At 59.6% G+C, this 54,545-nt stretch carries 60 protein-coding genes and 1 tRNA gene (1 of these 61 only partly in view); 17 read left to right on the top strand and 44 right to left on the bottom strand.

Features of this window, described 5'->3' with window-relative positions; translation table 11 throughout:
* The 4 genes from rpoB to ACTG3X_RS03735 all read right to left on the bottom strand — a co-directional run.
* Window positions 1-53, bottom strand: the start of a protein-coding gene (gene rpoB / locus ACTG3X_RS03750; protein ID WP_439109895.1) for a DNA-directed RNA polymerase subunit beta. It extends 4,084 nt beyond the left edge of the window; 53 of the gene's 4,137 nt are visible here — the first part of the coding sequence; it begins with the start codon at window positions 51-53; its stop codon lies beyond the left edge, outside the window.
* Window positions 54-296: 243 nt separating this feature from the next.
* On the bottom strand, window positions 297-674 hold the full coding sequence (rplL, locus tag ACTG3X_RS03745; RefSeq protein ID WP_439109894.1) for a 50S ribosomal protein L7/L12: 378 nt from the start codon (window positions 672-674) through the stop codon (window positions 297-299).
* Window positions 675-746: 72 nt separating this feature from the next.
* Window positions 747-1,259: a 50S ribosomal protein L10 gene (gene rplJ, locus ACTG3X_RS03740; protein WP_439109893.1), complete on the bottom strand. Its 513-nt coding sequence runs from the start codon at window positions 1,257-1,259 to the stop codon at window positions 747-749.
* 376 nt (window positions 1,260-1,635) lie between these two features.
* Window positions 1,636-2,169, bottom strand: a complete 534-nt coding sequence (locus ACTG3X_RS03735; RefSeq protein WP_439109892.1) for a phosphoribosyl-AMP cyclohydrolase — start codon at window positions 2,167-2,169, stop codon at window positions 1,636-1,638.
* Between the two features lie 101 nt (window positions 2,170-2,270).
* Here ACTG3X_RS03735 and ACTG3X_RS03730 point away from each other — a divergent pair, with 101 nt between their 5' ends.
* Window positions 2,271-3,215 carry a LysR family transcriptional regulator gene (locus ACTG3X_RS03730; RefSeq protein ID WP_439109891.1) on the top strand — a complete coding sequence of 315 codons (945 nt, stop codon included), beginning with the start codon at window positions 2,271-2,273 and terminating at the stop codon, window positions 3,213-3,215.
* Between the two features lie 54 nt (window positions 3,216-3,269).
* Here ACTG3X_RS03730 and rplA read toward each other — a convergent pair whose 3' ends face one another.
* From rplA to ACTG3X_RS03690, 8 genes are all read right to left on the bottom strand, one after another.
* The gene (rplA, locus tag ACTG3X_RS03725) at window positions 3,270-3,968 is read right to left on the bottom strand and encodes a 50S ribosomal protein L1 (protein WP_439109890.1); all 699 of its coding nucleotides are present in this window, start codon (window positions 3,966-3,968) and stop codon (window positions 3,270-3,272) included.
* Window position 3,969: 1 nt separating this feature from the next.
* On the bottom strand, window positions 3,970-4,395 hold the full coding sequence (gene rplK / locus ACTG3X_RS03720) for a 50S ribosomal protein L11 (protein ID WP_439109889.1): 426 nt from the start codon (window positions 4,393-4,395) through the stop codon (window positions 3,970-3,972).
* A gap of 130 nt (window positions 4,396-4,525) precedes the next feature.
* Window positions 4,526-5,059 carry a transcription termination/antitermination protein NusG gene (nusG, locus tag ACTG3X_RS03715; RefSeq protein ID WP_439109888.1) on the bottom strand — a complete coding sequence of 178 codons (534 nt, stop codon included), beginning with the start codon at window positions 5,057-5,059 and terminating at the stop codon, window positions 4,526-4,528.
* A 220-nt stretch (window positions 5,060-5,279) separates the two neighbouring features.
* Window positions 5,280-5,477, bottom strand: coding sequence for a preprotein translocase subunit SecE (gene secE / locus ACTG3X_RS03710; protein ID WP_439109887.1), 198 nt, complete (start codon window positions 5,475-5,477; stop codon window positions 5,280-5,282).
* A gap of 73 nt (window positions 5,478-5,550) precedes the next feature.
* Entirely contained in the window at window positions 5,551-6,336 is a 786-nt protein-coding gene (locus ACTG3X_RS03705; protein ID WP_439109886.1) for a hypothetical protein, read from the bottom strand.
* 165 nt (window positions 6,337-6,501) lie between these two features.
* Window positions 6,502-7,608, bottom strand: coding sequence for a diguanylate cyclase domain-containing protein (locus ACTG3X_RS03700; RefSeq protein ID WP_439109885.1), 1,107 nt, complete (start codon window positions 7,606-7,608; stop codon window positions 6,502-6,504).
* A complete protein-coding gene (locus tag ACTG3X_RS03695) occupies window positions 7,605-8,192 on the bottom strand; it encodes a heme NO-binding domain-containing protein (RefSeq protein WP_439109884.1) in 588 nt (195 codons plus the stop codon). The genes ACTG3X_RS03700 and ACTG3X_RS03695 overlap by 4 nt, the downstream gene beginning before the upstream one ends.
* Window positions 8,193-8,254: 62 nt before the next feature.
* Entirely contained in the window at window positions 8,255-9,970 is a 1,716-nt protein-coding gene (locus ACTG3X_RS03690; RefSeq protein ID WP_439109883.1) for a DUF4153 domain-containing protein, read from the bottom strand.
* Window positions 9,971-10,146: 176 nt separating this feature from the next.
* Between ACTG3X_RS03690 and ACTG3X_RS03685 the strand changes: the two genes are divergently transcribed.
* Window positions 10,147-10,437 (top strand): DUF3817 domain-containing protein, encoded by a 291-nt coding sequence (locus ACTG3X_RS03685; protein WP_439109882.1) that lies wholly within the window; start codon window positions 10,147-10,149, stop codon window positions 10,435-10,437.
* A 187-nt stretch (window positions 10,438-10,624) separates the two neighbouring features.
* On the top strand, window positions 10,625-11,485 hold the full coding sequence (locus ACTG3X_RS03680; RefSeq protein WP_439109881.1) for a hypothetical protein: 861 nt from the start codon (window positions 10,625-10,627) through the stop codon (window positions 11,483-11,485).
* 348 nt (window positions 11,486-11,833) lie between these two features.
* On the opposite strand, the gene ACTG3X_RS03675 is transcribed toward ACTG3X_RS03680, so the two are convergent.
* Together ACTG3X_RS03675 and xseA are read right to left on the bottom strand one after the other, a co-directional pair.
* Window positions 11,834-13,390, bottom strand: a complete 1,557-nt coding sequence (locus tag ACTG3X_RS03675; RefSeq protein ID WP_439109880.1) for a trimethylamine methyltransferase family protein — start codon at window positions 13,388-13,390, stop codon at window positions 11,834-11,836.
* A gap of 101 nt (window positions 13,391-13,491) precedes the next feature.
* Window positions 13,492-15,027: an exodeoxyribonuclease VII large subunit gene (gene xseA, locus ACTG3X_RS03670; protein WP_439109879.1), complete on the bottom strand. Its 1,536-nt coding sequence runs from the start codon at window positions 15,025-15,027 to the stop codon at window positions 13,492-13,494.
* A gap of 72 nt (window positions 15,028-15,099) precedes the next feature.
* Between xseA and purD the strand changes: the two genes are divergently transcribed.
* Window positions 15,100-16,365 carry a phosphoribosylamine--glycine ligase gene (gene purD, locus ACTG3X_RS03665; RefSeq protein WP_439109878.1) on the top strand — a complete coding sequence of 422 codons (1,266 nt, stop codon included), beginning with the start codon at window positions 15,100-15,102 and terminating at the stop codon, window positions 16,363-16,365.
* A 108-nt stretch (window positions 16,366-16,473) separates the two neighbouring features.
* Here purD and rpoH read toward each other — a convergent pair whose 3' ends face one another.
* Window positions 16,474-17,370, bottom strand: a complete 897-nt coding sequence (rpoH, locus tag ACTG3X_RS03660; RefSeq protein WP_439109877.1) for an RNA polymerase sigma factor RpoH — start codon at window positions 17,368-17,370, stop codon at window positions 16,474-16,476.
* A 173-nt stretch (window positions 17,371-17,543) separates the two neighbouring features.
* Window positions 17,544-18,575: an RluA family pseudouridine synthase gene (locus tag ACTG3X_RS03655; RefSeq protein WP_439109876.1), complete on the bottom strand. Its 1,032-nt coding sequence runs from the start codon at window positions 18,573-18,575 to the stop codon at window positions 17,544-17,546.
* On the opposite strand from ACTG3X_RS03655, the gene ACTG3X_RS03650 reads away from it, so the two are divergent.
* On the top strand, window positions 18,574-18,891 hold the full coding sequence (locus tag ACTG3X_RS03650) for a DUF6476 family protein (protein ID WP_439109875.1): 318 nt from the start codon (window positions 18,574-18,576) through the stop codon (window positions 18,889-18,891). The genes ACTG3X_RS03655 and ACTG3X_RS03650 overlap by 2 nt on opposite strands.
* Here ACTG3X_RS03650 and ACTG3X_RS03645 read toward each other — a convergent pair.
* Window positions 18,892-18,968, bottom strand: a tRNA-His gene (locus tag ACTG3X_RS03645).
* Between the two features lie 192 nt (window positions 18,969-19,160).
* Here ACTG3X_RS03645 and ACTG3X_RS03640 point away from each other — a divergent pair.
* On the top strand, window positions 19,161-19,340 hold the full coding sequence (locus ACTG3X_RS03640) for a DUF6324 family protein (protein WP_439109874.1): 180 nt from the start codon (window positions 19,161-19,163) through the stop codon (window positions 19,338-19,340).
* Between the two features lie 3 nt (window positions 19,341-19,343).
* On the opposite strand, the gene ACTG3X_RS03635 is transcribed toward ACTG3X_RS03640, so the two are convergent.
* From ACTG3X_RS03635 to ACTG3X_RS03595, 9 genes are all read right to left on the bottom strand, one after another.
* Window positions 19,344-19,784 carry an MmcB family DNA repair protein gene (locus tag ACTG3X_RS03635; protein ID WP_439109906.1) on the bottom strand — a complete coding sequence of 147 codons (441 nt, stop codon included), beginning with the start codon at window positions 19,782-19,784 and terminating at the stop codon, window positions 19,344-19,346.
* A gap of 287 nt (window positions 19,785-20,071) precedes the next feature.
* Window positions 20,072-20,407 (bottom strand): hypothetical protein, encoded by a 336-nt coding sequence (locus ACTG3X_RS03630; protein ID WP_439109873.1) that lies wholly within the window; start codon window positions 20,405-20,407, stop codon window positions 20,072-20,074.
* A 71-nt stretch (window positions 20,408-20,478) separates the two neighbouring features.
* Window positions 20,479-21,315, bottom strand: coding sequence for a 4-(cytidine 5'-diphospho)-2-C-methyl-D-erythritol kinase (locus ACTG3X_RS03625; protein ID WP_439109872.1), 837 nt, complete (start codon window positions 21,313-21,315; stop codon window positions 20,479-20,481).
* On the bottom strand, window positions 21,302-23,023 hold the full coding sequence (locus tag ACTG3X_RS03620; RefSeq protein WP_439109871.1) for a tetratricopeptide repeat protein: 1,722 nt from the start codon (window positions 23,021-23,023) through the stop codon (window positions 21,302-21,304). The genes ACTG3X_RS03625 and ACTG3X_RS03620 overlap by 14 nt, the downstream gene beginning before the upstream one ends.
* A gap of 103 nt (window positions 23,024-23,126) precedes the next feature.
* Window positions 23,127-23,633: a helix-turn-helix transcriptional regulator gene (locus ACTG3X_RS03615; RefSeq protein WP_439109870.1), complete on the bottom strand. Its 507-nt coding sequence runs from the start codon at window positions 23,631-23,633 to the stop codon at window positions 23,127-23,129.
* A gap of 13 nt (window positions 23,634-23,646) precedes the next feature.
* Entirely contained in the window at window positions 23,647-24,171 is a 525-nt protein-coding gene (locus ACTG3X_RS03610; RefSeq protein WP_439109869.1) for a cytochrome b/b6 domain-containing protein, read from the bottom strand.
* A 54-nt stretch (window positions 24,172-24,225) separates the two neighbouring features.
* Window positions 24,226-24,495: a PepSY domain-containing protein gene (locus tag ACTG3X_RS03605; RefSeq protein WP_424377645.1), complete on the bottom strand. Its 270-nt coding sequence runs from the start codon at window positions 24,493-24,495 to the stop codon at window positions 24,226-24,228.
* 200 nt (window positions 24,496-24,695) lie between these two features.
* Entirely contained in the window at window positions 24,696-26,339 is a 1,644-nt protein-coding gene (locus tag ACTG3X_RS03600) for a 4Fe-4S dicluster domain-containing protein (RefSeq protein WP_439109868.1), read from the bottom strand.
* A 118-nt stretch (window positions 26,340-26,457) separates the two neighbouring features.
* Window positions 26,458-27,462 (bottom strand): phosphatase PAP2 family protein, encoded by a 1,005-nt coding sequence (locus ACTG3X_RS03595; protein WP_439109867.1) that lies wholly within the window; start codon window positions 27,460-27,462, stop codon window positions 26,458-26,460.
* Between the two features lie 248 nt (window positions 27,463-27,710).
* On the opposite strand from ACTG3X_RS03595, the gene greA reads away from it, so the two are divergent.
* A complete protein-coding gene (greA, locus tag ACTG3X_RS03590) occupies window positions 27,711-28,181 on the top strand; it encodes a transcription elongation factor GreA (RefSeq protein WP_439109866.1) in 471 nt (156 codons plus the stop codon).
* A 16-nt stretch (window positions 28,182-28,197) separates the two neighbouring features.
* Window positions 28,198-29,214, top strand: a complete 1,017-nt coding sequence (locus ACTG3X_RS03585; protein ID WP_439109865.1) for a hypothetical protein — start codon at window positions 28,198-28,200, stop codon at window positions 29,212-29,214.
* An 85-nt stretch (window positions 29,215-29,299) separates the two neighbouring features.
* Here ACTG3X_RS03585 and ACTG3X_RS03580 read toward each other — a convergent pair whose 3' ends face one another.
* From ACTG3X_RS03580 to ACTG3X_RS03550, 7 genes are all read right to left on the bottom strand, one after another.
* A complete protein-coding gene (locus ACTG3X_RS03580) occupies window positions 29,300-30,181 on the bottom strand; it encodes a bile acid:sodium symporter family protein (RefSeq protein ID WP_439109864.1) in 882 nt (293 codons plus the stop codon).
* 19 nt (window positions 30,182-30,200) lie between these two features.
* Window positions 30,201-31,931: an AMP-binding protein gene (locus ACTG3X_RS03575; protein ID WP_439109863.1), complete on the bottom strand. Its 1,731-nt coding sequence runs from the start codon at window positions 31,929-31,931 to the stop codon at window positions 30,201-30,203.
* 206 nt (window positions 31,932-32,137) lie between these two features.
* Entirely contained in the window at window positions 32,138-33,400 is a 1,263-nt protein-coding gene (locus ACTG3X_RS03570; protein ID WP_439109862.1) for a molybdenum cofactor synthesis domain-containing protein, read from the bottom strand.
* Entirely contained in the window at window positions 33,385-34,218 is an 834-nt protein-coding gene (locus ACTG3X_RS03565) for a molybdopterin guanine dinucleotide synthesis (protein ID WP_439109861.1), read from the bottom strand. The genes ACTG3X_RS03570 and ACTG3X_RS03565 overlap by 16 nt, the downstream gene beginning before the upstream one ends.
* The gene (gene mobB / locus ACTG3X_RS03560; RefSeq protein WP_439109860.1) at window positions 34,215-34,709 is read right to left on the bottom strand and encodes a molybdopterin-guanine dinucleotide biosynthesis protein B; all 495 of its coding nucleotides are present in this window, start codon (window positions 34,707-34,709) and stop codon (window positions 34,215-34,217) included. Before mobB ends, ACTG3X_RS03565 begins: the two co-directional genes overlap by 4 nt.
* Window positions 34,706-35,293: a molybdenum cofactor guanylyltransferase MobA gene (gene mobA / locus ACTG3X_RS03555; protein ID WP_439109859.1), complete on the bottom strand. Its 588-nt coding sequence runs from the start codon at window positions 35,291-35,293 to the stop codon at window positions 34,706-34,708. The genes mobB and mobA overlap by 4 nt, the downstream gene beginning before the upstream one ends.
* Window positions 35,290-36,171: a formate dehydrogenase accessory sulfurtransferase FdhD gene (locus ACTG3X_RS03550; RefSeq protein ID WP_439109858.1), complete on the bottom strand. Its 882-nt coding sequence runs from the start codon at window positions 36,169-36,171 to the stop codon at window positions 35,290-35,292. Before ACTG3X_RS03550 ends, mobA begins: the two co-directional genes overlap by 4 nt.
* A gap of 54 nt (window positions 36,172-36,225) precedes the next feature.
* On the opposite strand from ACTG3X_RS03550, the gene ACTG3X_RS03545 reads away from it, so the two are divergent.
* Window positions 36,226-36,942, top strand: a complete 717-nt coding sequence (locus ACTG3X_RS03545) for an AzlC family ABC transporter permease (protein ID WP_439109857.1) — start codon at window positions 36,226-36,228, stop codon at window positions 36,940-36,942.
* Window positions 36,939-37,265 (top strand): AzlD domain-containing protein, encoded by a 327-nt coding sequence (locus ACTG3X_RS03540; RefSeq protein ID WP_439109856.1) that lies wholly within the window; start codon window positions 36,939-36,941, stop codon window positions 37,263-37,265. Before ACTG3X_RS03545 ends, ACTG3X_RS03540 begins: the two co-directional genes overlap by 4 nt.
* Here the strand turns inward: ACTG3X_RS03540 and ACTG3X_RS03535 are convergent.
* The 5 genes from ACTG3X_RS03535 to ACTG3X_RS03515 form a co-directional block, all read right to left on the bottom strand.
* Window positions 37,262-37,849 carry a hypothetical protein gene (locus ACTG3X_RS03535; RefSeq protein WP_439109855.1) on the bottom strand — a complete coding sequence of 196 codons (588 nt, stop codon included), beginning with the start codon at window positions 37,847-37,849 and terminating at the stop codon, window positions 37,262-37,264. The genes ACTG3X_RS03540 and ACTG3X_RS03535 overlap by 4 nt on opposite strands.
* Window positions 37,850-37,877: 28 nt before the next feature.
* Entirely contained in the window at window positions 37,878-38,012 is a 135-nt protein-coding gene (locus ACTG3X_RS03530) for an aa3-type cytochrome c oxidase subunit IV (RefSeq protein ID WP_439109854.1), read from the bottom strand.
* Window positions 38,013-38,118: 106 nt separating this feature from the next.
* Window positions 38,119-38,586, bottom strand: a complete 468-nt coding sequence (locus tag ACTG3X_RS03525; protein WP_439109853.1) for a DUF6173 family protein — start codon at window positions 38,584-38,586, stop codon at window positions 38,119-38,121.
* 3 nt (window positions 38,587-38,589) lie between these two features.
* On the bottom strand, window positions 38,590-39,618 hold the full coding sequence (locus tag ACTG3X_RS03520) for an MBL fold metallo-hydrolase (RefSeq protein WP_439109852.1): 1,029 nt from the start codon (window positions 39,616-39,618) through the stop codon (window positions 38,590-38,592).
* An 8-nt stretch (window positions 39,619-39,626) separates the two neighbouring features.
* A complete protein-coding gene (locus ACTG3X_RS03515) occupies window positions 39,627-41,348 on the bottom strand; it encodes an acyl-CoA dehydrogenase (protein ID WP_439109851.1) in 1,722 nt (573 codons plus the stop codon).
* 94 nt (window positions 41,349-41,442) lie between these two features.
* On the opposite strand from ACTG3X_RS03515, the gene ACTG3X_RS03510 reads away from it, so the two are divergent.
* The gene (locus ACTG3X_RS03510) at window positions 41,443-42,390 is read left to right on the top strand and encodes an L-threonylcarbamoyladenylate synthase (protein WP_439109850.1); all 948 of its coding nucleotides are present in this window, start codon (window positions 41,443-41,445) and stop codon (window positions 42,388-42,390) included.
* Here the strand turns inward: ACTG3X_RS03510 and ACTG3X_RS03505 are convergent.
* Window positions 42,387-42,947 carry a YqgE/AlgH family protein gene (locus ACTG3X_RS03505; RefSeq protein ID WP_439109849.1) on the bottom strand — a complete coding sequence of 187 codons (561 nt, stop codon included), beginning with the start codon at window positions 42,945-42,947 and terminating at the stop codon, window positions 42,387-42,389. The genes ACTG3X_RS03510 and ACTG3X_RS03505 overlap by 4 nt on opposite strands.
* 141 nt (window positions 42,948-43,088) lie before the next feature.
* Here ACTG3X_RS03505 and ACTG3X_RS03500 point away from each other — a divergent pair, with 141 nt between their 5' ends.
* Window positions 43,089-43,874 (top strand): protein-disulfide reductase DsbD domain-containing protein, encoded by a 786-nt coding sequence (locus tag ACTG3X_RS03500; RefSeq protein ID WP_439109848.1) that lies wholly within the window; start codon window positions 43,089-43,091, stop codon window positions 43,872-43,874.
* On the opposite strand, the gene ACTG3X_RS03495 is transcribed toward ACTG3X_RS03500, so the two are convergent.
* The 5 genes from ACTG3X_RS03495 to ACTG3X_RS03475 are packed head-to-tail and all read right to left on the bottom strand — an operon-like array spanning window position 43,859 to window position 50,524.
* Window positions 43,859-47,242 (bottom strand): efflux RND transporter permease subunit, encoded by a 3,384-nt coding sequence (locus ACTG3X_RS03495; protein ID WP_439109847.1) that lies wholly within the window; start codon window positions 47,240-47,242, stop codon window positions 43,859-43,861. The two genes, ACTG3X_RS03500 and ACTG3X_RS03495, sit on opposite strands and share 16 nt — an antisense overlap.
* Window positions 47,243-47,245: 3 nt before the next feature.
* Entirely contained in the window at window positions 47,246-48,706 is a 1,461-nt protein-coding gene (locus ACTG3X_RS03490) for an efflux RND transporter periplasmic adaptor subunit (RefSeq protein WP_439109846.1), read from the bottom strand.
* A gap of 47 nt (window positions 48,707-48,753) precedes the next feature.
* Window positions 48,754-49,221, bottom strand: a complete 468-nt coding sequence (locus ACTG3X_RS03485; protein WP_439109845.1) for an NUDIX domain-containing protein — start codon at window positions 49,219-49,221, stop codon at window positions 48,754-48,756.
* The gene (gene moaB / locus ACTG3X_RS03480; protein WP_439109844.1) at window positions 49,218-49,760 is read right to left on the bottom strand and encodes a molybdenum cofactor biosynthesis protein B; all 543 of its coding nucleotides are present in this window, start codon (window positions 49,758-49,760) and stop codon (window positions 49,218-49,220) included. The genes ACTG3X_RS03485 and moaB overlap by 4 nt, the downstream gene beginning before the upstream one ends.
* Window positions 49,757-50,524 carry a uracil-DNA glycosylase gene (locus ACTG3X_RS03475; RefSeq protein ID WP_439109843.1) on the bottom strand — a complete coding sequence of 256 codons (768 nt, stop codon included), beginning with the start codon at window positions 50,522-50,524 and terminating at the stop codon, window positions 49,757-49,759. Before ACTG3X_RS03475 ends, moaB begins: the two co-directional genes overlap by 4 nt.
* Window positions 50,525-50,630: 106 nt before the next feature.
* On the opposite strand from ACTG3X_RS03475, the gene ACTG3X_RS03470 reads away from it, so the two are divergent.
* The 5 genes from ACTG3X_RS03470 to plsY are packed head-to-tail and all read left to right on the top strand — an operon-like array spanning window position 50,631 to window position 54,405.
* Window positions 50,631-51,584, top strand: coding sequence for an aspartate carbamoyltransferase catalytic subunit (locus ACTG3X_RS03470; protein WP_439109842.1), 954 nt, complete (start codon window positions 50,631-50,633; stop codon window positions 51,582-51,584).
* Window positions 51,577-52,122, top strand: coding sequence for a hypothetical protein (locus ACTG3X_RS03465; protein ID WP_439109841.1), 546 nt, complete (start codon window positions 51,577-51,579; stop codon window positions 52,120-52,122). The genes ACTG3X_RS03470 and ACTG3X_RS03465 overlap by 8 nt, the downstream gene beginning before the upstream one ends.
* Window positions 52,119-52,535, top strand: a complete 417-nt coding sequence (locus ACTG3X_RS03460) for a hypothetical protein (RefSeq protein WP_439109840.1) — start codon at window positions 52,119-52,121, stop codon at window positions 52,533-52,535. The genes ACTG3X_RS03465 and ACTG3X_RS03460 overlap by 4 nt, the downstream gene beginning before the upstream one ends.
* Window positions 52,532-53,800, top strand: coding sequence for a dihydroorotase (gene pyrC, locus ACTG3X_RS03455; RefSeq protein WP_439109839.1), 1,269 nt, complete (start codon window positions 52,532-52,534; stop codon window positions 53,798-53,800). Before ACTG3X_RS03460 ends, pyrC begins: the two co-directional genes overlap by 4 nt.
* Entirely contained in the window at window positions 53,800-54,405 is a 606-nt protein-coding gene (gene plsY / locus ACTG3X_RS03450; RefSeq protein WP_439109838.1) for a glycerol-3-phosphate 1-O-acyltransferase PlsY, read from the top strand. Before pyrC ends, plsY begins: the two co-directional genes overlap by 1 nt.
* Window positions 54,406-54,545 lie beyond the last annotated feature (140 nt).

The following is a 54,545-nucleotide window of genomic DNA, read 5'->3' as shown; positions in this document are numbered from 1 at the left end:
ATTTTACCAAAGTATTTACGAAGACGTTTTTGGCCAAGGAAGGTTTGCGCCATGGTCGAGTTCACCTTTTCATTTCTCACCGAAAACAAGCACCGTCGGGTCCCGGTCTTGCTCCCATACGAGACAGCACGCTTCGGTCAATTCCCGGCTCCATTCCCATTGGAGCCTCCCGACCATGAACCGCGCCTAAGAAAACGCCTCCAATGAGGCCCTTGCTAAGACAGGTTCGGCTGGGCACGGATTTCTCCCCGCCCAGCCTGATTTTCCACAAGGCCTTAGCCCTGCTTCAAAGCCGATTACTTCAGTTCGACTTCTGCGCCAGCTGCTTCCAGCTTCGCTTTGATGTCTTCTGCTTCTGCTTTGTCTACGCCTTCTTTGACAGCTTTGCCGCCAGCTTCGACGAGGTCTTTGGCTTCTTTCAGACCGAGGCCTGTGATGCCGCGAACTTCTTTGATCACGTTGATCTTTGAAGCGCCTGCAGAGACGAGAATTACGTTGAATTCTGTTTGCTCTTCTTCGGAAGCGCCGCCCGCATCAGCAGGGCCCGCCATCATGACTGCGCCACCGGCTGCAGGCTCGATGCCGTATTCGTCTTTAAGGATCGTTTTCAGTTCTTGTGCTTCCAAAAGCGTCAGCGCGACGATTTCTTCTGCGAGTTTTTTCAGATCAGCCATTTTACTTGCTTTCCGTTTCTAAAATTTGTGTTCCAACGATGAGGTCTTGCCCCACGCCAGCCGATTGGTTGCTTACGCCGCCTTCTCTTCGATAGTCGAAAGGATGGATGCGATATTTGAAGCAGGTGCGCCAATTGCACCGGCGATGTTGCTTGCAGGTGCACCGATCATGCCCGCGATCGTAGCAAGAAGCTCGTCACGTGAAGGCAGTTTCGACACAGCTGTAACACCAGCACGGTCCAGGATATCACCGCCCATGGCCCCACCAAGGATCTGGAATTTATCATTCCCCTTGGCGAAATCTTCGGCAACCTTGGCCGCAGCCACAGGATCCTCAGAAAAGGTCAGAACGGTCATGCCTGTCAGGAGCTCACCCATCTCAGAGATGGCTGTTCCTTCCAGAGCGATTTTGGCGAGCCTGTTCTTGGCGACACGTACGGCCCCACCTGCTTCGCTTGCGCGAGCACGTAGATCCTGCATCTCAGCAACTGTAAGGCCGGTGTAGTGGGCTACCACGACAACGCCAGAGCTTTCAAAGATCTGGCCGAGTTCGTCGACCACTTTCTCTTTCTGGGCTCTATCCACAGTTTCACTCCAAATTTGGGGGTTACCCCCCGGCTCAGTTTTGCCAGCCTTTTAACAGGCCAGCACTCATGTCCGACTTACGGGGCAGAGCCAAAATCACCCGAGGAACAAACCCCAGCTAATCTTAGGTTTCCCGTCTCAGGCAGGGCATTAAGATAAGCCAAAGCGCCTATCACCCACCGTCTTGGACGAATGCAAAACAGCGCACGACGAATCGCACGCTGATCTACACCCGTTCACCTAATGCGGTTGAGGCCAGATGCCAACCCGAAAATCACAGCACACGCCCGCAAAGAAACAGATGCCGCACCTTAAACAGCCCAAATGCACCCTCAACAAACGCTGAGGGTGCAAGGCGTGCTAGAAGAAAAACACTTTAGCCTGCGCTAAACGGTAGCGACGAATGGTGCAGAATAAACTTGAGGCTTTCGTCATCCTGCCGTTCGACTCCGAAGGTATACTCCACCTTCACTTCGCTGCCGTCCAGTTTCGTGAAGTAGTAGTTGCCCATCGCCAGCGCGACATCGCCTGAAATGATCGTGCCTTCGTTTTCCCAACGGACATTGGTGTAGGGCGCAATCGCAAAGCCGCCATCCTCTGCAATGCTTCCCCCCACAAAGTATGACAAGGCTTCCTCAAAAGTGCCCCGGAACTGATCTTCGCTGGCAAGCGTAGGTTTGAACAGAACCGTAGCATCGCTCTCATAGGCATAAAACGTCTCAATATGCTCACGCGCCGCCGCCGTATAGTCTCCACCGGCTGTGTGCACCGCACCAATTTCAACGATGCCTTCGCCCCATGCGGTCTTGAATGCGGTAACCTCGCTGGACGTAAGTGAAGTGTTGTCAGAAGCCACAGCCACGCTAGCGGCCAGCACAAGCGCCGTTGCTGCAAAGATAGTCTTTTTCATAAGTGTCTCCATTCACTGTTTACTGCGTACAAACAGCAATATGTGGTGTAAAAGACCATAACTCCAATTGATTAATCCTACAGAGTTGATAGCTTTAAGGCATGAGTAAAGATGCACCAATCCGACCAAGCTTTCGCCAGCTTCAGTATTTTGTTGCCGTCGCCGATCACGGCACATTTGGCGGCGCGGCGCGGGCTCTTGCGGTCAGCCAGCCGAGCTTATCAAAACTTTTGGCAGCAATGGAGCTTGAACTCGGCGTGACCGTTTTTGAGCGCAGCTCGCGCGCCCTCAAACTCACCAGCGCGGGTGAGCAACTTTTGCCACGCGCCCGCTACATCCTCCAGGAAGTCCGCGAATTCCGTGCTGTCGCGCGTGGCGCGCATGGGCTTTTCGGAGACAAACTCACGATCGGCGTCCTACCCTCGATCGGCGCTTATTTTATGCCACTCGCCAACCGCAGCTTGCACTTCCTGTATCCAAAACTGCGGCTGGCGATACAGGAGGGGTCAACCGTTCAACTCCTGGAGATGCTCAAAAACGGGCGGCTGGATGCGGTCGTCGGAACACCCACCAACGATCCCGACATCGAGAGCCAAGTCCTCTTTGCAGAAACCCTGTATGCTTGCGCAGCGCCAGATGATCCTCTCAGCGCAGAGCTTGGCCCCGTTCAACTGAGCGCGCTGTCTGACAAGCCACTCCTATCACTCAGCTCCGATTTTCGCCTCACAGCAATTGTTGAAAGGCTCGCAGAAGAAGCAGGCACATACGTCAGCCGCGAATATCAGGGAGCAAGCCTGGATGCCGTTCGTCAAATGGCCGTGATGGGGGCCGGTGTCGCCATCTTGCCCTCGCTATACGCCTTTGCCGAAGCGGTCCGCGATCCTGAATTTGTTGTGCGCCGGATCGAGCACCCGAATGCCTTTCATGAAATCGCCCTTCACTGGCGCCGCTCCTCCCCCTTGAAAACAGACTGCCTGGAACTGGCCAAACACCTGATCGACGTCAAAAAAGAAATCAGGGCAAAACGCACAACAGCGTTCCAATAACAAAAAAAGAGCGCCCCTTGCGGAGCGCTCTTTCAAGTCTTGTGCCGCAGCGCCTTACTCGGCGACAGCGTTGTCCACATTGACGCTCACGCCCGGGCCCATTGTCGAGCTCAGCGAGATCTTTTTCAGATACGCGCCTTTGCTGCCTGACGGACGGGCCTTTGAAACGGCGTTCACAAAGGCGCGCACGTTTTCAACAAGCTTGGCGTCGTCAAAAGACACTTTGCCGATACCAGCGTGGATCACACCGGCTTTTTCAACCTTGAACTGGACTTCGCCGCCTTTGGCCGCTTTCACAGCTGCAGCAACATCCATTGTCACGGTGCCAACTTTAGGGTTTGGCATCAGGTTGCGCGGGCCAAGGACTTTGCCCAAGCGGCCAACGATTGGCATCATGTCAGGTGTCGCGATGCAGCGATCAAAGTCGATCTTGCCGCCCTGAACGATCTCCATGAGATCTTCCGCACCAACAACATCCGCACCAGCGGCTGTGGCTTCGTCGGCTTTCGGGCCGCGTGCAAAAACAGCAACGCGAACGTCTTTGCCTGTGCCGTTTGGCAGGCCGACAACGCCGCGAACCATTTGGTCTGCGTGGCGTGGGTCAACACCGAGGTTCATTGCGATTTCGAGTGTTTCGTCAAACTTCGCGTTCGAGTTTGCCTTGATCAGGTTTACCGCGTCTTCAACAGACAGGTTTTCCTTACCGACAAAAGCTTCGCGCGCTGCGATTGTGCGTTTTCCAAGTTTGCCCATCTTACTTCACCTCGATGCCCATAGAACGTGCTGAACCCATGATGATTTTCATCGCAGATTCGACGTCGTTTGCGTTCAGGTCTTTCCACTTTGCTTCTGCGATTTCGCGCAGCTGCTTTGGAGAAACCGAGCCAACAGTCTCACGGCCTGGAAGCTTCGCGCCCGAGTTCAGGCCCGCCGCTTTGCGCAGGTAGTAAGACGCAGGTGGCGTCTTGATGTCCATGGTGAAGGACTTGTCTTGGTAATACGTGATCACGGTGGGGCAAGGCGCACCTGGCTCCATATCCTGTGTCTTGGCGTTGAACGCCTTACAGAATTCCATGATGTTGATCCCGCGCTGACCCAGCGCCGGCCCGACGGGCGGGCTTGGGTTTGCTTGTCCTGCGGGCACTTGCAGCTTCATTTTGCCTGCGAGCTTCTTGGCCATTGGCCTTCTCCTTTTCCAACCCCCTCCAGACGCGTCTGTCAGGGACAATGTTGTGTGGTTCGGTTTGGCGGCCGCGGCCGCCGTGCCTCCCACGCTCATACATCAGGTCACCCTGATGATCTCGTCGCGGTTACCCTTGTTTGGAAACCTGCGTAAACTCCAGCTCTACAGGCGTCTCGCGCCCGAAGATCGAAACCATAACCTTGAGGCGCTGGTTGTCGTCGTCAACTTCTTCGACCATGCCGTCAAAGTCTTCAAACGGCCCGTCGTTGACCTTGACCTTCTCACCGATGTCAAAGCTGAACATAATCTTGGGCGCGTCTTCGCCTTCTTGTACACGGTTGAGGATCTGGTTCACCTCGGCATCGCGCATCGGCATCGGGCGGCCTTGCGGGCCCAAAAAGCCGGTGACGCGGTTGATCGAGCTGATCAGGTGAAACCCGCGGTCGCTCATCTCCATGTGCACAAGCACATAGCCCGGCATAAAGCGGCGCTCGGCAGTCACTTTCTTGCCACGGCGCACTTCAATCACTTCTTCCGTCGGAACCAGCACTTCGTCGATCTGGTCGTCAAGCCCCTGCTCTGCAGCCAGCTGCCTGATCTGCTCTGCAATCTTCTTCTCGAAGTTGCTGAGGACGCTTACCGAATACCAACGTTTCGCCATAGTGCTATGCCCGTTCCTTACTGTGCCCGCCTTAGCAGGCCAATTCCGCTCTCCCGACAGCAAAAATCGGCGAGCAACTCGAATCGTCGCTCACCATGTCGGGATTTGAAGCGGGGTTACATCGCTCCGACCCAAGTTTCAAGCCCCGAGCACGAACTCCTGCCCCAAAACAAAACAGCCCCGCAGATTGCGGGGCCACCTCAGAAACTGTCAGCTTGTTTTAGCCAAAGACGTTGAGCACAGCCTGCAAGCCGTTGCGGATCAACACGTCGACCAATGCAAAAAACATTGCCGTGAGCGTCGCCATGATAAACACCATCACGGTCGTCAACAGCACTTCGCGGCGCGTCGGCCACACAATCTTGGAGACTTCTGCGCGGGTCTGTTGAATAAACTGAAGCGGGTTGGTGCGGGCCATGTCGGTCTCGTCTTTCTATCTAACTTGGGTTCACTTACGCATATGCCCCCCCAATTTCAAGGGACATTCGCGCCTATTCGGCAGGCGGGCGGCTTCGCCCGAGGCGCGCAAAGGGGTCTTCTTCGCTCAATGAGCGGTTTTGCTGCGCCATATCCCGCGCCGAACGGCCCAGATCAGGCGTGTAAATGCCATCTGCCACCCGCGCAGGCATGCGCGCCAAAATCCCGTCAAGCCTGTCTGCCGCGTTCTGCAACCGCGTCACAATCTTTGCAGCCCGTTTGGGGCGGCGCTGCTGATAATACTCCCAAGCTGCAGCGCCCAGCTCACTCACGCGTGCCGACCCCAGCAACAAAAAGACAATCAGCCCCAGCCAGACAGCCATGAACAAAAGCAAAGGAATGAGCCAAGGTCTGAACAAGACCACGAGCCCAACCGCCACCAGCGCCGCAAGCTTGCCATAGCGGGCCATATCCTTGCGGTTCAAGTTCATACGGGGCGCTCCACTTTGCTCTTTTACAGGTTTGGCCGCGGGCTTAACTGCGGGCTTGCGCCCCAAGCGCGGCAGCTTCAGCCCAAACCGCCGTGGCCTCAAATCCTCAAGTTCGGCCACCTCAGGCGCGGCCAGGGGGCGGCCGCCCCGCCCCTGTGGCTTGCCAAGCAACGTCACACGGCGCGGCGCAACGCGCGGCGCCACAGGCACATCGCCCGCGTCGTGTCCTGCCGTTGCCTGCCGGTCCACATGCGCCTCGGCATGGCGCGCCTCGGTTCCCACCAACAGCCGCACAATATCGAGAGTCGCATCTTCAGCAGCAGTCTCTGGCGCGCTGTTGACCTCCCCGGAGGCCTTGCCGAGTGCCATTTCCCTGCATCCACCTTACTCATCCACACTTTCGCTAGCGCAGGATGCAGGCTCCATCAGGGCCAAATTGTGTCAATCTCGCGAAATACACGTTGCAAGAGAGTGCGCCCTTCGCGCCTTGCTGCTGCACAAAACAGGGACCAGACATCGCCGCTGATACGCCGCCTAGCGCTGGCCGCGCCGGTCTTTGGGCGGCGTTTTGCCTGCATGGCGCGGCTCCACAGCCGCAGGAATAGCCCCTGTCGCCCCGGTCTTTGCCTCCCGCATCTGGGGGGAGAAAAACGAATGCTGCGCGCGCCCCGCATTCTTGGAAGCATAGAGCGCCAGATCGGCATCGGCCAGCATCACGGCCGCCTCGGGCGCGTCATAGCTCTGCGACAATACCGTGCCGCAGCTTGCCGAAATCTGGCACAGATGCTCGCCAAACGGCATCGGCACTTCCAGCTTTTCGATGATCCTCTCAGCCACACGGCTGAGTGCGGCGCGCTCGGTCAGCCCGTCAAAAAGGATTACAAACTCGTCTCCGCCCACCCGCGCAACCGTGTCGTCATCGCGGGTCTCTTCCACCATGATACGCGCGACATTCTGCAACACATGGTCGCCCGCCGCATGGCCCAGCGTGTCATTGACCGCCTTGAAGAAATCCAGATCAATCTGCATCAGCGCAAAGTCACTGCCCCGCCCGATCAGCCGCGCCAGAACATGATCCATCGCGCGGCGGTTCTTCAGGCCTGTGAGCGTGTCGGTATAGGCCTGCTCTTCTGCGGCAATCATCGCACCCTGCAACCGCAAGTTCAGCTTGCGCGAAGCCTCCATCGCGGCAGATTTCGCCTCGACAAGATAGAGCATCTCGATCGCCAGATCAGTCGCGGCAAAATCAGAGCTGACCAAAGCATAGTCGCGCACCGCATCCAGCAGCGAGATCCCGAAGCCGATGTTGAGCACCGCGCCGCGCCCGTCACTCAGCGGGGCCAGAACCCCCTTAAGCCCCGTCTCAGGCGCGCCACGCAGGCGCAGATGAAGCTTCACCCCCGCGCTCTTGAGCAGCTCGTCCATCGTCGTCACCCGCCGTGGGCGGCGCAGCTCGAACACCTCAAGAAAGCGCGCGCCCTGCATGGGCAGATCGGCACGCAGCTTTTGCAGCGTGGCTCCGACGTGTACAATATGCCCTGTCTCATCAAGGATCACATGCATGGGGCACAGCGTCTCCATGAGATCGGCCAGATCAGCGGCCTTGCGCAGGCCTGTGTCCATGGGTTGCATGTCATTCATCCGGCCCGCGCCCCCAAGTCAAAGCCGCGCCCCTCGGCATACGCCGCCTCGATCAGCTGGATATCGATGCGCTCGCGCTCTGGCGTATCCTGAACATACTCCAGAAACACCAGCGCGCCGTAGTCATCCGCCATCGCGCGCAAAACCCCCATCAGCACCGCGCCAAAGCCCTGCACCTTGGTCTGCACCGTCAGGCTAAAGCGCTCGGGCGAATGTTCGCTCAGCTCGAGCCGGGGCAAGACAAGGTCTTCCACAGCCAGCCGCGCACGGTCGGGCAGGTCATCAAGCGAGTGCAGGAACTCCACAAAATCAACACCCCCGAAGCGCAAAAGCCTGCGCACGGCCTCGGTGTTGGCATGGCTGACCAGATAGGTGCCGATATCCTCCAAAAGCGCGTCTTGCGGCAGCTCCAGCCGCACAGCCGCCGCGCCCAGCAACCGCCGCGTCAAAGCCGGGTCATAGCTCAGCATCGCCTCAAAGTCGTCAAAGCCAAGCTCCGCCGCCTCGGCGATCTCGCTCCAAAGCGCTGGCCCGCGCGTGTCGCGCACGAAACATTGGATCGTTCTGTTTATCAGCCCGTGCATCTGCCTCACATTCCTTCTTTTCAGCAGGATGCACGGCCAAAGTTAACACAGACTCAACATTCTCAATTGTAAGGAATAATCACCTGATCCCCAACCTGAAGATAGCTGCGCACCATCGGCTTCAGCTCAAACGCGCCCGCCAGAATACGCGCAAGCATCGCGTCACTTGGCGCACGCTCTGCGCCCTCGGCGTCATAGGCGCGCGCTGCACGCAGATAGACACTGCCCCCGTTCTGGCGCTCAAGGCTCATCACCCGCTCGCGCGTCACAAAGAGCGCATCCTTGCCAAACAGAGGGTCGGCCCCCTGCCCCAGCAGCACAATCGCGCAGGCCTGCGGCTCAGCCTCAGGGCACTGGCGCTCGATACGCTGCAAAACACTGCGGTTCATCGCGTCCAGAAGCGGCGCAAGGTCGCTGCCCGCGGGCCACACCACCACGCGCGCGCCCAAGGCAAGGCGCAGCTCCGCATCGCTTGGCCCCGCCTCCTCGCGGGCAAACCGCCAGCGCGATGTGGCCTCGCGGGCCTCGGCAATCCGTGCCACCAGCGGCGCATCGCCTGCCGCCTCAAGCCGTTCAAGCCCCGCGCGCCCTGCAACACCCCAGTCATGGGCCATCTCGTACAGCGGCAGCGCCTCGGGCGCAGCGCGGCCCGCCTCATAGCGCGCAACCTGGCTGCCAGTGGCAATGCCTTCCGCAGTCATCAGCGGCGTCAGCCAAAGCGCAGCCCCCGCACCAACCGCCAGCGCCATGTAAAGGTTGCTCTGCCTGAGCCGCGCCTGCCAGCCTGCGCGCCGCAGCACAGCCCAAAGGTAGCTCACAACATAGCCCACCAAAAACAGCGCGATATAGGCGGCGATCACCCGTGAGGGCGTCCAGCCATAGGCGGCCACGCGCAGCCAGATCGCATAGATCGCGAGCCCCACAAGCACAGGCACCAAAAGCGCCATGGCCTGCGCCGCAAAGGTCATCAGCTTCACCTGCGCCGCGCTCTCGTCATCGCGGTCAATCGCTGTGGTGATCAGCGTGATCCCTGCAAAAGCTACCGCCATCAACACACCCGCCGTCGAGAGCTTGCCAAACAGATCAGACAGCCCGCGAAACGGCAGAGCGCCGATGAAGACGATCACAACCACAAGCACCAGCGGCAACAGCATCCGCAGCAAACGATGCACCAAAACAGGCGAAACATAGTCGCGCAGCTCGTGCACAGTGGCCACCCCAAGGCCAAACACCGCCCCCAGCAAAGCGTAGCGCAGCCAGTCAACCTCCAGCAAATCCCCGATCAGCGTGATGCCGACCAGCTTCAAAAGCTCGTCAGACAAGAGCAGCACCAAAAAGATCAGCCCCGCAAAAAGCCAGCCCGCCACATAGCGGATGAAAATGCCCCAAGCGCTGTCAAACAGCCGCGCATAATGGCGCCAGCCCTGCTTTTCCTCAAGCGCAGCAGCGGCAAACGGCGCGCCAATCAGCACAAGCACAAACAGCGCCATCAAAGGGTGCGCCGCATCATAAAACCCGTCAACGCTGTCAAAGCGCAGCGCCGCCAAAAACGCGAGAGCGCCCGCCAAAACGCCCAGCGCAAGCGAGGGCAAAACAGCCCGCAAGGGCCGCTCGGGGCCAACAAGCGCCATCAAAACCGAGAAGAAGACACTCGCCGCAACAGTCAGCGCCAGAAGCAAAAATCCGTCACCGATCATATGCGGCAGGGTCTCAAACAGCCCCCAGAGGCAATACCCCGCAACCGCACCAATCGCCGCCAGCTCAAACCTGTCTTTCATAACCCGTCTCCTTCACGCCAAGTCTAGGCCCATCCTCACAGGCATAAAAGGCAATTTCTGTGCAAGCCTTGCGGTGCTTTCGCGCAGGGAGGCCAAACGTGCCGCTTTCCGATTGCACCTTGCCGCCACGCGCCCCATGTTTGCACCAAAGCCGTCCCAATGAGAAAGACCCACCCATGAAACTCCTGCGCATCACGGCTTTTGCCGAAGCTGTTACCCTTATCTTGCTCGTTTGCGTGGCCGTGCCGCTCAAGTATATGTTGGGCATGCCTGCGGTCGTCTCCGCTATCGGCCCCGTTCACGGCGTCGCGTTTCTCGGCTTTCTCGTGGTTATCATGTATGCCTTGGGCGAAGGCCTCATCAGCCGCTGGGGCGCGCTACGCCTTTTCCTCGGCTCTCTGATCCCCTTTGGCGGCTTCCTCAACGAACGCTGGCTGGCCCGCCAAGCAGCAGAGACGCCACAGTAACCAGCCATAGCCCCGTAGGGTGGGTGGCACCCCACCCTCCCCAGACCAAAGGCCGCCCTGCGGAGCGGAGCTGCCTTTTGCCTATGGGAACGTCTGGTGGCGTAGTCGATTAGAAATCGGTTGGATTTGTGTTGTAGCAGTGCGAGTCTGAGCGTTACAAGAGAATGTGTATCGAAAGGGCTTTGCGTTGGCTGAATTTGTTATTCTTGGAACCAGCGATTTTTTTACTAGTTTTCTGATTGCTGCGGGACTTTTTGTTGTTGCGCTTCTCCTAATTGAGTCTGTGTCAGGACGCCCGAAGCCTCTAAATAGGTTTGGCTTTGGTGTTGTTTATCTTCTTTCCACCCTGGCTTTGAACGTAGTACCGTCGCTATTCGTGTCGGTAGCAGCAGAAGATGCAGATACAGCTGCTATCGTTTTTCTGGCAGTGACGGCAATTTTTATGGCGCTCCTGGCTTATGCGGCACGGCGACGTGCTTTTGATGCCTATGGAGATACGGGCAACGCTTTCATGGCTGCGATCCCAATCGTTTGCCTCGTATTGATATTCAAAAAACCCGAAGACCGAACGCGTATTCACCAGAGGACGAAGGTAGCGCTCACGGGGAGAGTTTTAGCATTCACGGTTGCTGCTTTTGCGCTTGTTGTTGTTGGATCGTTTTTCAGAATAGTCTTGGACAGCACGAACCGAAATGCCTTCGTGAATGTCGCAAATTTACCCATTGGCCGCGCGGTTCGGATTCAGGCTGCTATCTTGAACGCAAATGCGCCGCAGCCTGTAGGTAGTGAAACCACTCTTATGACTGCGACGGCAAATGGCAATACACTGTTGTTAAACTACTACCTCACGGGGAGTTCTGCCGATCTAAGTACGGAAGTGTTCGAACCTTTGATGAGTCCGATTATGCAACGAAATGTTTGCTCTGATCCTCTCTTTCGAGACTTGGCAGATCGAGGCGCAAAAATTGTTTTTGAATACACAGCGTTGTCGCAAAATCAGACTTCGCAGAGCCATCGATTAGAAACAGCGGCCACTGATTGCCAATAGGAAAACGGCTGAGCCCCGCGAAGACACGGGACTCTTAACAGCCGTTCGCCGCAACAGGTCATGAATGGCCACATTGGGCGCACAGCCCTCCTTGCTGCAGGCCGTGCAAATGTCCTGCCTGCACCGATGCGCCCCTGCGAACGCCCCGTTTCCTTAATCGGTGTTAACACCTTGTCCCATCAGGCGGTGCACGGGGGGTGCACGCTTTGTGCACGCATATCACCCCCCTGTTTCGGGCGCTGTCTCGGGCGTTAACCCTTCAAAACGGCGGCGACACCAAAGCAAAACACGGGCGTGATATCCTCACACCCGTGCTTTCTAGTCTTTTGAAAAATATGAGCTTTTACCTCAATAGTCGGTCGGCGCGCCGCCTTCTTCCTTGCGGCGGGCCACAAAGGCGGCCAGCTCCTCGCGGATCGCCTCATCCATCGGGGGGGCCTCAAAGCTCTCGACAATACGTTTGTAGAGGTGGTGCGCACGCTCAGGCGTCCAGACCGCTCCCGCCGCATCCCAGGCTTCAAAATTGCGCCAGTCGCTCAGGAAGGGCTGGTAGAAGGCCGTTTCATAGCGGTCTTGGGTGTGCTGCAAACCAAAGAAATGCCCCTGCCCGCCCACTTCGGCTATCGCCTCAAGGGCGATGTCATCCGGCGTTGTCGCAAAGGTCTGAGGCTCCATATACCGCTGAATTTGCTGCAAAATTTCACAATCCATGATGAACTTTTCAGGGCTGGCGATCAGCCCGCCCTCAAGCCAGCCTGCCGCGTGGTAGACCATATTTGTCCCCGATTGCACCGCCGCCCAGAGGCTGTTGGAGGTCTCCCACGTGGCCTGCCCGTCAGGCACATTGGCCGCGCAAACGCCCGATGAGCGCATCGGCAAACCGTAAAAGCGCGCCAGCTGCCCTGTCATCTGCGTGGCGCGCATATACTCGGGCGTGCCAAAGGCGGGTGCGCCTGATTTCATGTCCACATTGGAGGTAAATGTCCCGATCGCACAAGACGCTCCGGGCCTGATATACTGGGCCAAAGCCACCGCAATCAGCCCCTCGGCAAGGCTCTGCGCCACCGCGCCCGACATGGTCACAGGGGCCATTGCGCCAGCCAGGGTAAAGGGCGTCACAACCAGCCCCTGATTGCGCCGCGCAAGGCGCATCCAGCCATCCAGCATAGGCTCGTCATGCTTGAGCGGTGAGGTCGAGTTGATGTTGGTATACATCCGCGGCTTGGCCTCAAACTCCTCGTCTGTCAGCCCCCCCGCAATGCGCACCATTTCCATCGCATCTTCCACGCGCTCTTTGCCCAGCGAGTAGGTGTGCACAACCTTGTCTGTGAGCGTCAGCTTGTCATAGAGCACGTCAAGGTGGCGGATACTGGCGTGAATATCCTGTGGCTCAACAGGGTAGCCGCCGCAGAAGTGAATGCAGTTAAAGTACTGGCTAAGCTTGATAAAATCGGCACACATCTCGCGCGTGCCTGTCATCTTGCGCCCCGTTTCCATCGTCCAGTAGGAGGGCGGCGAAGAGACGTTGCCAAAGACGATATGCCCATCGCCAATCACGATTTCGCGCTCTTCATTGCGCGGCGTGATGGTGAAAGAGCTCGGCGCTTTCGCGATCATCTCCATCAACCAGTCGCGCCCCACGCGCACGTTTTCGCCGGTGATGGTCGCACCAGCCTCGCGGAAAATCTCCAGCGCTTCCGCATTCAGAATCTCGATCCCGACCTCTTCCAGAATGCGCATCGCGCCTTCATGGATCGCCTGCACACCGTCTTCGTTCAGGGGCTCGGTCGGCCTGTCGATATTCTTGGGAATCCGCCATGGCATCTGCTCAATCACAGCCGCTCCGCGCCGCTCGGCAGCCCCTGCTCGTCCGCCACCGCGCCCCTTACGTCCTGACCGTGCCATCTCTGTCTCCTGTTTTCTGTCAGGCTGATCAAACAGCTGAGCACCGCCCGCCGCCTGCCCGTGAGCGACGGAACCTGTCGGATTCAGAACATGAAGCGCCGTTAAAAAAGCGAACCTTGGTCTGCTGGCTTTGCAGCAGCCCCCGCCCGCTTGGGCTTGCCGTTCAGGCTCATGCGGCCATCGGCAAATTCCACCTCAAGCGTGGTCGCCTTTTGGGCAGCAGATTTTGTGGTCACGACACCGTTTTCATCACGCACCACAGCATAGCCGCGCTCAAGCGTCGCCTTGTAACTCAAGGTTTCGCGCAACCGGTCTGTGGCTTCGAGCCGCTCGGACAGCGCCCTGATCTGGCGCGTGCCGGTGTCTGCCATCCGCTCCGAAAGCCGCGCAAGATCGACCCGCTTACGCGCCACATCGCGCCCAAGCGCATCGGCGTTCAGCCGTGCCGAAACGCTCTCAAGGTGGCGCGCCCGTTCCTCGAGCCCGCGCAACTTCAGCCGTGCGACAAGCCCGCCCAAACGCTGCGCCTCACTGCGCACAGAACGGTTCAGAAGCGAAGGGCGCAGGCTTCCCGAGGCATCAGACAGCGCCACGCGGCGCAGCTGCACACCCCGCACAAGCGCAGCAGGCAACCTGTCACTGGTGCGATCAAGGCGCTGGCGCGGGGCCTCCAAAAGGCTTTCTATCCGTGGCATCGCGCGCGCAAGATCGCGCAACCGCTGCCCACGCTGGCGCACCCCGCCAGACAGCGCATGGCTCATCCGCGCGCCCTGTTCGTTGACCCAAGCCAGAAGCTCAAGGCGCACAGGCACAGCCAGCTCTGCAGCCGCCGTCGGCGTCGGAGCCCGCCTGTCAGACACAAAGTCAATCAGCGTCGTGTCTGTCTCATGGCCCACGGCCGAAACCAGCGGAATTTGCGAGGCCGCAACGGCCCGCGCCACCACCTCTTCGTTAAAACCCCAAAGGTCTTCAACAGAGCCACCGCCCCGCGCCACGATGATCAGATCAGGTCGCGGCAAAGCCCCTCCGGGCGTGAGGGCGTTAAAGCCCGCAATGGCGCGCGCCACTTCGGGGGCGCACTTCTCACCCTGCACAGCAACAGGCCAAACCAGAACCTTGCGCGGGAACCTGTCGCGCAAGCGGTGCAAAATATCGCGAATAACAGCGCCCGAGGGCGACGTTACAACGCCAATCACCTCAGGCAAATAAGGCAAGGGGCGCTTGCGCTCCGGCGCAAACAAACCTTCTGCCGCCAGCATCTGCTTGCGCTTTTCGAGCATCGCCATAAGCGCGCCAACGCCAGCGGGCCTGATCTCTTCAATGATGATCTGGTAACGCGACTGGCCTGCAAACGTTGTCATGCGCCCCACGGCGATCACTTCCATACCCTCTTCAGGCTGAACCTGAAGGCGCGTGGCCACGCCTTTCCAGATGATCCCGTTGATGACAGATTTGTCGTCTTTCAGATCAAGATAAAGATGCCCCGAGCGGGGGCGGCTAACACGGCCCACCTCACCGCGAATCCGCACATGGCTAAATTCACCCTCAATCACCCGCTTGATGGCGTTTGAAATCTCCGAAACCGAGAATTCGGGCGCATTACCCACTTCTGTTCCGTCATCAATCAGGTCCGACATCTTGCCTCGCTTGTATCTCTTTGCACACCAGCTTAGAACGCTCGCCAACGAAGGCCAAGCAGGAGTTGCCAGATGAACATCCTTATTCTTGGAAGTGGCGGGCGCGAACACGCTCTTGCCTGGGCCACGGCGCAAAACCCCAAGTGTGACAAACTCTTTGTCGCCCCCGGAAACGCTGGGATCGCCACGCTCGCGACCTGCGTCGACCTTGATGTCAATTCTGGTGAAGCGGTTGTTGCCTTTGCCCGCACCGAGCAGATCGACTTTGTCATCATCGGGCCGGAAGCCCCCTTGGCGGCAGGCGTCTCAGATGCGCTGCGCGCCGCGGGCTTGCTGACCTTCGGGCCAAGCCAGGCAGCGGCCCAGCTTGAGGCCTCAAAGGCCTTCACCAAAGAGATTTGCGACGCCTCGGGCGCGCCAACAGCAGCCTATGCCCATTTCACCGAACACGCCCCCGCGCGCGCCTATGTCGAGGCCCAAGGTGCCCCCATCGTCATCAAGGCTGACGGGCTGGCTGCGGGCAAAGGTGTGGTTGTGGCCATGACTCTGGAGGAAGCCCTCGCAGCCGTTGACGATATGTTCGGCGGCAGCCTCGGCGCGGCGGGTGCCGAGGTGGTTGTGGAAGAATTCATGGAGGGCGAAGAGGCGAGCTTCTTTGTGCTCTGTGATGGCGAAGAGGCGCTGCCGCTCGGGACAGCCCAAGACCACAAACGCGTGGGGGAAGGCGACACCGGCCCCAACACCGGCGGCATGGGCGCCTATTCGCCTGCACCTGTGATGAGCGATGATATTGTCGCCAAAACCATGGACGAAATCGTGCGCCCCACCCTGCGCGAAATGGCCCGCCGTGGCACGCCCTACCAAGGGGTTCTTTTTGTCGGGTTGATGATCAAAGACGGCCAGCCGCGCCTTGTGGAATATAACGCCCGCTTTGGCGACCCCGAGTGTCAGGTGCTGATGATGCGCCTTGGCGCACAGGCCTTTGACCACATCCAGGCCGCGGCAGAAAGCCGCCTGGCAGACGCCAGGGTGCATTGGGCTGACGACCATGCGCTGACGGTTGTGATGGCCGCGAAGGGCTACCCTGCGGCCTATGAAAAAGGCACCGTGATCAAGGGGCTGGAGGCGTTGCCACAAAGCAGCACACAAATGGTCTTTCATGCAGGAACCGCGCTCAAAGGCGACGAGATCACCGCAGTTGGCGGACGGGTTCTGGCTGTAACGGCCCGCGCCGAAACCCTGAAGGACGCGCACAGGCTGGCCTATGAGATGACCCGCCAGATCACTTGGGAGGACGGGTTTTACCGCTCGGACATCGGCTGGCGCGCTTTGGACTGATATCGGATTGCGCTTTGCGCAATCCGACCAAATGAGGGGGACCAGTCCCCCTCAAACTCCCCCAGGGATATTTGGGGCAAAAAGAAAGCAGCAAGAGATCACAGACGCTTAAGCTGTGGCCAGCATCCCGCGGTCTTTGGCAAGGTCGCGCATGCGCTTCTGAAGTTTTTCAAAGGCACGCACTTCGATCTGGCGAATACGCTCACGGCTCACGTCATACTGGCTGGAGAGATCTTCAAGTGTAATCGTCTCTTCGCTCAGGCGACGCTGGGTGAGAATATCTTTCTCCCGCTCGTTGAGGACATCCATCGCCTCGGCCAGAAGCTCGCGCCGCGCAGTCAGCTCGTCGCGCTCTTCATAGTCTGTCGCTTGGTCAGCGTCTTCATCCTCGAGCCAATCCTGCCATTGCATGGTACCCTCGCCCTCAGAGCCAACCGTGGCGTTGAGAGACGCATCCCCCCCTGACAAACGGCGGTTCATCGAGATCACTTCTTTTTCGGTCACGCCAAGGTCGGTTGCAATCCGGGTGACGTTTTCGGGGCGCATGTCGCCCTCTTCCAGTGCACCGATGCGCGCCTTGGCTTTGCGCAGATTGAAAAAGAGCTTCTTTTGCGCTGAGGTTGTGCCCAGTTTCACAAGGCTCCAGGAGCGCAGGATGTATTCCTGAATGCTCGCGCGGATCCACCACATGGCGTAGGTTGCCAGACGGAAGCCTTTTTCAGGATCAAACCGCTTCACCGCTTGCATCAGGCCCACGTTGGCTTCTGAAATCACCTCGGCTTGCGGCAGGCCGTAGCCACGGTAGCCCATTGCTATCTTGGCCGCGAGGCGCAAATGCGAGGTCACCATACGGTGGGCCGCTTCGGTGTCTTCCTGCTCAACCCAGCGTTTGGCGAGCATATATTCTTCTTCAGGCTCCAGCAGAGGAAACTTGCGGATCTCTTGCATATAGCGGTTGAGACCGCCCTCTGGTGTTGGTGCTGGCAGGTTCTTGTAATTGCTCATCGTCTGTCCCCTCCCTTTAATGTAATAGGGCTTAACATCTATGTGGGTGCAGTCCGTCATCTTTTCAATGCCAACCGCGCTTGACCCCAACCTAAGCGTCACTCATCAAGTTACTACTTATGTTACGCAGGTTCACGCAATTGGGATCAATATGACAGGGGCGCAAAAACGGCTTATGTGCCGCCCGACAGTGTTTTGGCCAGATACGCCATATCTTCGGGCAGCTCGGCCTCAAAGCGCATCATTTCGCCACTGACAGGATGCTCAAACCCGAGGCTTGCAGCGTGAAGCGCCTGCCGCTTGAACCCCTTCACAGCAGAAATAGCGCCTGCGCCAAAGGCCTTTTCGCTCAGCTTGCGCTTGCCGCCATAAACAGGGTCGCCCACGAGCCCGTGGCCCGCATGTGCCATGTGCACGCGGATCTGGTGGGTGCGACCTGTTTCAAGCCAGCAATCCACCAGCGCCAAACTCTCAGGCGTGCCGTAGCTTTCGACCACATACGCCCGCGTCACAGCATGACGACCGCCCGTAAAAAAGACGGCCTGCCGCTGGCGGTCGTGCTTGTGGCGGGCAAGCTGTGTCGAAATCTTCATAACACCGCCCTGCTCAAAGCTCACGCCGCGCGTGCCGCGCAAACGTGGATCGGAGGCATCGGGCACCCCATAGACAATTGCGCGGTAGTGGCGCTCAACCGTGTGTTTCTCAAACTGGGCCGCAAGCCCGTGGTGGGCCGCGTCGGACTTGGCCACCACCAAAAGCCCGCTCGTGTCTTTGTCGATGCGGTGCACAATCCCGGGGCGCGCAACACCGCCCACACCTGAAAGCGACTCACCGCAGTGGTGCATGAGCGCGTTCACAAGCGTGCCATCAGGCGTGCCGGGTGCAGGGTGTACAACCATCCCCGCAGGTTTGTTGATGACGATCAGCGCCTCGTCTTCATAGACAACCTCAAGCGCAATCTCTTGCGGCAGAATATGGCTCTCCTGGGCCGCCACCAGCGCAATCTCGACCAGATCACCCTCGGCCACCTTGGCCTTGGGGTTTTCGGCCACAGCGCCGTTCACACGCACAGCGCCTTGCTCCATCAGCTTGGCAAGGCGGGTACGGCTAAGGTTGGCTTCCACTGGAACATCGCGCGAAAGCGCCTTATCAAGGCGGGCAGGCGGATCTTCAGAGATCCAGAATTGAAGCGAGGCGTCTGCCATGAGTGATATCCCCGAAGGTCTTGAGCAAGTTGAAGTTGACCCAAGCCTCGTGCGCTACCTGAAAATTCTGGTAACCGCCCTCGCGGGGGTAATGATTGTCGGGTTTGTAACCTTGATTTCCCTGCTTGTCATCCGCTTGCAGGCGGATCTTCCGCCTTTGCCCGAGCGCATCACATTGCCTCAAGGCACCAAGGCCCAAGCCTATACCCAAGGCGAAAACTGGTACGCTGTGGTGACAGAGGACAACCGCATCCTGATCTTTGCGCGCGACGGCACAACGCTGCTGCAAGAGGTCACTGTTTCTGCGGGGGAGTAGTGGTACCGCCTCCCCGGCTCGAACGGGGGACCCCTGGTTCCACAAACCAGTGCTCTAACCAACTGAGCTAAGGCGGCATTGAGGGCGATTTAGCGCCCCTCGCTTTCGAATGCAAGAGGCTTAAAGCTCAATTTTCCAGCTTTGTTCAATCAGATCCACTTCACAGCTGCGCACAGGCCTGAAAGACACGCGCCCGCAGCCAGCCTGCACACCGCTTGCATCGCAAAGCAAAACTCGCTAGCTCGAATACGCAATCAAGGAGAGCCGATATGGGTATCAACACCGAACGCGACATCGAAGCAAACATGCAGATCGGCCCGACAGATCAGGGCATGGTGCGTATTTTTGTTGAAGCTGGCGGCGTCGAAATTCCGATGGATTTCACGGCCGAAGAAGCCGAAGAGATTGCGGAAGAAATTCTCACCGCTGCAAAATCTGTTCGCGGCTAAAGCTCAGAGCCTCGGGTCGCGCAAGCGCTGGTGGCGCAGCGCGACATCGCGGGCAAACTTAAGTGTGATCTTCTTGCGCCGCGCGGGGGCAAGCTTGCTCTCAGGCCCCATACGCACCACCTCGGCACCATAGGCATCAGCCATGATAAGCCCCGTCTCGTCAGGCAAAAGCTCGAGCGGAAATTGATCATCGACCGCCCAGAAAAACCGGTCACACCACTCCAGATAGCCCTGCCACTTGTGATCGGCCATAAAGTCTTCGCGGCTCGATTTGCACTCAATCACCCAGATTTCGCCCTTTGGGCCAAGCGCCATCACATCCACGCGCTTGCCGCGCTCGGGCACGAACTCTTCCAGAGATGTGAAATTATGGCTCAACAAATGGCGGCTCACACCGCGCGCCAAGAGCTGGCCAGCTTGCATCAGAGGGAGGGCTTCATCCATAGCCTCAAAACTGAACAAAAAGCGAACGCGCTTCAAGCCCGAAATGACACAAACACCCACTTGCGCAAAGACCTGGCAAGCCCTACGTAGGGTGAGACGGCTTCTGCCCTTCTCGTTTTACGGTTGCATTCCGGTGGCCTTAAGCAATTCCGAGGGAGTTGGCTCTGTCATGGCCCTGGCCATGTTACCTGACACCCACCTGTACATACAGGTCCTCGGGAATGAGATAACCCAACGGCTGCGGTGGTTCCGTCACCACTTTCTTCTGGTAGAGTTAAGCTTGGCCTTCAGTACCGGCGCGACTGTTGCGGCTGGCGCTTTGGCGTCACGCGCACAGGCACCGGCTCCGCCAGATGCACATGGCTCGGAGCGCGGGTACCACCGCGTGGCTCATCGTCGTCGTCATCTTTCATGCGCATCACGGCGATCCCGAATTGCACACCGGCAAAGATAACGCCGTTTGACACCCAAAGCACGACCACAGCCAACAGGCCTTTGTCAGAGGTGCTCACAAGGTGCCAGAGGTTGGCAATGTTAAACCACAGCAACATGCCCACAAACAGCCCTGCAAGGGCAAAGCCGATGATGACGTTTACGATATAGAGCTTGATGAGCTTTGGCATGATGCGAATCCTCTCTGCATCCTGAACGTAACCTTTCAACAAAAGGTTGCAAGCTCTGCGCCAAAATTCTCTCAACTGAGCCAAACGGCGCTCACCCACCAGTCAGGGCGCTGCGCCTGAAGCGTGGCTGCCGCGCGGTCGGCTGCACCAAAGTCGTCAAACAGAGCGAAACAAGTGGCGCCAGAGCCTGACATGCGCGCCAGCCGCGCGCCGTCCAAGGCCCAGAGGCGGTCCAGCACCTCACCGATCACTGGTGCAAGTGCCAGCGCAGGTGTCTCAAGGTCATTGCGGGTCTTGTCAGCAAGATAGGCCACAAGCCCATCAACATCGCCAAGCTCGGGCAACGGCGGCAAAGGGCCGTTGTCTTTGCGCGTCAGCTGGCCAAACACCCGAGGCGTGGCCACCTCCACACGCGGGTTGGCCAGGACAGCTGCCACGGGCGGTAAAGCCGCCGCCTCTACCTGCTCCCCCACACCGCGCATCAGGCAGGCACGGCCAAAATAGCAGACAGGCACATCAGCCCCCAGCTCGGCCAGACGCGCCGTGTCGCAAGGTTGCCCCGTCAGCGCCTCAAGCGCACGCAAGGCCGCCGCAGCATCTGACGAGCCCCCGCCAATACCAGCCGCAGCCGGCAGGTTTTTCTCAAGCTCGAAAGACGCCCCGTGGCCTGCCCAGGCCGCCGCCTTGAGCACAAGGTTTTCTGGCCCCGTCGGCACGCCAGCCGCCAGTGGCCCCTGCACCCTCAGACTGGGGCTTGTCGCAAGCCGCGCGGTCAGCTGATCCCCAACATTGGCAAAGGCAACAAGGCTTTCGAGCAGATGATACCCATCTGCCCGCTGCCCCGTCACATGCAAGGCGAGGTTAATCTTGGCAGGCGCAAAGGCCTTCGCCACATCAGCTGTCGTCATTCACAAGCTCAAGCGGCTTTGCGCCCTCGTCCTCAAGCACACGGTCAAGCCCGACCTCAAGCTTGCGGCGAATGCGGTCGGGGTCGGCATCTTGGCTGACTTCACCATGGTCGATAAACGACAAGGCCCGCTTCCACTGAAACTCTGCTTCAAGCTTGCGCCCCACTGCCCAATACACATCCCCCAAGTGGTCGTTCACCACAGGGTCAATCGACATAAGCTCTGCCGCCCGCTCCATATGTGGCACAGCTTCGTCAAAGCGCCCAAGGCGGAACAAGGCCCAGCCCAGACTGTCGATGATGTAGCCGCTCTGAGGGCGCGCCGCGACTGCCTGCTCGATCATCGCAAGCGCCTCATCGAGCTTCAGATGCTTCTCGACAAGCGAATAGCCAAGGTAGTTGAGCACATTCGGCTCACCCGGGCTAATGGCCAGTGCCGCGCGAAAGTCGGCCTCGGCTTGAGGCCAGTTGTCAAGCCGCTCATGGGCAATGCCACGTGTGTAATACGTCCGCCAATCTGTGCTTTCGCGGCCCTCCCAAAGGGCGAGCGAGCGGTCATAGGCCTCAACAGCCTCTTCAAAGCGGTCTTCACCGCGCAGCAAATCTCCCATCGCACTGTGCACAACAGGCAAGTTGGCATGGCTTTTTGTAAGCTGCTGCATCACCTCGATTGCCGCATCAACCTTGCCAGCTTGGCGCAGGGTCTCGGCACGGCCCAACTCGGCCACATGAAACGCGGGGTGGCTATTGGGGACAGAGCGATACGCCGCCACGGCAGCATCATATTGGCCTTGGTCTTCCAAGAGCTGCGCCAGTAGCAAACTCGCATCGACAAGATCGGGGCGCATCTGCTGCGCCACGCGCGCAAACAAAAGCGTGTCAGTGCCGCGTGGCTCGCCTGCCAAAGCGCCCGCTATGGTGAAAAACACTTCTGCCAGCCCGTCACGCGGACTTGTGATAACATCAAAGCGCAGAGCAGACCCGGCCTCAAGAGCATCGCGCATTTGGGCGATTTCAGGGTCTTGCGTCTCTCCAAAGCGCGCCTTGAGAAGCTCTAGCGCGGCCGCGCCACGGCCCAGTTGGCTGAGGATTTGCACATGGGTCAACACACCACGGCGCGACTGCATGATCGAACCAGGCTGCCCGGAGCCAAACAAAGCCTCTGCACTCTCAAGGTCACCGACCAGCGCCAGCGCCATAGCCTTGTGGTAAAGGCCGAACGCCCGCGTGCCACTGGCCTCGGACACCGCGCCAAATTCGGCCAGTGCCGCGCTCATATCGCCTGTCCCGACAAGGGCCCAGGCTTTCACAAGCCCGTCAACAAGATCGCCCATAAGACGCGCCTCATCGACACGCAGAATAAGCGCCGCATAGTCCTCATCTGCCCCCTCAAGGGCAGCCAGCGCCATCTGGCCGATCTGGCTCTTGTGCCCGTCAGCCTCAAGCTTGCGCGCCACAATCCCTGCGCGGTCAAATTGCCCCAGCGCCACCTGCGCAAGGATCAACTCGTCCATCAGTTCCAGATTGCCCACATCCCGCGTCAGCGCGATGGTGAAGTAGCGCGCAGCGGCTTCATAATCGTTAGAATACTGGGCTTGCCGTGCCGCAAGGTAGGCGCCCGAAAACCCGTCAGCGGCCAATGGCACTGGCAATGCCAGCGCCATACCGAGAGCGGCCAGTCCGGCCACCCGCTTGAAACCCATATTCATCCCTGACGCCCTCTGTTTCTGGCTGTTGATGTCCAGAGTAAACATGACGCCCGTAAAAGCAAGGTGAAGGCGCGCGCAACACACACATCGGCAACAAAACGGACTAGTCCAGATGCCGTGTGTGCCCAAGCAGAGCATCAATCAACACGCTCAGAAGCTCGCCACGGCCATGCGTACCTGATTTGCGATAGATCGCGTTGAGATGTGCCTTGATTGTACCTTCTGCCGAGCCACGCACACGAGCGATTTCAGCGATATCAAGCCCCTTGACCAGAAACGTCGCCACATCCATCTCAGCAGGCGACAGCTTCCACGCCTCAAACTCGGAATCAATTACCTCATAGACAGCGGCACTTGCCCCGCGCAACCTGTCTTCCAGATGCGCTTCGCGCCGCAAGATCGAGAGCAAAAGCCATGCCTCAAAGCCAATCGTTGCCATGAGGCTTCCCGCTGCAAAGATTTCCACCCAAAGATGGAACCCGCCGCCAAAGACCCCCATCGCGCGATAGTCGGCAATCACATCACCAACGAAAAACACCGCACAGAAAAACTGAACGCCCATCAAAAGCGTCAGCCAGAACGGCATATTGGGCGTTTTGTTCAGTCGCATCATAAGCCCCCGCCTACCTGTCAGGCATGTCTTTGTAGCCTGTGACCATGGCCCGCATGAGGTTTACGCCCGTGCGCTTGCTTTCGTATATCACAGCCAGAATATGAAGGACGACAGATGCCTCTGTCCAGATCGCCGCAAGCTCGTGCAGCTCTTCGGTCCATTCCGTGCCCCAGAACATATCGGTCGTCATCAGGTAGCCCGACAGGCAGAGCACCAGAAGCGAGCCGATGAGGTTGTAAATCATCAGCGCGCCAAGCGGCGAATGGCCGACATGGCCGTGGCTTCGCTGCGTGGCAATCTCGGTGAGCTGCTGCTTTGCTCCGCTCACGCTTGGCGGAAAGCTGGCAAACCGCGCATAGCCACGGCCTAAAAAGCCCCAGACAATGCGCAAAAGCACCAGCGTCAAAACAACATAACCGACCTGATTGTGCAGCTTGCTGTCATCATCAATGACAAGTGCATTGGCCGCAAAAGCGATCACAAGCAGCCAATGAAAGCTGCGCACAGCGATGTCCCAAACAAATATGCGCTTCATAGTTCACCTCAAAGGTTAGCGAAGGGCGCACCACTTGCGCGCCCTTCAAGCCGATCAATCGTCGCGCTCGATTTTCATAATCTTGAAGCCAGCATCAAGATAGATTTCGTAGCGTTCGCCGTCCTTGCGCGCATAGGCTTCATACTTGCCATCGTCGAGCTTGATCTTGGCCACTTCATAGCCTTGCTCAGTCAGCATCGAGTTGATTTTGGCGCGGTTTTCTTCATTCAGCTCTACGGAGCCGCTCGAGCCATAGTCGCTCGCAAAAGCAGGTGCCGCCAAAGCGCTCATCAAAACAGCGGGGAGGATAAACTTACGGATCATGTTACTCGTCCTTTTCAAATCAGAGATTAGCAAGACGCGTCTCGCTCTTGCCCCCTCAACATGACCACCCTGCACTGAAATCCTATTAGCCCAAAAGTCTAATCCAAGGTTTTCGGCCCAGAGATATAGAAGCTTATACCTCTGGTTTAGGCTTTGAGCCCTAGAAATGAAAAGGGCGGGGTCATCCCCCGCCCTCTCTCTTACATATTAGGGTAGTTCGGCCCGTCCCCGCCTTGTGGCGTCGTCCAGTTGATATTCTGGCTCGGGTCTTTGATATCGCAGGTCTTGCAGTGCACACAGTTCTGGAAGTTGATCACAAACTGCTGCTCGCCGTCTTTCTCGACAAACTCATAGACACCCGCAGGGCAGTAGCGCGCCGATGGGCCTGCATATTTCACAAGATTCACACCCACAGGAATGCTCGCATCCTTGAGCTTGAGGTGCGCTGGCTGGCTTTCTTCATGGTTGGTCATGGAGAAGCTCACATTGGTGAGGCGGTCAAAGCTCAGCGTTCCGTCAGGCTTGGGATAGTCGATCTCTTTGTGCGCTGCCGCCGGCTCTGTTGAGTCCGCGTCGTTCTTGCCGTGCTTCATCGTACCAAAGAGCGAGAAGCCAAGCGTGTTTGTCCACATATCAAGTCCGCCAAGTACGAGTGATGGCAGCAAGCCCCACTTGGACCACATCGGCTTCACGTTGCGCACTTTCTTCAGGTCTTTGCCAATCGCACCAGCGCGCACTTCGGCCTCGTAGGCGCTCAGTTCGTCACCCGCGCGGCCAGCCTTGATCGCCTCATGCGCGGCCTCGGCTGCGGCCATGCCCGAAAGCATCGCGTTGTGGTTGCCCTTGATGCGCGGCACGTTGACCATCCCCACCGAGCAGCCCAGCATCGCCACACCGGGCGCAACCATCTTGGGCATCGACTGATAGCCGCCCTCGCTGATCGCGCGCGCGCCATAAGCCACACGCTTGCCGCCCTTGAGCAGCTCGGCCACCATCGGATGATGCTTGAAGCGCTGGAACTCCATGTAGGGGTAAAGATGCGGGTTCTTGTAGTTGAGATGCACCACAAATCCGACATAAACCTGATTGTTCTCGAGGTGGTAGATAAACGACCCGCCGCCCGCGTTGCTGTTGAGTGGCCAGCCCATCGTGTGGGTCACGCTACCTTCGCGGTGCTTCTCAGGGTCAATCTCCCAGATCTCTTTCATCCCAAGACCAAACTTCTGCGGTTCGTGACCATCAGACAGGTTGTATTTGGCGATCACTTCCTTGGCGAGGCTGCCGCGCACACCTTCGGAAAGGAACACATACTTGCCATGCAGCTCCATACCCGGCTCGCTGTTGGGGCCAAGGCTTCCATCGGCCTCAAGCCCGAAAACACCCGCAACAACACCTTTGATTCGGTCACCCTCGTAAACAAGCTCGCTACAGGCCATGCCAGGGAAAATCTCGACACCCAGCTCTTCGGCCTGCTGCGCCATCCAGCGGCAGACATTGCCCATCGAGACAATGTAGTTGCCGTGGTTGTTCATCAGCGGCGGCATCGGGAAGTTGGGGATACGGATTTCGCCCGCTTCGCCCAGCATATAGAAGTTATCGTCTTTCACAGGCACATTGAGCGGCGCGCCTTTGGCTTTCCAATCAGGGATCAGCTTGTCCAGCCCGCAAGGGTCAAGCACAGCGCCCGAGAGGATGTGTGCACCCACCTCGGAGCCTTTTTCCAGCACCACAACATCAAGATCAGGATCAAGCTGTTTGAGACGGATCGCAGCCGAAAGGCCCGCAGGCCCCGCACCCACAATAACGACATCATATTCCATAGTCTCGCGGACAACGTCGGACATGTTCTTCTTCCCTCTTGCGCGTTTGGGTAACAAAATTTCAAAAGAATTACATGGCTTCACACAAGGGCGTCAATCACAGCCGCGGCTTTTCTTCGCTTTTGCAGAAAATTTCGCCGCGTCACGCAAGTGTTTTGTGCAGCTTTGAGCGCGCAGGGCTTTGCCCAAACCTGCTCATGCGACCCATAAGCGCAGGAGCCGCACAAACCGCGCTTATCGCACCCGCCGAGAAAATTCCGTCGACCGCATAGTGCCATCCTGTGAAAACCGACAAAAACAGGATCACAGCCGCATAGCCCAACCCGAGTGGCGCAAGCCACTTGCTACGTTCTGTAAGGTAGCAAGCCCAAAGCGTCGCCATCGCAACATGCATTGAAGGAAAGGCCGAGATGCCACTGCCACGCAGCTGCTGGCCACCATCGGCCTGATAGGCCTGCCACAGGCCTTCTTGCAACATCCGCACGCTTGACCCCTCAAAGCCGACAGTCGCAAGGCTTGCAGGCAAAGCCGCAAAGACATCCGCGCCCAGAAGCCTGTCGTGATAGATCGGCCCGGCCGAGCTCATCACCGTGGCCAGCCCGAGACCGAGCACAAGCCAGCTGTAAAAATAGATCTTCAGGTAGCGCACCTTACGGGCCACATCGGTTTCAAACACAACAACAACCGCAGGAAACACCAGCATCGAAACAGCCCAGATCGGGATATAAAACAGCATCGCCGTCTCGGCAGTCATGTACTGTGCAAACTGGTGGCTCCAGACATAGCCGTCCACGCCACCAAAAAGCGCACGGTCCCAAGCGGCCAGCATCGGGTCCGCCCAGAACGGCATCATCATCGGAATGGTCGTCTTGATGATCAGAAACGAGCTGCACAAAAGCGCTGAGCCAAACAGAACCGAGACGATCTCAAGGCTCTTGAGGCGGTTGTAGAGCAGATAGCCAAGGCAGATAGGCACCACAAACAGCCCTGTTGTGCCTGTCACCATCATCTCGCCAATCGAGAGGTTGCCCGCCAAGAACGCAGGCAGATAAGCAAAGGAATAACCCCTGATGACAAAGCCGAATACCACGGCAAACAACGTAAAGCGCAAACAATAGCGCAAAAAGAATGTCTGATGCTCGGCCATGCCTTGCCCTTCTGGTCTCGGTTCACAGCCAAAAAGCAAAACAATGTGGCGCGAGTTGGGCCTGAGCTTGCAAGCTTTCAGGCATCAACGCCAACAGAGAAAGCTCTCTCAAAATTCCGCCCATTGATGCACTTGCCCCTTTACACTATTGCAAGACAGCCCATGTGTGGGACAGAGTGGCGACAACCTCGGTACCGTAACAAACACCAAAGCGCGCGAGACGCGCCAAAAGACTTAAAGGCAGTGCAATGGACAAATTTCCAATGACACGCGCAGGCCATGCCGCGCTGGAAGCAGAATTGAAAAACCTCAAGACGGTTGAGCGCCCCGCAGTGATCTCGGCCATCGCCGAAGCACGCGAGCTGGGTGACTTGAAAGAAAACGCCGAGTACCACTCTGCCCGCGAGAAGCAGGGCTTTATCGAAGGCCGCATTCAGGAGCTTGAAGCTGTGCTCAGCCGCGCCGATGTGATCGACCCGACCAAGCTTTCGGGGGCGGTAAAGTTCGGCGCAACTGTCACGTTGGTTGATGAAGACACCGACGAAGAGAAGATCTGGCGCATCGTGGGCGAATATGAGGCCAACATCGAAAAAGGAATGCTCAACATCAACTCACCAATCGCACGCGCGCTGATTGGCAAGGAAGAGGGCGATAGCGTCGAAGTCCGCACACCGGGCGGCGAAAAGAGCTATGAAATCCTGAAAATCAACTTCGTCTGAAAGCGTGAGCACCCCCATGTCAGACCCCCAAGAAACACGCCCCACGCCCCTTGGCATCTATGATCGCCAAGCCGCCGAGAAGATCACCTCGATCGAGATCATCGCGCTGAGCCTCTCTGTGGTCTGGCTTCTGGGGGCTGTGATTTTCTTTCTGACCTTGCCCGCCGAGACCTCAACAGAAGAGACGACAGGCGGCACGCTGCGCTTCATGATGACCATGCTGGCCGTCTTTATGCCCGTGGGCATGATCTGGGTCGCCGCAACCGCTGCGCGCGCCTCCAAAATCATGCGCGAAGAAAGCCAGCGTCTCCAGTCCGCCATCGACGCAATCCGCCACGCCTATATCGTTCAGAGCCAGGGCGGGCGTATCAATGCCGAGCCTTCGGTGGCGCGCAAGCTGGATGAAATCGCCGCCGCGCAGCGCAAGACCGAGACAGCCTTGGCCACATTCACCTCCAGCCGCGATGCGCGCAGCACACGCCCCCAAGCCCTTGCGCCCGAGCCACAGTCCGAAGCGCAGACAGCACTGCCGCTTGGCACATCTGCCGAAGACATGGCCCCCTCGATCGGCCGTGACGAGTTTATCCGCGCCATCAACTTCCCGGAAACAGCCGAAGACACCGAGGGCTTCAACGCCCTGCGCCGCGCGCTCAAAGACCGCGCTGTGGCAGGGCTTGTTCAGGCCGCTCAAGACGTGCTGACGCTGCTCAGCCAAGACGGCATCTATATGGACGATCTGCGCCCGGACATGGCCCGCCCCGAGATCTGGCGCCAGTTTGCCCAAGGCATACGAGGCCGCGAAATTGCCGCTTTGGGCGGTGTGCGCGACCGTTCTTCACTGGCGCTCACATCGGGCCGTATGCGCGAAGACCCGATCTTCCGCGACGCGGTGCACCACTTCCTGCGCCGCTTTGACAAGAGCTTTGTGCAGTTTGAAGCCGAGGCCAGCGACACCGAGATATCAGAGCTGGCAGGCACCCGCACAGCGCGCGCCTTTATGCTCTTGGGTCGCGTTGCCGGCGTTTTCGACTAAGCCTGTTTCCGACAAAACCAGCTCCATACAAAAACGCGCGCATCACATCAGTGGTGCGCGCGTTTTCAATGAAGTCGCTGCTCTGTCAGAGCAGCCCGTCAGGCATCTTCTGCTCCGCTGCGGTATTGGCACGGCGGAAGTAGAGCGTGACCAATGTCGAGACGATCACAATGAACAGCGAATAAAGCACAGGCACAGCGTTGATCGCCTGTTGCTCGGCCCCCGTGAAGGTAAAGGCGATAATCGCAATCGCCAGTGGCCCGTTCTGGATCCCTGTTTCCAACCCGACCGTGCGCGCATTGCGCGGGTGCAGCTTCAGCGTCTTGGCAAAAAGATAGCCCACGCTGATCCCGATCACCCCGATGGCGAGAGAAGCCACATAGGTTGCCCAGCTGGTTTCCATCAGGAAGGCAAAGTTGCGCGGAATCCATGAGACAATGAGAAAGACGATGAAAAACACAGCCAGCACCGAGCCCATAAACTCGGTCACAGCGCCGACATTGGCGTTGAACTTGCGCAAGAGCATCCCGATGGCGACAGGCACAAGCAACAAGACCAGCGTCGCAATGATATTCTCGCGCGGGATATCCACATCAAGCGCGCCCGCATAGACCACCAGCACAACCGGAATAAGGATCACCCCGAAGATTGTTGATGTCACCGTCATCAAAACAGAGAGCGCCAGATTGCCCTTGGAGAAATAGGTGAAAATATTGGATGTCGTGCCACCGGGCATACAAGACATGATCAAAATCCCGATCTTGATCGGATCAGACACAGGCAGCGTCAGCGCCAGCAAAAAGCCGATAAACGGCATAAACCCGTATTGAGAGATCACCCCGATCATCAGCCCGTAGGGCCGCTTGAGCGCCAGCACAAAGTCGCGCGGGGTCAGTGAAGCGCCCATGCCCAGCATGATCACAAAGATCATGAGCGCCAGCAGTGCCTGTTCAAATTGTCCAACCATGTTGAAACCCTGTCTCTGTTCAGCTCTCGGATGCGGCGGTGCGCAGAGCTATTTCTTCGCTGCGCAAATCCTTGCGCAGAATTTTCCCAACATTTGATTTTGGCAGCTCCTCACGGAACTCGACCGTTTTGGGCACTTTGTAAGCCGTCAGATGCTCTTTGCAGTAGATACGGATTTCGGCCTGCGTCAGCGTTCTGTCACTCGCCACAACAAAGGCCTTCACAGCCTCGCCTGAAGCACCATCAGGCACACCAATCACCGCCGCCTCCAGAATACCGGGGTGTGCTGCAAGGCAATCTTCGATCTCGTTGGGGTAGACATTGAAGCCCGACACCAGAACAAGGTCTTTCTTACGGTCAACAACCGCAAAATACCCGTCGGCATCCATCACACCGATGTCGCCCGTCAAAAGCCAGTCATCCAGCATTGTCTTGGCCGTCTCTTCAGGCTTCTGCCAATAGCCCTTCATAATCTGGGGGCCACGCGCTGCCAGCTCGCCAGGCTGGCCCTGAGGCACCTCGTTGCCTGCCTCATCCACACAGCGCAGTTCGGTCGACGGCACAGGAATTCCGATAGAATTGGGCCGTGTTTTGCCCAGCGGATTGAAGGTGATCACAGGAGAAGATTCCGTCAGCCCGTAGCCTTCCAGCACAGGCTTGCCCGTCACCTCTTCCCAGCGCGCAGCGACCGAGCTTTGCAAGGCCATACCACCTGCCGAGGCAAATTTGAGATGCTTGGGCGGTGAGTCCAGAAACCATATCTCGTTGCTCAGCCCGTTAAACAGCGTGTTCACACCGCTCATCCAGGTGATCGGATAGTTTTCAAACGCACGCTTGAGGTTTGCGAGCGGGCGCGGATTGGGGATCAGAATGTTGCGTGCCCCCAAATAGTAAAACCCGAGCAAATTCACCGTGAAGGCAAAGATATGATACAGCGGCAGCGCCGTCAGAGCGACTTCTTTGCCCTTCTCCACACCCGAGATCATTTCCATGGTCTGCTCCATGTTCATCATCAGGTTTTCGTGCGTCAGCATCGCCCCCTTGGAAACACCGGTTGTCCCGCCCGTATACTGCAAACAGGCGATGTCATCCGGCCCCACGTCAGCGCGATATTCCTCAACAGCAATGCTCTCGTCGCGGCGTTGGCGCCGCCCGGCCTCGATGGCCTCGGGCAAACGGATATGCGCCAGCTCGATGGGCGCAAGCGTGCGGTCCCAATGCTTTTGCACCAGTCGCACGATCCCGCGCGGCATAGCAGGGAAAAACTCCGCCACCTGCGTGATGATAATATTGGGGATAGGATGCCCCTGCAGCGCCTCGGTGAGCTTGTCAGAAAACATATCCACCACAATCAGCGCTTGCGGTGACGCATCTGCAAACTGGCGTGCCATTTCTTCCGCTGTGTAAAGCGGGTTCACGTTCACAAGCACGCAACCCGCCTTCAGAATGGCAAATGCCGCCACAGGAAAAGACAGCCCGTTCGGCACCTGAAGCGCCACGCGGTCCCCCTTGCTCAGACCCGCCGTCTCGCGCAAATAGACTGCAAGCGCATCCGACATTTCGTCCACTTGGGCAAACGTCAAAGAGCCGTTCATCCCGTTGGGCAAACAGGCCGTAAAGGCAACCTTGCTGGCATAAAGATGCGCCACAGCGCTGACCATCTCACCGACGGTGCGATAATCTGCGTGGTCGATTTCCTTTCGGACAGACGGGCCATAAAAGGCCGTCCACGGACGTTGCGTTTGCTTCATTGTTCCTCCCCGAACAACATACTTGTGCGCACAAGTGCTGCTTTTTTATTTATGTTAGCCATAAGACACCGCCGCACACAACGAAAAGCGCGCGCACATAACCTTGCGTCACCTTGCGGGGTTTGGCCACTTTGCGCGAAATTTGCCAATAGGCTTTTGGTGTGGGTCCTATCGGTTCGCATCAAAAGGGTAAGCGGCCTGAAGCCTTACAAAAAGCTGCCATAAGGCACAAAGCGCACCCTGTCGCCGCGCGCGACATCCACCGCACCGTCTGGCAGCTCGACAAGGCCTTCAGCCCAGCTCAGCCCGCTAATGCGCCCCGACCCTTCCGAGGCAAACACCTCCACCTGCCCCTCGCGTACCCGCGCTCTCAGGTATTCTCGCCGCCCTGCTTTTTTGCGTTTTTCAAAGGCGGCAGGCAGCGCATAGCCCTGCGGCGCGCTCCACCCCCGCCCCGCCAAAACACCCATCGCAGGGCGCGCAAAGACAAGCGTGCAAACCAGCGCCGCCACAGGGTTGCCCGGCAGACCAAAGACAGGTGTTCCCTGCCACATGCCCAGTGCAAGCGGACGGCCCGGCTTCACCGCAATGCGCCACTCCTGCATGGCACCCGCCTCACGCAACAGGGCTGAGACATGGTCTTCATCACCGTTAGACGCACCCCCCGAAGTCAGGATCACATCCGCCTCCATGGCGGCGGCATCAAGGCGCGCGCGCAAAGCCTCGCGCGCATCGCCCACACGGCCCAAATCCACGGGCGCAAAGCCCATATCGGACAGCAGCGCCAGAAGCATCACGCGATTGGCATCATATATCTGCCCCGCGCGCGCCGCCTCGCCCGGCTCGACAAGCTCATCCCCTGTGGAAAGCACCCCCACACGCAGGCGCTCAAACACGGGCAAAGCCCCAAGCCCCGTGGCCGCAGCAAGCGCCAAATCGGCCGCGCCCAGCCGCTGCCCTGCGCGCAAGATTGCGTCACCAGCAGCCTTGTCCTCGCCCGCCTTGCGCGTGTTGGCATAGGGCTTCACCCCCTCGCGAAAGGCGATTGCCTCGGGTGAGGCGTTTACATCTTCTTCCAGAATAACCGTATCTACGCCCTCGGGCAGCGCCGCTCCTGTCAGGATGCGCACAGCTGATCCATACGGAACCGGATGGCCCAAAGGCACACCCGCCGCCGCGCGCCCCTCAACAAGCGGCAAAGTCTGATCACCCGCCCCCAAAGCCGCAAAGGCAAAGCCGTAGCCATCCACCGCCGCATTCGGCTCAGGCGGGTTGGCGCGCGCAGCCACAACATCTTTTGCCAGAATGCGCCCCAAAGCCGCGCTCAAAGCCAGCGTCTCTTCTGCCACAACACAGTGCAGACGTTGGCGCAGCCCATCCAGCGCCACATCGACGGGCGTCCAGTCCACACCCGCAGGCAACGCAAAGCAATCGTCCCGCAAGGGCGGTGGTTTCAACGTGGCGTGCAAAGTGCATCCTCCTGTCCAAGGCCCAAAATCCAGCCCTCGCGCAAAGCGCGCGGCGGGGTCTCGTTTAACATGGCGCTCAAAGCGGTGTCAGACAAGCCCGCCACCTGCCGCGCCAAAACGCGCACCTGCGCCGCGTCTTTGATCTCGCCATCCCGCTGCTCTGCCGCCACCTGCTTCGCAATCAGCGAAGGCCAGACCTCTCCCAACACGACCCGCGCATCCTGCCAGGGTTCAAACGGCCAGGCAACGGCTGCAAACCTTGCGCGAAGCCGCGCCAAAACGGGGAGCCCCATAATGGCTTGCGACCCAACAGAGCCAGCGCCAGACAGTTGCCAGCAAGTAAACGCGCCTTTGGCCCGTTCTTCCGCCAGCCGCGTCTCAAGCATCCCGTGGCCAGCGCGCGCCAGCCCTTTGCGCGGCAAATTCTCAATATCGCGGGCCAGCCCATTGCCCCAAAACGGCCCCACGCCGGCAAAGCGCGCGTTGACTGCACCAGCCAGATCAAAGCGGTTGTTGGCCTTTGGCGTATCTTCCACGTGCGCTGCAAACCAAGCCCAAACAGCGAGCGGATCATCCCGCCCTGTTAGCGCCTCGGCAAAGCCCAGCGGGTAGCCAAACGGAAAATCAAACCCGACAAAAACCCGCCCCGCGCAGGCCTCGATCTGCTCTGCAATCCACGCTTCTGCCACCTGACGGTTGCGCAAATAAACAGGCACTTGCCCCGCAATACAGGCCCAGATGGCATCTTTCTTGGGGCTTGGCCCACGGTCTAGCCCACCAGACCAATCTACCATGATGACCCTGTCAAACAGGCTCATCCCAGCCCCACTTCGCCCAAGATAAAATTAGCCACCGCCTTCGTGTCATTGAGGTCAAAGACGGGGCGGTCAAACGCCAGCGGCGTGTCAGAAGCCACCGCGCGCACTGTCGCGTCGTCCTGCCCGATGAGCGGGTTGCCCGTCTCGGCGCGAAAGGCCTCCACCTTTGGGTGCGCATCGCGTTTGTAGCCCTCGATCAAAACCAGATCGACAGGCGAGAGCCGTGCCAGGAGCGCATCAAGGCTTGGCTCTTCGGCCCCGCGCATCTCCTGCATAATAGCCACGCGCTTGCGCGAGGCAAGCACCACCTCATTGGCGCCAGCAATGCGGTGGCGGTAGCTGTCCTTCCCTTCGTGATCCACGTCAAAGGCATGGTGGGCGTGCTTTACCGTCGAAACGCTAATGCCCCGCGATGTGATTTCGCGCACCAGCCGCTCCATAAGCCCTGTCTTGCCCGCGTTCTTCCAGCCGACAACCCCGTATATTCTCATAGCATCGCCTCTGCTCTGTCTTTGTCTTCTGGTGTGTTGATGTTGAAAAACGCTTCAGCATCAGCAAACTCCGCCATGCGCCCACCGTGCTGGTCGGTCCAGAGCACAACCTTGCGCAAGCCACCCTCAAGGGCTGCGCGCAGATCGTCGCGCAGCGCCACAGGCCAGAGGCCAAACGTGGGCTGGCGGCCATCAGGCGTGCGCGCCAGAACAAGCGGCGCGGCCATCCCCTCGGCTTCCGCCGTCAGCCGCGCGACCAGATCGTCTGGAAAAAACGGCGTGTCCCCCGCAACCGTCACAATGCTCGCATGCCCTTGGCTCGCGGCCCAGTCGAGGCCCGCCAACACACCTGCCAGCGGCCCGGCAAAGCCAGCCACACTGTCCGCAATCACAGGCAGATCAAAGCTTGCAAAGCGCGCGGCATCGCCATTGGCATTCAGCGCCATCGCCCCAACTTGCGGGGCAAGCCGCGCCACGATGCTCTCAAGCATCGGCACGCCCTTCAAAGGCAAAAGGCATTTGTCGCCACCGCCCATACGCGTGGCGAGGCCACCCGCCAGTATCACACCCGCTGGCTGTGTCATGATGCACCCTTCCGTGAGCTTTTCTTTGGCTCATCCGGCACAGTCGCAGGGTCCATATCCCAGACAAGCCGCTCCTCGCCCGACAGGCAGACAAAGCGCTGGCCGCGCATTCGCCCCACCAGCGTCAGCCCCACTTGGCGCGCAATTTCAACGCCCCAAGCGGTAAAGCCCGAGCGCGACACAAGCGCAGGGATCCCCATAAGCGCGGTCTTGATCACCATTTCGCTGGTCAGCCGCCCCGTGGTGTAGAGCAGCTTGCCCTCAGCGCTCACGCCCTCGCTCAGCATCCAGCCAGCGACTTTATCAACCGCGTTGTGCCGCCCCACATCCTCCATGTAAACGAGCGGGCGCGCGCCCTCGCAAAGCACCGTCCCATGGATCGCGCCTGCGCTCAGATAGATAGAGGGCGTGCGGTTGATCTTGGCGCTCAGCGCATAAAGATCAGAGAGGTTCACAGCACTTGCAGGCAGGCTCAACCCCTCCAGCCCTTCCATCATATCGCCAAACACAGTGCCCACCGCACAGCCGGAGGTGCGCGTCTTTTTCTCAAGCTTGTCCTCAAAGCGCGTGCGCTGGTCGGTGCGCACAACAACAGCGTCCGACTCTTCATCATAGTCTACGCCCAGAACCTTATCAGCCTCGGTGATCATGCCCTGATTGCGCAGAAAGCCGAGCGCCAGATACTCGGGGTAGTCGCCAATCGTCATCGCCGTGACAATCTCGCGCGCGTTCAGAAAGATCGTCAGGGGCCGCTCTTCCACCACGTTGATCTCGGTCTGCTCTCCGTTCTGGTCACGCCCCGTCACCTTGCGTGTCAGGCGCACAGCCTCTGGATCTGGCGCCAGAATATAGCCCTCGGTGTCGTTGCTCTTGCCCAATTGCCTCTCCTTTTAAAACGCGCTAGCCCATTGGCACCAATGTAGGGGCAAGACATGCGCGCAACCACTCCAAAATCACCCCTAAAACAGGGGATACGCGACGCGGCGCCGTTCATTCTTGTTGTCTCGCCCTTTGCCATCGTCTTTGGCGTGGTCGCAACAGAATCGGGCCTCAGCATTGCCGAAACGTTGCTCTTCTCTGTCGCCGTCATTGCAGGCGCAGCCCAGTTCACCACATTGCAGCTTCTCAACGAGAACGCGCCCGCGGTGATTGCGCTTTTGTCAGGCCTTGCTGTCAACCTGCGTATGGCCATGTATTCGGCCTCGCTCACGCCCTACCTTGGGGCCGCGCCACTCTGGCAGCGCGCGCTGGTGGCCTACCTCACGGTTGATCAGTCCTACGCCTGCTCGGTTGCCGCCTATGAGCGCAACGCCAGCTGGACGCTCAAAGAGCGTATGACCTATTTCTTCGCCTGCTGTCTCCCCGTCATCCCGATGTGGTATCTGATGACCCTTGCTGGCGCGCTGATCGGCGAGAGCATCCCTGAAAGTGCCGCGCTCGACTTTGCCGTGCCCATCACCTTTCTGGCCCTCATCGCCCCGATGATGCGCACCCCTGCACATCTTGCAGCCGCGCTTGTCGCAAGCCTTGCAGCACTCAGCCTCACATGGGTTCCTTACAACTTGGGCCTGATGATCGCCGCCACTTTCGGGATGATTGTGGGCGCGCAAGCCGAGTTGATCCTCAAGAAACGGGGGATGATGACATGATCGAGCGCCCCGAACTTTGGTATACCATCGCAGGGCTTGCCGCAGGCAGCTTTCTGTTGCGCTTTGCCTTCTTGGGTTTTGTCGGCGACAGGCCGCTGCCCGAGTGGCTCTTGCGCCACCTGCGCTATACGGCTGTCGCTGTGCTCCCTGCGCTGATCGCGCCCATGGTGGCATGGCCCGCCGCAACGGGAGGCAGCTTTGATCTGCCACGCGGGCTGGCCGCCTTTGTCACGCTGGCCGCAGGTCTATGGTTCCGCTCGGTGATCATCTCGATCACGGCAGGTGCGGCCACATTGTATCTGGCTCTGTATTTGCTGGGTTAATTGATCTTTACGAGCGACGGATCATAGGCGCGCAGATCGGCGTTGTCATATTCATAGAGCCTGCGCTCTGTGACACCGGGCAAAGCGCCAAACTGCTCAGCCAGTTTCTTGGGGTACCAGCCAATGCTGATGCTCTCAAAGCCGGGAAGCTGGCTCAGGATGCCGGAGGTTGAGAGCGCGCATTGCGCATCACCCACGTTGCCCTTGGCCAAAGCCAGCCTGAGCGCTTGCTCGGCAACGGCCGGGGCCACGTCGATCTCTTGCACAACGACATGGAATGTCTCGCGCGCATGATAGCGCGTATAGACATCAGCCACACGCGGGCTGATGCCGAAAAGCACATCGTTCCGCTCCGGGATTGCAGGGTGATAGAACGTCCCTGCAGGATCCCAGATCACACGCTGACTCGCATTGATCATCAGCGAGGTATGCGCGCCTGCGCCCGAGCGGTTGTTGATCATGGTGAAGAGCGTCAGCTTGGCTGGCCCTTCGGCACGGTATTGCACTTTTGCAAGCTCTTCATCCGACGACCACCGCGCCTCTTTGGCGCAAGCTGAGACCGTCAGCGCAACAACCAGCGCCATGAAAACCTTGTAAAAAGCGCGCACGTGCTTAGCCGTTGACCATGTAAGCAAAGATCAGAATGCCCACGATCACAACAACCGAGCGCGAGATAAAGGTCATAAATCCACCAAACATTGCTTCGTGCTCGGATGTGTCCATTTCACCGTGTTTATGGTCGCTCATCATTGTCTCCTAAGTTCGCGTTTTTGGCTGGATACTGTATTTGCCAGCGCCTGTCACTATATTGCCGCGTCGCCGCGTCACTTTTGCATGGGGCCGCAACCCGCCCTCAGGCTTCGCCGTCTTCCAGCGCTTTGGCCAGACGAAAGCCGATGCGGTTGGGCGCTTGCGCGGGCACTTCTTTGGGCAAGGCGCGCAGCATCACATTGAGCTGGCTCACATGCTGCACCAGCTGTGTCTTGGCGCCGCTGGCGTCTTCGCCATAAAAGGTCACCATATCAGGATCAAAAAAGCCCATCCCCTCGATCCGCAGGACGCCGGCGTCACCGCCGGTAAAGCCCATGGCCACCTCGTGTTCGTTGTCGAGCTGTTCTTCAAAGTTCTGGATATACAAAATCAGACGCTCATGCGCCCACTCGGCAGGGCTTTTCTGGGCGGCGGGTTTCTTTGTCACGGCCTTGGGGGGCACTTGGCGCGTTTCGCCTGCCTTACTCTGGGGTGTGCAGTGGGCATCATAGCGTTTTGGCAGGGCCTCCGCTTCCAATGCTTCCGCCGATGTCAAAATCTGGTCACTCATGTCCTACCCCTTACTGCGCCAAAGCCACGCACCATGTTCGTTCAGCTCACGCGTCACGCGGCCCTCTCGCAACAAATGATTAAGGTGTGCGACAGCTTCCACAAGGGCCAATCCGTAAGTGCCTTGGTCAATTTTTCGTTTGAAGAGCACAGGAAAACACTCAACCGCTGTCTTGGGCGTGCCGAGATAGTCCGCCAGACGGTCAAGCCCGTGTACATGGTTGTCGCGCAACTGGCGCATACGAAAGGGCAGCCCCGTAAAGGGCCGCTTGTGGCCCGCCAGCACAATATGATCTTCGCGCGCGATGGCTGAGAACTTCTCGCATGAGGCAATCCACTCGCCCACAGGGTCAGCCTCGGGCTCGGTCGGGTAGACGCCAATGTTGGGGCTGATCGAACAAATGATCTGATCGCCCGACAAGACAAGGCTGTCGTCGCGGCTCCAGAATGTCAGGTGCTCGGGCGCATGGCCGTTGCCCTCCATCACATCCCAGCTGCGCCCCCCTGCTGTGAGCACATCCCCGTCTTTCAGCCGCGTGTAGCCCACAGGAATGGGTGCGCACACATCCGAAAAGTTATAGGGCCGCTCACTCAGGCGCTTGGCGAGTATATCCGCATCCATGCCAGCTTGGCGCCAAAAGGCCTCGGCCTGAGGCGTTGGCGTGGCTTCCTCATCCAGAATCAGCATCCGCGACAAAAGCCAAGCCGTGCGCGAGGCCCAAAGGCTCGCACCACGCGCCATAAACCACCCCGCCATCCCGATATGATCGGGGTGATGATGGGTCAGAATCACACGGCTCACAGGCTTGCCGCCAAGCGCTGTCTTCAGCAGGTCTTCCCACATCGCCACCGAGCGTTTGGTGTGAAAGCCCGTGTCCACAAGCGTCCAGCTGTCGCCCTCATCCAGTGCATAGACATTGACATGGTCCAGCACCATCGGCAGCGGCAGCCTGATCCAGAGCACGCCTTCGGCGACCTCGACCCAGCCGCCCGGCTCGGGCGTGTCAGGCCATGGATACCTCAAGCCTTGCATCTCGTCTCTCATGCCACAGCCAGATCATCGGCTGTCAGCGCAAAAAGATCGTCAGCGCCCTGTGTGGCATGGCTCAAAAGCGCTTTATGCTCGGGCAACAAGCGGTTGATATAGAAGCGCGCAAGCTTTGTGCGCGGGCCGTCTTCGCCCTCGGCCACAGCCGCACGCAGGTGGAAATAGCCTCCCAGCACGCGCGCATAGGCCGCCAGAAACGGAACCGACCCCGCAAAACGCGCGCTCATATCTGTTTGGGCCACCATCCATTCAGTCGCCTCGCGCAACGTCTCGGTGGCCTCCCAGAGCAGCCCTGCCATACGGGGGCGTGTGGTGCGCGCCTCTTCGGCAAAGCTCTGCATCTCGTCAATCAGCGTGTGAGCGGCTTCGCCCCCATCCATCAGCTTGCGCCCCACAAGGTCCATCGACTGGATACCGTTGGTGCCTTCATAGATCGCTGTGACGCGCACATCGCGCGAATATTGCGCGGCCCCCGTCTCCTCGACAAAGCCCATACCGCCATGAACCTGAACACCAATATCAGCCACTTTAATGCCGGTGTCTGTACCGAAGGCCTTGGTGATAGGTGTCAAAAACGCAGCCCGCGCGGCCCAGTCGGCCTCGCCTGTCGCGTGGCCCATATCAATCGCCACCGCATTGGCCAGCGCAATAGAGCGCGCAGCAAACAGCTCGGCACGCATCGTCGCCAGCATCCGTCGTACATCGGCATGATCAATGATCGCCCCGGTGCCACCGGCAACAGCCGTACGCCCTTGCTTGCGCTCCTGCGCATAGGCCAGCGCCTTTTGGTAAGCGCCTTCGCCCGCACCGATCCCCTGACAGCCCACGCCAAGGCGCGCGTTGTTCATCATGGTAAACATCGCTGCCAGCCCTGCGTTTTTCTCGCCAATCATCCAACCCGTGGCACCGTCATATTGCATCACGGCGGTGGGGCTGCCGTGCAGGCCCAGCTTATGCTCAAGGCTCACCACATTCAGCGTGTTGGCCACACCCGGGTTGCCCTCGGCATCAGGGATAAACTTGGGCACCAGAAACAGGCTGATCCCTTTTGTGCCCGCAGGCGCATCAGGCAGGCGCGCCAATACGAGATGGCAGACATTCTCGCTAAAATCATTGTCGCCCCAGCTGATATAAATCTTCTGGCCCGTCACGGCATATGTGCCGTCGCCATTGTCCTCGGCCTTGCTGGTCAGCGCACCCACGTCGCTGCCCGCTTGCGCCTCGGTCAGGTTCATCGTGCCGCACCATTCGCCCGAAACGAGCTTTGGCAAGTAAAGCGCCTTTATCTCTTCGCTCGCATGATGCTCCAGCGCCTCGATCTGGCCCTGCGTCATGAGCGGGTTGAGCTGAAGGCTCAAACACGCCGCGCTCATCATCTCGTTGACAGCCGTTGTCACCGTCATAGGCAAGCCCATGCCGCCAAACTCGGGGTCAGCCGCCACCGACACCCAGCCGCCCTCGCGGATCGCTTTATAACCTTCGCCAAAGCCCTTCGAGGTGCGCACCACCCCGTTTTCCAGCCGTGCAGGGTCTGTGTCGCCATTGCGCTGTAGCGGGTAGAGCACGTCGTCACACATGCGTGCCGCTTCCGTCAGAACAGCTGTGCAAAGCTCGTCACTGGCCTCTTCAAAGCGCTCTGTCGCACTCACTTGGCCATATCCAACAACATGGCGCATAATATATTGGTAGTCAGTCACAGGGGCGCGAAAGCTCATAAAATTCTCCTCACGGGATCCAACGGGTCGCTTGGCAAAATTGCTCACACAACCTACAAGCATTTTAATTCCAGTTCCTCAATAACGCGGCGTCATGACCTCAACAGAAACCCATCTTTTGCCCGCAACCCCGGCAGGCATAGCCGACGCCGCCGCGCGTTTGGGCAAAGGGCAGCTTGTCGCCCTGCCCACCGAGACAGTCTATGGCCTCGGAGCCGATGCGCGCCTCAGCGAGGCTGTGGCCGCGATCTACGCCGCCAAGGGCCGCCCCAGCTTCAACCCGCTGATTGTCCACGTTGCAACGCCCGACGCGGCCAAGCGCTATGTTGACTGGCCCAAAGCCGCCGAGCGCCTCGCCGCCGCCTTCTGGCCTGGCCCGCTTACGCTGGTTCTGCCGCTGCGGCGCGGCCACGGCATCGCCTCGCTTGTGACAGCTGGCCTTGAGAGCCTCGCCATCCGCTGCCCAGCGCACCCTGTGGCGCAGGCCTTGCTCACAGAGTTTGATGGCCCCGTCGCAGCGCCTTCGGCCAACCCGTCAGGCAAGATCAGCCCCACAACAGCCGCCCACGTCCTTCAAGGCCTCAACGGCAAAGTCAGCGCCGTGCTCGATGGCGGCGCAGCCGAGATCGGGCTGGAAAGCACCATCGTCAGCCTCACAGGCGCGCCAACGCTTTTGCGCCACGGCTCCATCACCGCCGATATGCTCGCCGCAGCCCTTGGCGCGCCGCTGGCCGAAGCCACGACCCCAGCCGCCATCACCGCTCCAGGTCAGCTCGCCTCTCACTATGCGCCCGACGCCGCGCTGCGCCTCAACGCAACGGCCACCGAAACAGGCGAGGCACTGCTCGGCTTTGGCGCTGTCGCAGGCGCAGAGCTCAACCTCTCGCCCGCAGGCGATCTGCGCGAAGCAGCCGCCAACCTCTTCACCATGCTGCGCCGGCTTGACGAAACCGCCAGCAAAATCGCGGTCTCGCCTGTGCCTGAAACCGGTGTTGGCATTGCCATCAATGACCGCCTCAAGCGCGCCGCCGCGCCGCGCTAGGCCCGCCCGGCTGTGGCCGAGAGCAACAAAGGGTCAACCCCCAGCCGCTTGAGCGCCGCGCTCCACATGGCTTCGCCCCCGCCCTGAAAGACAAAACCCGCATCCGCAGGGGTGCTCAGCCAGCCGTTGGCCAAGATCTCGCCTTCAAGCTGCCCCGCGCCCCAGCCCGTATAGCCCAGCATCAAAAGGGCCGCGCGCGGCCCGGTGCCCTGAGCCATGTCCTCGAGCACATCAAGCGAAGCACTCAGGCGCACATCCTCCAGCACAAGGTGGCTCGACAGACCCGAAACATACTCCCCCGAATGGAGAACAAACCCCCGCCCCATCTCGACAGGGCCACCAAAGTGCACAGGCTGCTCCACCTCCGGGCTGCCAAGGTTGAGCTGTCGGGTCAGCTCGACAAAAGAAATCTCTTCAGACGGTTTGTTGAGGATCAGCCCCATTGTGCCCTCTTTTGAATGTTCACAAATAAGGATCACAGCGCGCTCAAAGCGCGGATCGCCGATATCAGGCATCGCGATCAGAAGCTGGCCTGTCAGATCGCTTACATCACTCATCGCCCCACCTTTCGCTTGCCGCACAGCCACCTTAGCCAAGCCCCACACCCCACCACAAGGGCGCGGCCTCGGGTATTTCGGAAATCTTTCTCTCCGCATTGTGAGTTGTCGTTTCAGCCTGCTTGGCGCATCTGTGGAGCCATGAAACATCTCACCGCCCTCACAGCCGCGCTCCTTGCGCTTGCGCTTCCAGCGCTGGCCAACCCCTACGCCGACAAAGCCGAAACCCGCATCTTGCATGGCTGGGCCGAGCCTGACGGCACGCGCATGGCCGCCGTTGAAATCACACTGGCCGAGGGCTGGCACACCTATTGGCGCGCGCCCGGTGATGCAGGCATCCCGCCACAGCTCGGTTGGGAAGGCTCGCGCAACCTTGAGGACGTCACGTTTCACTGGCCGCTCCCCGAGGTCTACGCCTCAAACGGAATGCGCTCGATCGTCTACCATGACCGCCTCGTTCTCCCGATGGCGCTAAGCCCCAACCGCGCGGGCAAGCCCATCCGCCTGAACGCAACGCTGGATATCGGGGTGTGCAAAGACATCTGCGTGCCGGTGCAACTCAAGCTCAGCGAGACCATTGCAGCAGACAGCCGCGCCGATGTTGCAGACATCCAGACAGCACTGGCACGCGTGCCACAAGAAACGGCTCACAACATTCGCTGCACCACAAAAGTAGGCACACGCGGCCTCGTGCTCACGGTCTCAGCCGATGCGCCAGCGCTTGGCGCACCGGAAGAAGCTGCCGTTGAAACAGGCGATCCGCTGATCTGGGCCACCGACCCGCAAGTGAGCCGACAGGGGAAAACCGTTACGCTCACAACAGAGCTGGTCCATGCTGTGAGCAAAAGCTTCGCGCTCAACCGCTCGGGCCTGCGCTTTACGCTGATCGGCTCACAGGCTGGCGTTGATATTCAAGGCTGCGACTGACGCGCCCTGATCAAGGCTGTAACGCCCACAGCAGCAACCCCCGCAACAATCAGCGCGCTGCCAAAGACAAACAGCCCGAGCGCCCCCAGTGCCGTGCTTACGCCGAACACGGGTGCAAGCAGAGGCGAGAGCCCGCCAAAGGCCGCAAACCAGCCCAGCGAGAGCACAAACCACAGCCCGACCAGCCCCGCGCCAACAGCCACAGGGGCCTGAACCCCACGCGCACCGCGCGCCGAGAGAGCACGGCGCAAGCTCCTGATCTGCTTACTGAAATCCGCCTGCATCGCCATGAGCGAAGGCACAACCAGCAAAACAAGCACCATGCCGAAGCCAAGCCCGTAAACCAGTGTAATCACCGTGGGTTTGAGAAACTGCGCCTGTTGGCTGGTCTCATACAAAAGCGGCGCAAGGCCCAAGACGGTTGTGAGCGTGGTCAAGAGCACAGGCCGCAAGCGGTCAACCGCCCCGTCAATGATCGAGGGGATCAGCCCGCGCTCTTCGGCGTAGTCGTCAATCGTGGTGATCAGAACGATGCTGTCGTTGATGATAATCCCTGTCATGCCCAACAGCCCCACAACCGTGAACATGCTCAAAGGCACCTCCCACGCCGCGTGGCCGTAGATTGTCCCGACAAGACCAAAAGGAATGATCGCCATCACAACCGCTGGCCGCGTCCAGCTGGCAAACACCCACGCCAGCACAAGATAGATGCCGACAAGACAGAGAATAAACCCTGTCAAAGCGTCGTTGAGAAAGTCGTTTTCCTGCTCGGACAGGCCCGCCAAGCGCCACTCCACCTGAAAGCGTGCGGCAATGTCAGGCAAGATCGTGGCGTCCAAGGCACTCACAATCTCGGCAGCGCGTGCGGCGTCATCTTCCGAGATATCCCCAGTCACCGATACAGTGCGCAGCCCGTTTTCGCGGCGGATGGTCGAGAAGCCCGCTTGCTCGCGCACGCTCACAATATCGCTCAGCGCAGTATACTGCCCGCTCGGCGCGCGCAGCTGGGTGCGGTAGATAAAGTCAGCCGTCACCTCGTCCTCGGGCAGCTCTACGCGGATCTCGGCAGAGCGCGCACCGTCAGGATAGGTCGCGGCCTCAAGCCCGCTGAGGCGGTGGCGCAGCTCGCGTCCGACCCCGTCGATGGTAAAGCCAAGCGCTTGGCCGCGCGCATTGAGATCGAGCACAAACTCGTCTTTGTCATACGCAAGGTCGTCTTCCACGCCGCTCACTTCGGGATATTGCGCCACAGCCTCTTTCAGCGCCTCGCTGGCCGCCTTCAGCGTGGCCGCATCCGCACCAAAGAACTGCACATCCAGCGCGCTGCCCCCCGGCCCCGAGCGCCAGCCACGAAAGCTCACGGTTTCCAAAAGCGGGTGGGTGGGCAGGCGGTCTTGCAGCTCGGCCAAAAAGGCAAAGCTCGAATAGGGCCGCAAATCTGCATCAATCAGCTCGATCGCAACCGCGCCAAGCTCGTCAGGCTCTTTTGTGTCAGCGCCCGCCAGCGGCGGCCATGTGTTGCCCCCCACTTGCGCCAGCACATAATCTATCGGGTTCGCGCCGTGCTTTTCTTCATATTCGGCCCCCATCTCGTCCACGGTCTTTTGCAAAAGCCGCATCACCTCAAAGGTGTCTTCACGGCTTGAGCCGGGCACCATGGCAAAGTTGCCCGAGATCGACGACCGCTCAGGCGCGTTGAAAAAGCGCCACTGCACATCACCCCGCACAAACAGCGCCACCTGCCCCGCCAGAACCAGCACAACGGCGGCAAACACAGGGTAACGCAGCTTGACAACCCAGCCCATGAGCGGGCGGAAATAGCGCTCGCGAATATGCTCAAAGCCGCGGTTCACATAGCGGCTTGGCATGTCATACCAATGCGTCTCAAACGCGTGCTTGAGCGAATGCGCCATGTGGTTGGGCAGAATAAGAAAACACTCCACAAGGCTCGCCAGCAAAACCACGACGACGGTAAAAGGAATGTCCGAAATCAGATCGCCAAAGCGCCCCTCGACAAAGGTCAGCGCGAAAAAGGCAATCACCGTGGTGAGCGTGGCTGAAAACACCGGCATCGCCATACGCTTGGCCGCATTTTCAGCTGCCTCCACAGGCCCCTCGCCATATTTGCGCAGCCGCGCATCCGCGTGTTCCCCCACAACAATCGCATCATCCACGACAATGCCCAGTGTGATGATGAGCGCAAAGAGCGAGATCATATTGATCGTCAGCCCCCAGGCAAACATCAGGGCAACAGCAGCCAACATGGCCACAGGAATCCCCGCAGCCACCCAAAACGCCGTGCGCGCATTGAGAAACAGAAACAGCAGCGCAACAACAAGCCCGAGGCCCATCAGCCCGTTGTCCAGCAAGATATCAAGCCGCCCCGTAATGGCTTCGGCACGGGTGCGAATAAGGTCAATCGACACATCAGGCGGCAACGTGGCCTCCAGCTTCGCGGCCACATCCTCCACACTGCGCTGAATCCCGATCGCGTCGCCACTGGCCGAACGGTCGACCCGGATCGAAATCGCAGGGTTCTCGCCCACATAATAGGTCTCGCCGCGCAACGCGCCTTCCACCTCGATCTGCGCCACATCGCCCACCGTCAGCTTTGAGCCGTCATCCAGCGCCTTGAGCACAATCGCCGCCAGCTGCTCGGGGCTGCGCTTTTCGATGCCTGTGCGCACACGCGCGTTGGCACCTGTCACATTGCCGGCAGGGTCTGCCTTGACCTCCTCGGCAATGGCCGCGGCAATCTGGGCAAAGGTGATGTCATGTTTGATCAGGTCGCGCGTGGCGACAACGATGTTGGTCTTCTGGCCAGACACGCCTCTGATATTGGTGCGTGTCACCCCTTCTTGAAAGAGCCGCGCAACAAATTCATCGGCAAAGCGCGCAAGCTGCTCGGCGCCCACAGGCCCCGTGATCACCACATCGGTCACACGGTCGCGCCAGACACCGCGCTCCACCTTTGGCTCCTCGGCCTCGTCAGGCAACAGCGTGACAAAATCCACCGCCGCCTGCACATCATCGGCTGCGCGCGCCATGTCCCAGCCGGGTTCAAAGTCCAGATCAATCCGCGCAACACCCTCACGCGAGGTTGAAAAGGCCTCCGCAACCCCCTCAACAGTCAAAAGCGCAGGCTCAAGCACCTGCACAATGCCAGAATCCACATCTTCCGCGCCCGCACCATCCCAGACCACCGAGACAGAGACATTGTCGACAATCACATCCGGAAAAAACTGCGCCCGCATTCGCGGAAAAGCCACAAGCCCCGCCACAATAAGGCTGACCAAAAGCAGGTTGGCCACCGTGCGATGGCGCGTGAAATACGAGATGATCCCGCCGACAAGGCCCACATCGCGCATGGCTTAGCCCCCCATGCGGCTTTCGATCCGCTCAACCATTTTTACCGATACTTTAGGTTCTTTGAGCTGCGTCAAAAGCCGCTCCTGCACATCTTTGGGCATGAAGCTGTTGGCCTCAACAGCGGCCACCAGCTTGGCGCGGCGCTCCTCGCTCAGCTCGATCAGCTCTGGCGCGGCAGGTGGGGCTGCCACAGCCCCTGCCTCTACAGGCGTGACACTGATACCAGCGCCCAAAAGCGGTGTGCGCTTTGAAACGATGAGCTGCCCGTCAAGTGCCGCCGCGCGAATGATCACGCTGTCGCCCTGTCGGCGCAAAAGCTCTACCACCACGCTTTCAAGGCGGTTGTCCTCATTGATCACAAGCACGGTGTTGCCCGTGCCAAGCGCCGTGGCAGGCACAAGCGCCACAGCCTCGATCGGGCTTTCGCTGATGCGCACAGTGACAAAGTCACCCGGCTTGAACCCGCCCGCGCCCTCAAGCTTTGCAAACAGAGCGCGCCCTGTTTCGCCCGTGTCATTGGCCGCCCCCGCGCGGCTCAACCGCCCCGTGGCAGACAGGTCGATCCCGAAGTCGTCAAGCACAGCTGTCAGCTCGGCCTGCTTCAAGCCGCCCGCATCGTCCAGCAGCCGCGCATAATCTTGCGTCGAAAGGCGAAACGCCACTTCCAACGCCTCGGCATCCACAAGCTCTCCAAGGCGTTCGCCCGTGCTCACAAGCCGCCCCTCAACAGCGCTCACGCTGGAGAGCACACCATCAAAGCGCGCGGTGATTTCGGTTTCTGCCAAGCGGCGCTCGCTTTCGCTGAGCTGGATGCGCGCCCGCGCAAGCCGTGTGGCCGAGCTATCAAGCCGCGCTTCGGCCTGCGCCAAAGCCTGCCTGCGGGTCAGCACTGCCGCCTTGGCCGTGCTCGCCGCAATCTCGGCGGCCTCCACCGAGGCATCCGTGCCTACGCCGCGCGCCTTCAGGTCTTCCTGCCGGCCCAAGGCCCGCACCCGCAGCGCAACCTGTTCTTCGGCGTTCACCAGCTCGTCGCGTGCCAGCTCCAGCGCGCGTGCCGCATCGCGGGCTTCGGCTTCGCCGTCCAAAACATCGGTCTCGGCCCGCTCAAAGGCCGCGCGCGCATCGGCTTCATCAATCTGGAGCATCACTTCACCCTTGGCAAAGCGCCCGCCTTCCACAAAATTCTCGCTCATCCTCACAACTGTGCCACTGACAGCAGGCCGGATCTCAAGCGTGCGCAGGCTCTGCACCTCGCCGTAAGCCGTGATCACAGGGGTGATCGTTTCAGCCTTCACACGCTCGGCATTGACCGAGAACACCCGCTCCTGAGCTTGCGGCACACGCGCCTCGCGGCTCATACGGTCTTGCACCGCCCCGCGCACCAAAATCGCGCCGTAAGCCAAGAGGCCCAGTGTCGCCGCCAGAATAAAAAGACCCGTCAATCCACGCTGCAAAAACCGCATATTCTTCCTTTTGACATGCCTGAAAGCCCCACAAGACAGGGCTCGTCCTAGTCTATACGCGCCACAGGCGCCTTTCCGTCGAAAATCTTTTCAAAAAACTGTTCATATGTCGTGATAAACTCAAAGTCTTTTATCTGTGACTCAGTCAGCAGCGCAAAGCCTGCACCTTCACCAAGACAAACCTCGCTTGGGGCAATGCGTCGCGCCACCTCAAAGATATGGATCAGCCAATCAGGCTTTACACTCGAAGCCAATATGGCACGTGGCCGCAGCTCGGCCTCATGCAGCGCAATACCCGTTTCCTCGGCAAACTCGCGCACCGCTGCGGCGCGCAGGCTCTCGCCCGCTTCAACACGGCCACCAAAAAAGCTCCAGAGCCCGGCCCCCGCCACATGGGGCAGATCATCGCGCAGCTGGCAGAGAAAGCGCCCCTGTGTATCGCGCACCATAAGCGCCGCGACCCGCTCGGCAACAACCTCGGGCTGCGGCCCTATGGGCTCGAACATATCGCTCATTTGCGGCGCTTGTGTTCTTCCAAACGGGGCATGATCTCGACAAAGTTGCAGGGGCGGTGGCGGTAATCGAGCTGCCACTTCAAGATATCGTCCCAGCCGTCCTTGCAGGCGCCGGGGCTTCCCGGCAGCGCAAAGAGATAGCAGCCCCCCGCCACACCCGCCGTAGCGCGGCTCTGCACAGCGCTGGTGCCGATCTTGCCAAAGCTGATCATGGTAAAAAGCGTGCCAAAGGCATCGATCTCTTTTTCGTAAACATCCCGATGCGCCTCAACGGTCACATCGCGCCCCGTCAGGCCTGTGCCACCTGTGGAGATAATCACATCGACCTCGCCAGAGGCGACCCAGTCGCGCAGCTGCTCCGCGATCTCGCCGCGCTCATCGCGGATGATCTTGCGGGCGGCCAGCACATGGCCCGCCTCGGTGAGACGGCCCACAAGCACATCGCCCGAGCGGTCTTCGTCTGCGGCGCGCGTGTCACTCACCGTCAGCACAGCAATGCGCACAGGAATAAACTCGCGGCTCTCGTCAATCTTGCTCATGTCAGCCTCGCTTTGATCTCTAACAAATCGGCCCACGCCTCCCGCTTCAGCTGCGGCTGGCGCAGCAGCGTCTCAGGCGGAAACATCGGCATCGCAGGCACGCCGTAAGCCTCGCCCCAAGTGCCGCGCAGCCGCGTGATCCCGCGCGCCCCCAGCGCGGCATCGCAAGAGATATTCCCCATCAGTATCACAATCTCGGGCTTGGCCAGCGCCACATGCCGCGCCATGAAGGGGCGCATCATGGCCACTTCTTCAGGTGTCGGGCCCGACTGGTTCAAAAGCCGCCACGGCATAACCGTTGTGGCGTAGACGCTGTCTTCAAGGCTCAGCCCGATTGCGCCCAGCATCTTGCCCAAAAGCGAAGCGGCCTGCCCGACAAATGGCTTGCCCTCGCGGTCGCCCTCACGGTCGGGGGCCTCACCGATCACCATAACACGCGCACCCGCCGCACCCTCGCCAAACACAAGGTTGCGCGCTCCGCGCTTCAGCTCGCAATGCTCAAAGCGCTCAAGCGCTGCACGCAGCTCTTCAAGGCTTTGTGCCGCAGTGGCCGCCGCGCTGGCTTCGGCCACTGGGTCAGCCTTGATCGCCTCGATATGCACATTCTGCACGTGCGGGTTGGGCTCTGCCACGGGCTTTGGCTTGGGCTTGTCGACCAGTTCAAAGCGGTTCACAGGCGTTTCGCTCAGCGCTTCATCCACGCCCAGCTCCACCTGCCAGTCAAGCGCAGCGCGCGCCGCCCAATATTGTTGTGCCGATTCCATGTGGCGACCCTAGCGCATCCTGCGCGCGGCCAAAACAAGGAATGACGGATTGCACGCACGCCAGCCACGCCCTATAACCGCTCCAGTTTTGAGAGGAGCTGCGCCAATGAGCTTTGCACATCGTCACCTTCTGGGGATCGAACAACTCTCCCAAACAGATATCACCGAACTTCTGGATCTGGCCGACCAATATGTCGCGCTCAACCGCTCGGCCAACAAGCACTCCGATGCGCTTGCAGGCCTCACCCAGATCAACATGTTCTTTGAGAACTCCACCCGCACGCAGGCCAGCTTCGAGCTGGCGGGCAAGCGCCTGGGGGCCGATGTCATGAACATGGCCATGGGCGCAAGCTCGATCAAAAAGGGCGAAACGCTCGTTGATACGGCCCTGTCGCTCAACGCCATGCACCCCGACCTGCTTGTGGTGCGCCACCCCAACTCAGGCGCGGTTGATCTGCTCGCACAAAAAGTCAATTGCGCCGTGCTCAACGCGGGCGATGGCCGCCACGAGCACCCCACGCAAGCCTTGCTTGATGCGCTGACAATCCGCCGCGCCAAGGGCCGCCTGCACCGCCTCAGCGTGGCCATTTGTGGCGATATTGCCCACTCCCGCGTGGCCCGCTCCAACATCATGCTGCTGGGCAAAATGGAAAACCGCGTCCGCCTCATCGGGCCGCCCACGCTCATGCCCAGCCAGATCAGTGAGTTCGGCGTCGAGGTCTTTGATGATATGCGCGAAGGCCTTGAGGGCGTTGACGTTGTCATGATGCTGCGCCTCCAGAAAGAGCGCATGGACGGCGGCTTTATCCCGTCTGAGCGCGAGTATTACCACCGCTTCGGGCTGACAGCCGAAAAGCTTGCGCACGCCAAGCCTGACGCCATCGTCATGCACCCCGGCCCCATGAACCGCGGTGTCGAGATTGATGGCGACATCGCCGATGATGTCACCCGCTCGGTCATTCAGGAACAGGTCGAAATGGGCGTGGCTGTCCGCATGGCCGCGATGGACTTGCTGGCGCGCAACCAGCGCGCGCGCGCCGCGAGCGGCACCTATGTCTAAGCCAGAGCTGCCCGCCCCTGTGACAACGCTGCTGGATGACGAGGCCTTCCTTGGCACCTATCAGCCCGACCTCTGGACGTTTATCAAGCGCGCCGTGCTGCTGGGGCTTTTGTCCTCGCTCGTGCTCTCGCCCCTCTCGGTGACAAACGCAGCGCTTGTCTTTCAGAGTGAGTCGCTGACGATGCTCAGCGCCATGGGCCTCTTTCTGGCGCTTGCGGCCATCTTCACGCTGCTGGCCTTTGTCGTCTTTGACGATCACACCAACTGGCTGCGCCACCGTGGCGATGTCTGGCACCTGACCTCGCTCCGCCTGATCTATGAAAACAGCGAGCGCGCCGAGCTCAACGCCTCGGTCAACCTCAGCGATATCCACGCCACCCACCGCGTGCTCTGGCGCAGCCTGCGCATTGATCTTGAGACGCGTCAGGCCTTCGTCATGAAGTACCTCGCCCAGCCGCGCAGCGTTGAGCACGAAATTGACACCGCCCGCACAAAGCTGATGGGCCAGATCGCCGATCCGCTAGAGGCCACCCCATGAGCAGCATCATCGCCACCTTCCCCCCCGCCCGCAGCACCTATATCCGTGAGCACATCATGCTGGCTGCCATCGGCTCGCTGCTCTTGTCGGGCATTTTGTTCTACGTCGGCAACCCGCACCCGTGGACAGGCGTTGTCGGCTCGGTTCTCGCCATCGGCGCGCGCGGTGCCTACGCCATGAGCGAACAGCTCGGCATGGTCTGGAAGCTGAGCGCGACCAAGCTCATCGGCCCCGACGACCGCGTGATCCCGCTGGGAGATGTCGCAGATGCGAAAACGCTCTTTTCGGCCCTGCAAGTCATCACACAGTCAGGCGATAAATACCTGATCAAATACCAAGCCGACCCCGCCGCAGGGGCCGCAAAAATCATCGCCGCCCGCGACGCCGCCCTGAGCGCAAGGAGTGAGATATGAAAACCCTTTTCACCAACGCCCGCCTGATCGACCCCGAGGCCCAGACCGAGCACACAGGCTGGCTGCTTGTCGACAAAGGTATCATCGCCGCCACAGGCCAGGGCGAGGCGCCACAGGCCGACACCAAGGTTGACTGCGCAGGCCTCTGCCTTGCGCCGGGGATCGTTGATATCGGCGTCAAGGTCGGTGAGCCGGGCGAGCGCCACAAAGAGAGCTACGCTTCCGCCGCGCGCGCCGCGGCTGCGGGGGGCGTCACGACCATGGCCATCCGCCCCGACACCTCCCCCGCCATCGACACACCCGAGGCGCTGGAGTTCGTGAAGCGCCGCGCCAATGAAGACAGCGCCGTCAATGTCCTGCCTCTCGCTGCGCTCACCAAGGGGCGCGAGGGCAAGGAAATGACAGAAATCGGCTTTCTGATGGATGCCGGGGCTGTCGGCTTTTCTGACTGTGACGCCGTGATCACCAACACCAAAGTATTCCAGCGCGCGCTCACCTACGCGCGCTCTCTTGGCGCGCTGGTCATCGCCCACCCGCAAGAGCCGATACTCTCGGCAGGTGCAGCCGTCACCTCGGGCAAGTTTGCCACCTTGCGCGGCCTGCCCTCTGTAACCCCCATGGCCGAGCGCATGGGCCTTGATCGCGATATCGCGCTGCTTGAAATGACAGGCGCGCGCTACCACGCCGACCAGATCACAACGGCCCGCGCCCTGCCCGCTCTTGAGCGCGCCAAGCGCAACGGTCTGGATATCACCGCAGGCACATCCATCCACCACCTCACACTCAACGAGCTTGACGTGGCCGACTACCGCAGCTTCTTCAAGCTCAAGCCGCCTTTGCGCTCCGAAGATGACCGCCTCGCCACCGTCGAGGCCGTCGCCTCTGGCCTGATCGACACGATCAGCTCCATGCACACGCCCCAAGACGAAGAGAGCAAGCGCCTGCCCTTTGAAGAGGCCGCGTCTGGCGCTGTTGCTCTGGAGACATTGCTGCCCGCAGCCATGCGCCTTGTCCATGCGGGCGGCATGAGCCTACCCCAGCTTTGCCGCGCGCTCTCGCTCAATCCGGCCAAGCGCCTCGGCCTTGCCGCTGGCCGCCTCTGCAAAGGTGCGCCCGCCGATCTCATGCTCTTTGACCCCGACAAGCCTTTCGTGCTCGACCGCGCAACACTGTTGTCAAAGTCCAAAAACACGCCCTTTGACGGGCACCGCATGCAAGGTAAAGTGCACGCCACGTACGTTGCTGGCAAAAAGGTCTTCGGTTGATGCCCCTGATAGAACACTCCGCCGCCCTGCTCGCGCTCTGGGCGCTTCTGGGCTACCTTTTCGGCTCCGTGCCGTTCGGCCTGCTCATCAGCCGTGTGATGAACTTGGGCGATGTGCGCGCCATCGGCTCGGGCAATATCGGCGCAACCAATGTTTTGCGCACAGGCAACAAGACCGCCGCCGCGCTGACCCTGCTCTTGGATGGGGGCAAAGCCGCTGTCGTTGTGCTTCTGGCGCGCAGCATGGCGGGCGAAGACGCCGCCCAGCTTGCAGGGCTTGCAGCCTTTCTGGGCCATTGCTTCCCTGTCTGGCTCGCCTTCAAGGGGGGCAAAGGCGTGGCCACGTTCTTTGGTTTGCTGCTGGCGCTGAGCTTCCCTGTGGGTCTGGCCTGTTGCGCCACATGGCTCGCGGTCTTTGCGATCTGGCGGATCTCGTCTCTTGCGGCCGTCGCCGCTGCCAGCGCCTCAACCGTCTGGATGGCTGTGCTTGGTGCCCAGCCCCTCTTGCTGCTCGGCATCGCGCTTACCGTGCTTGTCTTCTTCACGCATCGCGCCAACATCGACCGTTTGCGCGCAGGCACCGAACCGAAGTTCGGCAAGAAATAACCAAAACCCCACCCCGGATGAAACAAAGGCCGCACAAAACTGCGCGGCCTATTTACTCGTTACCACCCCATCGTGCGGTACATTCATTAATTTATGGTTAACGCCAAAAAAATTTAGGCGGTGCACGGGGGGTGCACGCG

It is taken from the genome of Lentibacter sp. (assembly GCF_965658795.1).
GTDB lineage: Bacteria > Pseudomonadota > Alphaproteobacteria > Rhodobacterales > Rhodobacteraceae > Lentibacter.
The sequence above is the reverse complement of the archived record's forward strand: the minus strand, read 5'-3'. Positions and strand labels throughout refer to the sequence as shown.

Coding starts and splice junctions, on each gene's coding strand:
- rplL (WP_439109894.1), bottom strand. CDS start 674: ATGGCTGATCTGAAAAAACTCGCAGAAGAAATCGTCGCGCTGACGCTT.
- ACTG3X_RS03735 (WP_439109892.1), bottom strand. CDS start 2,169: ATGAAAAAGACTATCTTTGCAGCAACGGCGCTTGTGCTGGCCGCTAGC.
- ACTG3X_RS03730 (WP_439109891.1), top strand. CDS start 2,271: ATGAGTAAAGATGCACCAATCCGACCAAGCTTTCGCCAGCTTCAGTAT.
- rplA (WP_439109890.1), bottom strand. CDS start 3,968: ATGGGCAAACTTGGAAAACGCACAATCGCAGCGCGCGAAGCTTTTGTC.
- rplK (WP_439109889.1), bottom strand. CDS start 4,395: ATGGCCAAGAAGCTCGCAGGCAAAATGAAGCTGCAAGTGCCCGCAGGA.
- nusG (WP_439109888.1), bottom strand. CDS start 5,059: ATGGCGAAACGTTGGTATTCGGTAAGCGTCCTCAGCAACTTCGAGAAG.
- secE (WP_439109887.1), bottom strand. CDS start 5,477: ATGGCCCGCACCAACCCGCTTCAGTTTATTCAACAGACCCGCGCAGAA.
- ACTG3X_RS03705 (WP_439109886.1), bottom strand. CDS start 6,336: ATGGCACTCGGCAAGGCCTCCGGGGAGGTCAACAGCGCGCCAGAGACT.
- ACTG3X_RS03700 (WP_439109885.1), bottom strand. CDS start 7,608: ATGAATGACATGCAACCCATGGACACAGGCCTGCGCAAGGCCGCTGAT.
- ACTG3X_RS03695 (WP_439109884.1), bottom strand. CDS start 8,192: ATGCACGGGCTGATAAACAGAACGATCCAATGTTTCGTGCGCGACACG.
- ACTG3X_RS03690 (WP_439109883.1), bottom strand. CDS start 9,970: ATGAAAGACAGGTTTGAGCTGGCGGCGATTGGTGCGGTTGCGGGGTAT.
- ACTG3X_RS03685 (WP_439109882.1), top strand. CDS start 10,147: ATGAAACTCCTGCGCATCACGGCTTTTGCCGAAGCTGTTACCCTTATC.
- ACTG3X_RS03675 (WP_439109880.1), bottom strand. CDS start 13,390: ATGGCACGGTCAGGACGTAAGGGGCGCGGTGGCGGACGAGCAGGGGCT.
- xseA (WP_439109879.1), bottom strand. CDS start 15,027: ATGTCGGACCTGATTGATGACGGAACAGAAGTGGGTAATGCGCCCGAA.
- purD (WP_439109878.1), top strand. CDS start 15,100: ATGAACATCCTTATTCTTGGAAGTGGCGGGCGCGAACACGCTCTTGCC.
- rpoH (WP_439109877.1), bottom strand. CDS start 17,370: ATGAGCAATTACAAGAACCTGCCAGCACCAACACCAGAGGGCGGTCTC.
- ACTG3X_RS03650 (WP_439109875.1), top strand. CDS start 18,574: ATGAGTGATATCCCCGAAGGTCTTGAGCAAGTTGAAGTTGACCCAAGC.
- ACTG3X_RS03655 (WP_439109876.1), bottom strand. CDS start 18,575: ATGGCAGACGCCTCGCTTCAATTCTGGATCTCTGAAGATCCGCCTGCC.
- ACTG3X_RS03640 (WP_439109874.1), top strand. CDS start 19,161: ATGGGTATCAACACCGAACGCGACATCGAAGCAAACATGCAGATCGGC.
- ACTG3X_RS03635 (WP_439109906.1), bottom strand. CDS start 19,784: ATGGATGAAGCCCTCCCTCTGATGCAAGCTGGCCAGCTCTTGGCGCGC.
- ACTG3X_RS03630 (WP_439109873.1), bottom strand. CDS start 20,407: ATGCCAAAGCTCATCAAGCTCTATATCGTAAACGTCATCATCGGCTTT.
- ACTG3X_RS03625 (WP_439109872.1), bottom strand. CDS start 21,315: ATGACGACAGCTGATGTGGCGAAGGCCTTTGCGCCTGCCAAGATTAAC.
- ACTG3X_RS03620 (WP_439109871.1), bottom strand. CDS start 23,023: ATGAATATGGGTTTCAAGCGGGTGGCCGGACTGGCCGCTCTCGGTATG.
- ACTG3X_RS03615 (WP_439109870.1), bottom strand. CDS start 23,633: ATGCGACTGAACAAAACGCCCAATATGCCGTTCTGGCTGACGCTTTTG.
- ACTG3X_RS03610 (WP_439109869.1), bottom strand. CDS start 24,171: ATGAAGCGCATATTTGTTTGGGACATCGCTGTGCGCAGCTTTCATTGG.
- ACTG3X_RS03605 (WP_424377645.1), bottom strand. CDS start 24,495: ATGATCCGTAAGTTTATCCTCCCCGCTGTTTTGATGAGCGCTTTGGCG.
- ACTG3X_RS03600 (WP_439109868.1), bottom strand. CDS start 26,339: ATGTCCGACGTTGTCCGCGAGACTATGGAATATGATGTCGTTATTGTG.
- ACTG3X_RS03595 (WP_439109867.1), bottom strand. CDS start 27,462: ATGGCCGAGCATCAGACATTCTTTTTGCGCTATTGTTTGCGCTTTACG.
- greA (WP_439109866.1), top strand. CDS start 27,711: ATGGACAAATTTCCAATGACACGCGCAGGCCATGCCGCGCTGGAAGCA.
- ACTG3X_RS03585 (WP_439109865.1), top strand. CDS start 28,198: ATGTCAGACCCCCAAGAAACACGCCCCACGCCCCTTGGCATCTATGAT.
- ACTG3X_RS03580 (WP_439109864.1), bottom strand. CDS start 30,181: ATGGTTGGACAATTTGAACAGGCACTGCTGGCGCTCATGATCTTTGTG.
- ACTG3X_RS03575 (WP_439109863.1), bottom strand. CDS start 31,931: ATGAAGCAAACGCAACGTCCGTGGACGGCCTTTTATGGCCCGTCTGTC.
- ACTG3X_RS03565 (WP_439109861.1), bottom strand. CDS start 34,218: ATGAGCCTGTTTGACAGGGTCATCATGGTAGATTGGTCTGGTGGGCTA.
- mobB (WP_439109860.1), bottom strand. CDS start 34,709: ATGAGAATATACGGGGTTGTCGGCTGGAAGAACGCGGGCAAGACAGGG.
- mobA (WP_439109859.1), bottom strand. CDS start 35,293: ATGACACAGCCAGCGGGTGTGATACTGGCGGGTGGCCTCGCCACGCGT.
- ACTG3X_RS03545 (WP_439109857.1), top strand. CDS start 36,226: ATGCGCGCAACCACTCCAAAATCACCCCTAAAACAGGGGATACGCGAC.
- ACTG3X_RS03540 (WP_439109856.1), top strand. CDS start 36,939: ATGATCGAGCGCCCCGAACTTTGGTATACCATCGCAGGGCTTGCCGCA.
- ACTG3X_RS03535 (WP_439109855.1), bottom strand. CDS start 37,849: ATGGCGCTGGTTGTTGCGCTGACGGTCTCAGCTTGCGCCAAAGAGGCG.
- ACTG3X_RS03530 (WP_439109854.1), bottom strand. CDS start 38,012: ATGAGCGACCATAAACACGGTGAAATGGACACATCCGAGCACGAAGCA.
- ACTG3X_RS03525 (WP_439109853.1), bottom strand. CDS start 38,586: ATGAGTGACCAGATTTTGACATCGGCGGAAGCATTGGAAGCGGAGGCC.
- ACTG3X_RS03520 (WP_439109852.1), bottom strand. CDS start 39,618: ATGCAAGGCTTGAGGTATCCATGGCCTGACACGCCCGAGCCGGGCGGC.
- ACTG3X_RS03515 (WP_439109851.1), bottom strand. CDS start 41,348: ATGAGCTTTCGCGCCCCTGTGACTGACTACCAATATATTATGCGCCAT.
- ACTG3X_RS03510 (WP_439109850.1), top strand. CDS start 41,443: ATGACCTCAACAGAAACCCATCTTTTGCCCGCAACCCCGGCAGGCATA.
- ACTG3X_RS03505 (WP_439109849.1), bottom strand. CDS start 42,947: ATGAGTGATGTAAGCGATCTGACAGGCCAGCTTCTGATCGCGATGCCT.
- ACTG3X_RS03500 (WP_439109848.1), top strand. CDS start 43,089: ATGAAACATCTCACCGCCCTCACAGCCGCGCTCCTTGCGCTTGCGCTT.
- ACTG3X_RS03495 (WP_439109847.1), bottom strand. CDS start 47,242: ATGCGCGATGTGGGCCTTGTCGGCGGGATCATCTCGTATTTCACGCGC.
- ACTG3X_RS03490 (WP_439109846.1), bottom strand. CDS start 48,706: ATGCGGTTTTTGCAGCGTGGATTGACGGGTCTTTTTATTCTGGCGGCG.
- ACTG3X_RS03485 (WP_439109845.1), bottom strand. CDS start 49,221: ATGAGCGATATGTTCGAGCCCATAGGGCCGCAGCCCGAGGTTGTTGCC.
- moaB (WP_439109844.1), bottom strand. CDS start 49,760: ATGAGCAAGATTGACGAGAGCCGCGAGTTTATTCCTGTGCGCATTGCT.
- ACTG3X_RS03475 (WP_439109843.1), bottom strand. CDS start 50,524: ATGGAATCGGCACAACAATATTGGGCGGCGCGCGCTGCGCTTGACTGG.
- ACTG3X_RS03470 (WP_439109842.1), top strand. CDS start 50,631: ATGAGCTTTGCACATCGTCACCTTCTGGGGATCGAACAACTCTCCCAA.
- ACTG3X_RS03465 (WP_439109841.1), top strand. CDS start 51,577: ATGTCTAAGCCAGAGCTGCCCGCCCCTGTGACAACGCTGCTGGATGAC.
- ACTG3X_RS03460 (WP_439109840.1), top strand. CDS start 52,119: ATGAGCAGCATCATCGCCACCTTCCCCCCCGCCCGCAGCACCTATATC.
- pyrC (WP_439109839.1), top strand. CDS start 52,532: ATGAAAACCCTTTTCACCAACGCCCGCCTGATCGACCCCGAGGCCCAG.
- plsY (WP_439109838.1), top strand. CDS start 53,800: ATGCCCCTGATAGAACACTCCGCCGCCCTGCTCGCGCTCTGGGCGCTT.